The 57671-nt window shown below is 60.8% G+C and carries 54 protein-coding genes and 1 tRNA gene (1 of these 55 running past the window's edge); 35 read left to right on the plus strand and 20 right to left on the minus strand.

Annotated elements, in window-relative coordinates:
- The first annotated feature begins 173 nt into the window (after window positions 1–173).
- Window positions 174–350 (plus strand): DUF2080 family transposase-associated protein, encoded by a 177-nt coding sequence (locus tag KQH53_16390; GenBank protein MCB2228261.1) that lies wholly within the window; start codon window positions 174–176, stop codon window positions 348–350.
- A 50-nt stretch (window positions 351–400) separates the two neighbouring features.
- On the opposite strand, the gene KQH53_16395 is transcribed toward KQH53_16390, so the two are convergent.
- Both KQH53_16395 and KQH53_16400 read right to left on the minus strand, forming a co-directional pair.
- Window positions 401–1537 (minus strand): acyl-CoA desaturase, encoded by a 1137-nt coding sequence (locus KQH53_16395; protein ID MCB2228262.1) that lies wholly within the window; start codon window positions 1535–1537, stop codon window positions 401–403.
- A gap of 208 nt (window positions 1538–1745) precedes the next feature.
- On the minus strand, window positions 1746–3974 hold the full coding sequence (locus KQH53_16400; protein ID MCB2228263.1) for a response regulator: 2229 nt from the start codon (window positions 3972–3974) through the stop codon (window positions 1746–1748).
- 939 nt (window positions 3975–4913) lie between these two features.
- On the opposite strand from KQH53_16400, the gene KQH53_16405 reads away from it, so the two are divergent.
- From KQH53_16405 to KQH53_16430, 6 genes are all read left to right on the plus strand, one after another.
- A complete protein-coding gene (locus tag KQH53_16405; GenBank protein ID MCB2228264.1) occupies window positions 4914–5993 on the plus strand; it encodes a TAXI family TRAP transporter solute-binding subunit in 1080 nt (359 codons plus the stop codon).
- A 376-nt stretch (window positions 5994–6369) separates the two neighbouring features.
- Complete coding sequence (locus tag KQH53_16410; GenBank protein MCB2228265.1) at window positions 6370–8286, plus strand: TRAP transporter fused permease subunit; 1917 nt, start codon at window positions 6370–6372, stop codon at window positions 8284–8286.
- A gap of 78 nt (window positions 8287–8364) precedes the next feature.
- A complete protein-coding gene (locus KQH53_16415) occupies window positions 8365–9324 on the plus strand; it encodes a hypothetical protein (protein MCB2228266.1) in 960 nt (319 codons plus the stop codon).
- 11 nt (window positions 9325–9335) lie between these two features.
- The gene (locus KQH53_16420; protein ID MCB2228267.1) at window positions 9336–10109 is read left to right on the plus strand and encodes a hypothetical protein; all 774 of its coding nucleotides are present in this window, start codon (window positions 9336–9338) and stop codon (window positions 10107–10109) included.
- A 35-nt stretch (window positions 10110–10144) separates the two neighbouring features.
- Window positions 10145–10936: a helix-turn-helix domain-containing protein gene (locus tag KQH53_16425; protein ID MCB2228268.1), complete on the plus strand. Its 792-nt coding sequence runs from the start codon at window positions 10145–10147 to the stop codon at window positions 10934–10936.
- A 57-nt stretch (window positions 10937–10993) separates the two neighbouring features.
- Complete coding sequence (locus KQH53_16430; GenBank protein MCB2228269.1) at window positions 10994–11974, plus strand: nitronate monooxygenase; 981 nt, start codon at window positions 10994–10996, stop codon at window positions 11972–11974.
- 218 nt (window positions 11975–12192) lie between these two features.
- On the opposite strand, the gene KQH53_16435 is transcribed toward KQH53_16430, so the two are convergent.
- The 3 genes from KQH53_16435 to KQH53_16445 are packed head-to-tail and all read right to left on the minus strand — an operon-like array spanning window position 12193 to window position 15771.
- A complete protein-coding gene (locus KQH53_16435) occupies window positions 12193–13821 on the minus strand; it encodes an FAD-binding protein (protein ID MCB2228270.1) in 1629 nt (542 codons plus the stop codon).
- The gene (locus KQH53_16440) at window positions 13818–14597 is read right to left on the minus strand and encodes an electron transfer flavoprotein subunit beta/FixA family protein (GenBank protein ID MCB2228271.1); all 780 of its coding nucleotides are present in this window, start codon (window positions 14595–14597) and stop codon (window positions 13818–13820) included. The genes KQH53_16435 and KQH53_16440 overlap by 4 nt, the downstream gene beginning before the upstream one ends.
- Window positions 14598–14619: 22 nt before the next feature.
- Window positions 14620–15771: an acyl-CoA dehydrogenase family protein gene (locus KQH53_16445; protein ID MCB2228272.1), complete on the minus strand. Its 1152-nt coding sequence runs from the start codon at window positions 15769–15771 to the stop codon at window positions 14620–14622.
- Between the two features lie 1435 nt (window positions 15772–17206).
- Between KQH53_16445 and KQH53_16450 the strand changes: the two genes are divergently transcribed.
- From KQH53_16450 to KQH53_16505, 12 genes are all read left to right on the plus strand, one after another.
- Window positions 17207–17611 carry a hypothetical protein gene (locus KQH53_16450; GenBank protein MCB2228273.1) on the plus strand — a complete coding sequence of 135 codons (405 nt, stop codon included), beginning with the start codon at window positions 17207–17209 and terminating at the stop codon, window positions 17609–17611.
- A 21-nt stretch (window positions 17612–17632) separates the two neighbouring features.
- Window positions 17633–18046, plus strand: a complete 414-nt coding sequence (locus KQH53_16455) for a MaoC family dehydratase (protein MCB2228274.1) — start codon at window positions 17633–17635, stop codon at window positions 18044–18046.
- A gap of 16 nt (window positions 18047–18062) precedes the next feature.
- Complete coding sequence (locus KQH53_16460; protein MCB2228275.1) at window positions 18063–19256, plus strand: CoA transferase; 1194 nt, start codon at window positions 18063–18065, stop codon at window positions 19254–19256.
- A gap of 101 nt (window positions 19257–19357) precedes the next feature.
- On the plus strand, window positions 19358–20392 hold the full coding sequence (gene dctP / locus KQH53_16465; GenBank protein ID MCB2228276.1) for a TRAP transporter substrate-binding protein DctP: 1035 nt from the start codon (window positions 19358–19360) through the stop codon (window positions 20390–20392).
- Window positions 20393–20546: 154 nt separating this feature from the next.
- Window positions 20547–21017, plus strand: a complete 471-nt coding sequence (locus KQH53_16470) for a TRAP transporter small permease subunit (GenBank protein MCB2228277.1) — start codon at window positions 20547–20549, stop codon at window positions 21015–21017.
- A 66-nt stretch (window positions 21018–21083) separates the two neighbouring features.
- The gene (locus KQH53_16475; protein ID MCB2228278.1) at window positions 21084–22394 is read left to right on the plus strand and encodes a TRAP transporter large permease; all 1311 of its coding nucleotides are present in this window, start codon (window positions 21084–21086) and stop codon (window positions 22392–22394) included.
- A 28-nt stretch (window positions 22395–22422) separates the two neighbouring features.
- On the plus strand, window positions 22423–23625 hold the full coding sequence (locus tag KQH53_16480) for an acetyl-CoA C-acetyltransferase (protein ID MCB2228279.1): 1203 nt from the start codon (window positions 22423–22425) through the stop codon (window positions 23623–23625).
- Between the two features lie 58 nt (window positions 23626–23683).
- Window positions 23684–24586 carry a 3-hydroxyacyl-CoA dehydrogenase family protein gene (locus KQH53_16485; protein MCB2228280.1) on the plus strand — a complete coding sequence of 301 codons (903 nt, stop codon included), beginning with the start codon at window positions 23684–23686 and terminating at the stop codon, window positions 24584–24586.
- Window positions 24587–24738: 152 nt separating this feature from the next.
- On the plus strand, window positions 24739–25383 hold the full coding sequence (locus tag KQH53_16490) for a TetR/AcrR family transcriptional regulator (protein ID MCB2228281.1): 645 nt from the start codon (window positions 24739–24741) through the stop codon (window positions 25381–25383).
- A gap of 58 nt (window positions 25384–25441) precedes the next feature.
- Window positions 25442–25888 (plus strand): MaoC family dehydratase N-terminal domain-containing protein, encoded by a 447-nt coding sequence (locus tag KQH53_16495; GenBank protein ID MCB2228282.1) that lies wholly within the window; start codon window positions 25442–25444, stop codon window positions 25886–25888.
- 80 nt (window positions 25889–25968) lie between these two features.
- Window positions 25969–27669 (plus strand): AMP-binding protein, encoded by a 1701-nt coding sequence (locus KQH53_16500; protein MCB2228283.1) that lies wholly within the window; start codon window positions 25969–25971, stop codon window positions 27667–27669.
- Window positions 27670–27722: 53 nt separating this feature from the next.
- Entirely contained in the window at window positions 27723–28496 is a 774-nt protein-coding gene (locus KQH53_16505; GenBank protein MCB2228284.1) for an enoyl-CoA hydratase/isomerase family protein, read from the plus strand.
- Window positions 28497–28799: 303 nt separating this feature from the next.
- Here the strand turns inward: KQH53_16505 and KQH53_16510 are convergent, their stop codons facing one another.
- From KQH53_16510 to KQH53_16540, 7 genes are all read right to left on the minus strand, one after another.
- A complete protein-coding gene (locus KQH53_16510) occupies window positions 28800–29171 on the minus strand; it encodes a cupin domain-containing protein (GenBank protein ID MCB2228285.1) in 372 nt (123 codons plus the stop codon).
- 28 nt (window positions 29172–29199) lie between these two features.
- Window positions 29200–30501, minus strand: coding sequence for a TRAP transporter large permease subunit (locus KQH53_16515; GenBank protein ID MCB2228286.1), 1302 nt, complete (start codon window positions 30499–30501; stop codon window positions 29200–29202).
- The gene (locus tag KQH53_16520; protein ID MCB2228287.1) at window positions 30501–31052 is read right to left on the minus strand and encodes a TRAP transporter small permease; all 552 of its coding nucleotides are present in this window, start codon (window positions 31050–31052) and stop codon (window positions 30501–30503) included. The genes KQH53_16515 and KQH53_16520 overlap by 1 nt, the downstream gene beginning before the upstream one ends.
- Before the next feature lie 73 nt (window positions 31053–31125).
- Window positions 31126–32181 (minus strand): TRAP transporter substrate-binding protein DctP, encoded by a 1056-nt coding sequence (gene dctP, locus KQH53_16525; protein MCB2228288.1) that lies wholly within the window; start codon window positions 32179–32181, stop codon window positions 31126–31128.
- A 76-nt stretch (window positions 32182–32257) separates the two neighbouring features.
- On the minus strand, window positions 32258–33139 hold the full coding sequence (locus KQH53_16530; protein ID MCB2228289.1) for a CoA ester lyase: 882 nt from the start codon (window positions 33137–33139) through the stop codon (window positions 32258–32260).
- Window positions 33140–33161: 22 nt separating this feature from the next.
- Complete coding sequence (locus tag KQH53_16535) at window positions 33162–34343, minus strand: CoA transferase (protein ID MCB2228290.1); 1182 nt, start codon at window positions 34341–34343, stop codon at window positions 33162–33164.
- A 15-nt stretch (window positions 34344–34358) separates the two neighbouring features.
- On the minus strand, window positions 34359–35132 hold the full coding sequence (locus KQH53_16540; GenBank protein MCB2228291.1) for an enoyl-CoA hydratase/isomerase family protein: 774 nt from the start codon (window positions 35130–35132) through the stop codon (window positions 34359–34361).
- A 275-nt stretch (window positions 35133–35407) separates the two neighbouring features.
- Between KQH53_16540 and KQH53_16545 the strand changes: the two genes are divergently transcribed.
- Window positions 35408–36343, plus strand: coding sequence for a helix-turn-helix transcriptional regulator (locus tag KQH53_16545; protein ID MCB2228292.1), 936 nt, complete (start codon window positions 35408–35410; stop codon window positions 36341–36343).
- Between the two features lie 435 nt (window positions 36344–36778).
- Here the strand turns inward: KQH53_16545 and KQH53_16550 are convergent, their stop codons facing one another.
- On the minus strand, window positions 36779–37576 hold the full coding sequence (locus KQH53_16550) for an IclR family transcriptional regulator (GenBank protein ID MCB2228293.1): 798 nt from the start codon (window positions 37574–37576) through the stop codon (window positions 36779–36781).
- Between the two features lie 532 nt (window positions 37577–38108).
- Between KQH53_16550 and panB the strand changes: the two genes are divergently transcribed.
- From panB to KQH53_16585, 7 genes are all read left to right on the plus strand, one after another.
- Window positions 38109–38954: a 3-methyl-2-oxobutanoate hydroxymethyltransferase gene (gene panB / locus KQH53_16555; protein ID MCB2228294.1), complete on the plus strand. Its 846-nt coding sequence runs from the start codon at window positions 38109–38111 to the stop codon at window positions 38952–38954.
- 58 nt (window positions 38955–39012) lie between these two features.
- Window positions 39013–39564: a TRAP transporter small permease subunit gene (locus KQH53_16560; GenBank protein MCB2228295.1), complete on the plus strand. Its 552-nt coding sequence runs from the start codon at window positions 39013–39015 to the stop codon at window positions 39562–39564.
- 6 nt (window positions 39565–39570) lie between these two features.
- On the plus strand, window positions 39571–40932 hold the full coding sequence (locus KQH53_16565) for a TRAP transporter large permease subunit (protein ID MCB2228296.1): 1362 nt from the start codon (window positions 39571–39573) through the stop codon (window positions 40930–40932).
- Window positions 40933–41197: 265 nt separating this feature from the next.
- Entirely contained in the window at window positions 41198–42166 is a 969-nt protein-coding gene (locus KQH53_16570) for a TRAP transporter substrate-binding protein (protein MCB2228297.1), read from the plus strand.
- 88 nt (window positions 42167–42254) lie between these two features.
- Complete coding sequence (locus KQH53_16575) at window positions 42255–43202, plus strand: MBL fold metallo-hydrolase (protein MCB2228298.1); 948 nt, start codon at window positions 42255–42257, stop codon at window positions 43200–43202.
- A gap of 513 nt (window positions 43203–43715) precedes the next feature.
- Window positions 43716–43934 carry an IS3 family transposase gene (locus tag KQH53_16580; protein MCB2228299.1) on the plus strand — a complete coding sequence of 73 codons (219 nt, stop codon included), beginning with the start codon at window positions 43716–43718 and terminating at the stop codon, window positions 43932–43934.
- A 227-nt stretch (window positions 43935–44161) separates the two neighbouring features.
- Window positions 44162–44416 (plus strand): transposase, encoded by a 255-nt coding sequence (locus tag KQH53_16585; protein ID MCB2228300.1) that lies wholly within the window; start codon window positions 44162–44164, stop codon window positions 44414–44416.
- A gap of 152 nt (window positions 44417–44568) precedes the next feature.
- Here the strand turns inward: KQH53_16585 and KQH53_16590 are convergent.
- Window positions 44569–44646 (minus strand) — tRNA-Gly (locus KQH53_16590).
- 133 nt (window positions 44647–44779) lie between these two features.
- Between KQH53_16590 and KQH53_16595 the strand changes: the two genes are divergently transcribed.
- From KQH53_16595 to KQH53_16615, 5 genes are all read left to right on the plus strand, one after another.
- Entirely contained in the window at window positions 44780–46075 is a 1296-nt protein-coding gene (locus tag KQH53_16595; GenBank protein ID MCB2228301.1) for an adenylosuccinate synthase, read from the plus strand.
- Between the two features lie 96 nt (window positions 46076–46171).
- A complete protein-coding gene (locus tag KQH53_16600) occupies window positions 46172–48115 on the plus strand; it encodes a CBS domain-containing protein (protein ID MCB2228302.1) in 1944 nt (647 codons plus the stop codon).
- A 99-nt stretch (window positions 48116–48214) separates the two neighbouring features.
- The gene (locus tag KQH53_16605; protein MCB2228303.1) at window positions 48215–48421 is read left to right on the plus strand and encodes a YqaE/Pmp3 family membrane protein; all 207 of its coding nucleotides are present in this window, start codon (window positions 48215–48217) and stop codon (window positions 48419–48421) included.
- 31 nt (window positions 48422–48452) lie between these two features.
- On the plus strand, window positions 48453–49172 hold the full coding sequence (locus KQH53_16610; protein ID MCB2228304.1) for a 3'-5' exonuclease: 720 nt from the start codon (window positions 48453–48455) through the stop codon (window positions 49170–49172).
- Window positions 49173–49225: 53 nt separating this feature from the next.
- On the plus strand, window positions 49226–49639 hold the full coding sequence (locus KQH53_16615) for a helix-turn-helix transcriptional regulator (protein ID MCB2228305.1): 414 nt from the start codon (window positions 49226–49228) through the stop codon (window positions 49637–49639).
- A gap of 215 nt (window positions 49640–49854) precedes the next feature.
- On the opposite strand, the gene KQH53_16620 is transcribed toward KQH53_16615, so the two are convergent.
- From KQH53_16620 to KQH53_16645, 6 genes are all read right to left on the minus strand, one after another.
- Window positions 49855–50301 (minus strand): AsnC family transcriptional regulator, encoded by a 447-nt coding sequence (locus KQH53_16620; protein MCB2228306.1) that lies wholly within the window; start codon window positions 50299–50301, stop codon window positions 49855–49857.
- A gap of 19 nt (window positions 50302–50320) precedes the next feature.
- Window positions 50321–50701, minus strand: coding sequence for a hypothetical protein (locus KQH53_16625; GenBank protein ID MCB2228307.1), 381 nt, complete (start codon window positions 50699–50701; stop codon window positions 50321–50323).
- A gap of 26 nt (window positions 50702–50727) precedes the next feature.
- On the minus strand, window positions 50728–51000 hold the full coding sequence (locus KQH53_16630) for a hypothetical protein (protein ID MCB2228308.1): 273 nt from the start codon (window positions 50998–51000) through the stop codon (window positions 50728–50730).
- 10 nt (window positions 51001–51010) lie between these two features.
- Entirely contained in the window at window positions 51011–51319 is a 309-nt protein-coding gene (locus KQH53_16635) for a hypothetical protein (protein ID MCB2228309.1), read from the minus strand.
- Between the two features lie 2 nt (window positions 51320–51321).
- Window positions 51322–52443 (minus strand): heme b synthase, encoded by a 1122-nt coding sequence (gene ahbD / locus KQH53_16640; GenBank protein ID MCB2228310.1) that lies wholly within the window; start codon window positions 52441–52443, stop codon window positions 51322–51324.
- A gap of 114 nt (window positions 52444–52557) precedes the next feature.
- Complete coding sequence (locus KQH53_16645) at window positions 52558–53211, minus strand: HAD family hydrolase (GenBank protein MCB2228311.1); 654 nt, start codon at window positions 53209–53211, stop codon at window positions 52558–52560.
- A 341-nt stretch (window positions 53212–53552) separates the two neighbouring features.
- Here KQH53_16645 and KQH53_16650 point away from each other — a divergent pair, with 341 nt between their 5' ends.
- The 3 genes from KQH53_16650 to KQH53_16660 form a co-directional block, all read left to right on the plus strand.
- Window positions 53553–54194, plus strand: a complete 642-nt coding sequence (locus KQH53_16650; GenBank protein MCB2228312.1) for a TetR/AcrR family transcriptional regulator — start codon at window positions 53553–53555, stop codon at window positions 54192–54194.
- A gap of 24 nt (window positions 54195–54218) precedes the next feature.
- On the plus strand, window positions 54219–57503 hold the full coding sequence (locus KQH53_16655) for a cobalamin-dependent protein (GenBank protein MCB2228313.1): 3285 nt from the start codon (window positions 54219–54221) through the stop codon (window positions 57501–57503).
- A 124-nt stretch (window positions 57504–57627) separates the two neighbouring features.
- Window positions 57628–57671 carry the beginning of a hypothetical protein gene (locus KQH53_16660; protein ID MCB2228314.1) on the plus strand. 463 nt of this gene lie beyond the right edge of the window, so only the first 44 of its 507 coding nucleotides appear in the window; it begins with the start codon at window positions 57628–57630; the stop codon falls past the right edge of the window.

Consider the following 57671-nt stretch of genomic DNA (forward strand, 5'->3'; position numbering starts at 1 on the left):
CGCCACCGGGGTCACCATCGACGAGCTGCCCATCACCCCGGAGCGAGTGCTCATGGCCCTGAAACGCAAAAAACAGGAAGAATGATGAACCCAGGCGCCGCGCCCCCCAGGCGCGGCGCCATCTTGGCAAGGGAAGCGGCCCCCAGGGGCCCGGACGAAAACCAGTGGCAAGTTTGCAAGAAAAGGGGGCAGCGGCCAAGGCCCGCGAGCCCCGCTACCAGCCAGTCAAGTTCGAGGTATACGGCGTGGAGATCGTGGAGAAGCAGGTTGCGGCCAGCGGCAAGAGCGGCCGGGTCTACCTTCCCATGGAATGGCTGGGCAAGAGGGTGAAGATAGTCCGGGTGGATTGAGCCCGCCGGCGTTACAAAAGTGGCCCCTCAGACCTGGCCCCTCCACGATTTCAAGAGCCCGCTTGGCCCATTGCGCGCAGCCAGCGGTAATGGGCCGCAATACCTGACCAGAACGACTGGTGCTCCTTGAAGGCCAAACCATGGTCCCGGCAGGTTTGCTCCACGATGCCGGTGATCGCGGGGTAATGAATGTGGCTGATGGTGGGGAACAGATGATGCTCCTTGTGGAAATTCAGGCCTCCGAACAGCCAGGTGGCGATGGGGCCGCGGCGGGCATAGTCCACGGTCACGGCGGCCTGGTGATCCGCCCAAGGCTTGTCCATGCGCCCCGTGTCCCGGCGGGGTAGGGGAAACTCCGCCTCGGCCACGCAATGGGGCAGTTGGAACACGATGCTCAGGAAGCCACCCAGCACCAACACCCCGATGCCGTAGTAAAAAAGGACCGCATACCAGGGGTGGAATATCCAGGGTATCAACAGGGCCCAGGCGAAAAAGACGGCCTTGCCGGCGATGAAAACCACCAGGTCTTGGGTGGTGGGCCGGGGAAAACGGTGCTTGCCCACGCCTCCCATGATCATTTTTTGAAAATCGCCCACAAACTCCCACTGGATGGCCAAAAAGCCGTAGACGAACCAGAGATAGAAATGCTGCCAGCGGTGAAAGGGCAGCCGCTTCTGGTGGGGCGACAGCCGCCCCAGGACGCCCAGGTCGATGTCCGTGTCATACCCGGTGATGTTTACATAGCGGTGATGAACCACGGCATGTTTCCAAAACCACATGTAGGAGCTGCCTCCCATCAGGTCCATGGTTGCGGCCATTGTCCGGTTCACCCAAGGCGTCTGGGAGAAAGCCTTGTGCCCCGCGTCGTGGGCTATGTTGAACCCGATGCAGGCCGTGGACAGCCCGAGCAGGATGACCAGGAATAGGCCCTGCCAGAGGGTTTGGGCCGCGAACACCAGCAGCAGATAAGAGGCCGCGAAGCAGGCCAGGATGATCGCGGTCTTCAGGTGCAGCCTCCAATCGCCCTTTTTTGAGCGCCCGGGTCCCTGCTGAAAATACTGGTCCACCCGCTGGCGCAGGTCTTTTTCAAAGGCCTGGTCTTGGCCGAACTCCAACTTCAGGATAGATCGGGGTTGGGTGCCCGACCGGCTTGTGCTTGCCGTGGATGAGGCCGGGGGCGTGGTCATGTGATCTCCGTTGGTGAACCGCGTGGTAAAGGGAAGGGGGGGCAACTCGGGAGCTGGTCCCAGTCCGTATCCGAAACAAAAAATTCCCTAAAAACAGTATGAGGCAAAACCGGGAGGGAAATATTTGGCGCAGTCCGGGGCGGTCAACCGCGGGAGCGGGCGGGCCGGCTCGGACGAACCGTCTTGAATGGCGTGGGTGGATCGAAGTCTACTTGCCGTCCAGGAGAAACCGTACCTTGCCCAAGAGCTCGGTGAGGTGGAAGGGCTTGATGGCGTAGCCTACCGCTCCCGCCTCCATGGCCTCGCGCACCTGCGCCTCGGCGGCGTAGCCGCTGGCGATGAGCACCTTTGCCTTGGGGTTCAACCCCAGGATGGCCTTCAGGGCATTGCGGCCGCCCATGCCGGGCATACCCAGGTCCAGGATAACCAGGTCTATCTCCTTGCCGCGCTCCCGGTACAGATTCAGGGCTTCCTCGCCGGAGGACACGGCCAGCACCCGGTAGCCCATGCGCTCGAGCTTCTGCGCCTCCACCTGGCGCACCGCGGCCACGTCGTCGGCCAACAGGATGGTTTCGTCGCCCCTGAGGCCCGCTCCCTCGGGCATGGGCAGCTCCCGTTCCGGGCGCTCGGAGACCTCCTGATGGATGGGCAGGCGCAGCTCGCAGATGGTACCCCCTTCGGGCCGGCGCTTGAGCTCGATGGTCCCCCCGTGGTTGCGCATGATGCCATAGGCCACGGCCAGGCCCAGGCCGGTGCCCTTGCCCACCTCCTTGGTGGTGAAGAAGGGCTCGAACAGATGCGCCTCCGCGTCTTCGGACAGGCCGGCGCCGGTGTCGCTCACCGTGAGCAACACGTGGGGGTTGGGCAGCGCGTCATGCAACGAACCTCGCCGGGGGCCTTGCCCATGGGACAGGCGCGTGCTGATGCCCAAGGTGCCTCCCTGGGGCATGGCGTCCCTGGCGTTGGTGGCCAGGGTCATGATCACCTGCTCCATCTGGGTGGCGTCGGCCAACACCGGGGGCAGCTCCGGCGCCAGGTCGGTTTCAATGGAGATCATCTGGGGAAGCAGGCGGCGCAGCATGGCCAGGCTGGCACGGGTAACTTCGTTCAGGTCCAGGGGACTGAGCTCCGGCTCCTCCTTGCGGCTGAAGGCCAATATCCGTTGCACCAGCTCCTTACCGCGCCCAGCTGACTCCAGTATCTGGTCCAGATGGGCGGGATCGCTGTGCCCATTTTTGGCGTCTTCGCGGGCCAGCTCGCCGAAGCCCATGATCACGGCCAGGAGGTTGTTGAAGTCGTGGGCTATGCCGCTGGCCAGGGTGCCCACGGCCTCCATCTTCTGGGACTGCCTGAGCTGGGCTTCCAGCTTTTCCCGCTTCTCTTCGGCCAGCTTGCCGCTGGTTATGTCGCGGGAGAAGCAGGCCGCCTGGGCCACCTGGCCCTGGCTGTCCAGCACCGGGAACAGGCGCACCGAGAAGTAGGCCGCGCCGATGCGCTCCTCGAAGTCCGTGGGCTGGCCCGTGGCGAAAACCTGGGCCAGGAAGGCCTCCCGCCGCTGGGCGGCGGAGCCCTCCAGGGACTCGCACCAGGAGCTGCCCGCCAGGGTGTCGGGGTGGGCGCCCCGGCGCCGGGCGCCGATGTGGTTGATGTAGAGGATGGTGCAGTCCGGAGCGAGCAGGAGGGCCGAGTCCGAGGTGGCGTCGAAAATGGCCCGCAGGCGGGCCTGGCTTTGGTTCAGCTCTTGTTCGTATTGCAGGCGGCCCTTTATCTCCCGGTTGAGCCGCACGATGAACAGGAAAAATACCGTCCCCGAGCCCAGAGCGAAAAGCCCGGCGAACGCGATAAGCGCGCCCATGGCCTCCCGGAGGGATTCGGCCATGCCGATGGCCCGGTGCATGGTCGCGTTCTGCAGGTCTATCTCCAGGGAGGCCAGCTGTACCGCCAGCTTGCGCACCAGGGAGGTTTGCTCGTGGTATTTGCCCAGGACCAGGGCGTCATCGGTCTCGTGATAGAGCCGCTTGGCGGCCATGGACTGGTCGTGCAGCCTTAGAATCTCCTGGCTCAGGGCGTCGGCCCGGTCGGCGGCCCGCGTCATGCCGGCCAGCAGCTCCCGGGCCTTGGGGTTATGGCTCCTCTTGTCGATGATGGCCAATTGCTGGCGCAGGGAGGCCATGCGGCGGGGCACCTTGATGCGGTCTATTTCGCGGTTGAGGGCCAGATACATGAGCAGGTGGCCCTCGGCCCGCTTGACATAGCTGCTGGCCTCGGTGGCCGCGGTGGCTATGGACCTGAAATGAACCTCGCCCCGCTTGAAGGACTGGATCAGGGCGTCGTTGGCCTTGAGGGTGTAGACCCCGATGGCCATGAGCAGGCCGATGGAAAGCACGAACCCCACCGGGATGACCAGGCGCAGGATGCGCCAGGATTTACGGGGCAAGGGGGGTCGGACTGGACCGTGCTTCATGGTCTTCGATTCGCCGAATATGAGCAGGCGCAGGTAACTATTGTTAAAGATTGTACCATTTCACGAGCAGAATGGTTTTGGGCGAACGCGATGCTCCAAGGGGCGGGCGAAGGCGGCTGCGGACCGTTGAGTCGCGCCACGCCAAAAAAAGAGGGCCTGCCTGATGCCGGGCCCCCTGGGGAGTTCTGGAGCGGGGCGAGAATTGAGGGCTCAGCAACCTCGGGTCGGTTCACTACGGAATGATGGCCGGAGGCGTTGAAGGCTGTGAGCATTAAGGTTGGATTGGCGAGGGTTAGGTTTTCGAGTAGCCAATTTTTTCAAGTTTCTAAGCAAGCCTGCCACCAAACCCATCCCCATTATGGGTGAAGATAGAATTTGTAAGTTGGAACCTTTTTGGCCGGGTCTGCTGCTCACATTGCTCGGCAACTGGGAATTGATCCAAGGACCGTAGCCCGGCAGCTAAATACAAGTCCATCGCCTAATTTTTAATCGAAGTTTGCGTAGTTGCGTTAAAAACTCTGTTCGGTTACGTCCATCTTGCAGCAGATATCCACACCGGTGCGCCGGCCCGGTCTACCAGAGGGCGTAGGCGATCTTCTCCCCCGTAAGCTTATATTTTTTGAACGCAGTCCTTCTCTCCGCAAATCGCGGCGGCACCTAAAGCCCAGCTCAATGTTCCGGGCCGGGATGCGATTACCACAACAATTTTTCATGGCTTTTTAGTTTTTCCAAAAAGGCTTGACAGCCTAGGCACCGTAGTGGCAAAGTCCCCCTAGTGGTCGCTATGCATATCATTGTTCGATATGCGTAACATTAAGCAGACAAGCGCGCGATGACAGACTTTAATGATCTGACCTTGAGAGAGGCAGTCACAAGTGGATTAACCCCACATATCAATTGCATGGAGGGACCATGAAAAAGCAGCAATGGTCGCGGACCAAGTTCCACAAGGTAATCACCTTGTTCGCAGCGGTATTAATTCTTTCTTCCTTACTCGCCCCTCATTCTTTTGCCGCCAAAGTCCCTGATTTTCTTTCCATCTCCTCCTATCCCATAGGCGCGCATGGTGCATTCCTGGCCATGGTCTTCAGCGAGGCCATCAGCAAGGAGACGGGCATCAAGACCCGTCCTCTGCCCGCCCCTGGCGACGTGGGCCGCTTCCTGGCCATCAAGCACGGCAATGCCGAGGTGGGCGTGTTCTCCGCCGCCAGCGTCTATGTGGCCAGCCACGGCCTGATGGAGTTCGAGAAATCCAAGCAGGGCCCCCAGAAGATCCGCAACGTCTTTGGTGGCGACACCCTGCCCCACGGCCTGATCGTCAAGGCTGATTCCGGCATCAAAACCTGGGCCGACTTGAAGGGCAAGCGGGTGGCCATGGCTCCGGGCCTCTTCTCCCTGACCGTGCCCGCGTTTCTGGCCTATGGCGGGCTTACCCTGGACGACGTCACCCTGATCAGGGCCTCGGGCTATGTCTCGGCCATCAAAATGGTAATGTCTGGGGCCGCTGATGCCTGCCATGGCACGCCCATGACCCCGCTGATCAAGGAAATGGAGGCGGCTCCCTATGGCCTGCGCTTCATGCCCATTGACCCCAAGAACAAGCAAGCGGTGGCGCGCATGCTCAAGGTCGCCCCGTTCCTTTCCAACATCGAGCTCATCAAGTTCGGCGCCCGTGGCGTAGGGGGTAAAGACGGCATCTACCTGCCCGCCTACCCCTATGTGGTGGCCACCTATGCCTCGATGGACCCCTCTATTATCTACACGATCATCAAGGCGTTGGATGAAGGCCGCGATCTTTACAAGAACGCCAAGCTGCCCTCCACCGCCCTTTTCACCATGCAAAGGACTTTTTCACTGAAGCTGCCCATCACCGTGCCTTTCCACGACGGGGCCATCAAGTACGCCAAGGAAAAGGGCCTCTGGACCGAGAAGCATGAAAAGTGGCAGGCCAACGCCCTGGCCGAAGAGGCCAAGAGGATGAAGGGCAAGTAAATCCAACGACGGCGAGGGCCGGGTCCCTGTTTGGCGAAAAAAAGTTTGCTTGATACAGCCAAGCCAAGGTTCCCCGGCCTAAGGCCCCGCGAGCAAAGGGGCCAGAAAACGCAAACGCGGAAAGAGGTTTGGCGAGAGTGGCTAAGCGTGAACCATCAGTGCATTCGCAGCGCAACGGCTTGCCGCCCATCGCCGGCCCCTTTCCGCGTATTGCGTTTTTTCTAAATCCGCATGACCAATATCAGGCCACAACTATATTGGCGAGGGGGTTATCGATAGTAAGGGGTGTGGTTTTTAACTGCGCGCGGTTTCAAAGGCCTAGGCAGAGGCTTTGCGGCTTGAACGCGAAGGCAATCCAAAGACAAGGGGAATCGGTTTGCAGGTGTTAAAAATCGAAGAATTGTCCAGCCTGGAACGAGGCATATCCATCGTTCTGGCCGCGGCAGGACTGCTTACTGCCTTTATCTACCTCTTTAACATTGGGGTGGGCTTTTGGGGGCAGTACATTGTGGGCTGGGGCTACATTTATGCCGTGCTGGCATTTTTCATCCCCCAGGTATTTATCTACTATCCCCTGGGCCGCGGGTTGAAATTCAGGGTCCTGGACTACCTGGCTGTTATTCTCTTCCTCATAACCATGGGCTATTTCATCATCCATGGCGAAGATATCATTAATTTCGCCTGGGAGTTGAGCCCTCCCCCCCTGGCTCTCATTATGGGAGGCATCGCCAGCCTGTTGGCTCTGGAGGCGTGCCGGCGTAGTGTTGGCTACGTGTTCTTCTTCATCTGCATCTTCTTTTTCTTCTATCCGCTCTTTGCCTCCTATATGCCCGGCCCCTTGTTTTCCAGGGCCTTTTCCTTCTCCCGCCTGCTGGGCTTCCATGTAATGGGTCCGGACAGCATGGTCGGCGTGCCCACCAAGGTTCTGGGCAACCTGTTCATCGGCTTCTTGTTCTTCGGAGTGGCGCTGACCGAATCAGGGGCTTCCAGGTTTTTTCTCAACCTGTCGCTTTCCCTGCTGGGCCATGTGAGGGGAGGGACGGCCAAAGTATCCATCCTCAGCAGCGCCCTCACCGGATCCATCAGCGGCAGCGTGGTCACCAACGTGGTCACCACGGGTTCCTTCACCATTCCGGCCATGAAGAACTCGGGATATCCTTCCTTCTATGCCGCGGCCATCGAGACCTGCGCCTCCTCGGGAGGCGTGCTGATGCCGCCTATCATGGGGGCGGCCGCTTTCCTCATGGCCTCCATGCTGGATATCTCCTACGCTTCCGTGGCCTATGCCGCCATTTTGCCGTCCGTGCTGTTCTATATCGGACTGTTCATCCAGGTGGACGGCTTCGCGGCCAAGAACAACTTAAAGGGTTCGCCCAGGGAGGAGCTGCCCAAGTTCCTGGATACCCTAAAAAGCGGTTGGTACTATCTCATCTCCTTCGCGATCTTGATCTATGTCCTGTTTGTTTGGCGCCAGGAGGCCCAGGCTCCTTTTTACGCGGGCTTCTTCATTCTGGGCCTTTACATCATCAAGGAAAAAATCTATCTGCGCCCCAAGAGAATCGGTGACATCTTTCTGAAGACCGGGGCCACCATCGGCAACATCTCGGCCATCCTGTGCGCGGTTGGTTTTCTGATCGGCTCGCTGCTGTTGACCGGGGTAGCCCAGACCCTTTCTTCCGAACTGATCGCCATCGCGGGCAACAACGTTTTCGTCCTGGTGTGCATGGGGTTCGTGGCCAGCTTTGTCCTGGGCACCGGTTTGTCGGTGACGGCCTGCTACCTTCTCTTGGCGGTTCTGCTGGCTCCCGCCTTGATCAGGGTCGGCCTGGACCCCTTGGCGGTCCATATTTTCATCATCTACTGCGGAACCTTGTCCTTTATCACTCCGCCGGTGGCCATCGCGGCTTTTGCCGCCGCTTCCGTGGCCAATGCCTCGCCGTTCAAGACCGCCAAGCAGGCGGTTCTCCTGGGTACGATTCTGTTCTGCATACCTTTTTTCATTGTTTTCGACCCCGCCTATATTCTCAAGGGATCCGTGCTTGAGGTCTTGCTGACCGTTGTGGGCGGTATTTACGGGGTTGTTCTCCTGGCCTCGGCCATTGAAGGCTACCTGGTCTTTTGCGGCAGGCTGAAGCCGGTGGGCAGGGTCTTGGCCGCTGCCAGCGCAATCTGCATCCTGGCCCCGGAGCTTGGGCTTGCATATGTCTTGGCTGGCATAGGCGTTTCTCTACTCATTTTCGCCAGCTATAAATTGCCGGTCCTGGCCAACCTCTTTGTCAGGGAGCAGGTTTAATGAATGCTTTCTCAGTGATAATTAGCAGAGCTTAATCGCGGCAAGAGCGCCACTGGACTTGAGAAAGGTAATACATCGATGACCGACAAGCTCATGTCAACTGCTGAAGCGGTGGATAAATACATTCACGATGGGGACCAGATTGCGATTGGTGGCTTTACCATCAACCGCAACCCCATGAGCCTGGCCCGGGAGATCGTCCGCCAAAAAAAGAAGGACCTTTATCTGGTGGTGCATTCCCAGGGGCAGGCCCTGGAGTTGTTGATCGGAGCCGGCTGCGTAAAACGCATAGAGCTGGCTTATGGCGGGGTCGCCAGGTTCGCCCCCACCGGGCAACGCTTTAAAAAGGCGTTTATGGAAAAGACCCTCGAGGTGGAGGATTACACCAATTACCAGATGACCCTGCGGTTCATGGCCGGGGCCATGAGCCTGCCCTTTATCGCCACCACCTCGGGCTTGCAAACCGACGTGGTGAACACCTCCGGTTTTTCCCGGGCCACCCGGGAACAAGACGACGTTCCCAATGAGAAGGTCACCCTAATCAAGAACCCCCTTGATCCGGAGTCCGGGGATGTGGTCATCCTGCCGCCGCTTACTCCGGATGTCACCTTGCTCCACGCCCAGTATGCCGGCGATGAAGGCACCATCCGCCTGGAAGGGCTTTCCTTTGCCGACCTGGAGCAGGCCAAGGCGGCCAAACATGTGCTCGTCTCTTGCGAGCATGTTGTGCCGGAGGAAATTATTCGGCGCGAGCCGGACAAAAACTGCCTGCCGCCATTTTTAGTGGATGCCATTATTCCAACCCCCTATGGCGCCCATCCCACCGGTTGTCACATGTTTTATGATTATGATCCGGAGCATTTAAACTTATTCAAAAAAATGGCCCGGGACGATGATCTTTTCCAGCAATACCTCGACGAATGGGTTTTGCCCTTTGAGAGCCAAGAGGATTATCTGGAAAAGGTGGGCGGCTCCAGCCTGGTCAGAATCAAAGCCAACCCTTTCATCGGTTACGCCCCCGGCATGGCCAGAGTTTAGGTGGAACTGTCATGGAACAAAAATACACTGCTAATGAAATAATGGCCCTTTGCGCGGGCCGATTGGTGCAGGACGGCGACATCCTCTTTGCAGGCACCGGCCTGAGCATGCTGGCGGCAACCGTGGCCAAGCAGATACACGCGCCTCGCTCCACGGTCTTTTTCGAAACCGGCGGGATTGATCCCTCCCTGGATGAACTACCCCTGGGCGTGGCGGACTCCCGGGTTATGACCGGCACTTCGGTCAATAGCGGGCTGGCCGATGCCCTGAGCCTGCTGGGGCATCCCAGGCTCAAGACCATCGCCTTTCTGGGGGCCGCCCAAATCGATTGCCATGGAAATCTTAATTCGACTATGCTGGGCACCTATGACCAGCCTTTGCAAAGATTTCCGGGGTCCGGGGGAGCCTGTGACGCAGCCAGCCTGGCCTATGGCTATGTGGTTTTTATGAAACACGAAGTCAGGCGGTTCGTGAAAAAGGTGGATTACCTTACCGCTCCGGGCTGGCTCAATGGCGGCGACTCCAGAGAAAAAGCCGGCTTCAAAAGAGGCGGGCCCATCGCGGTGGTCACCAACTTGGGGGTGATGAAGTTCGATGATATAAGCAAAAAAATGTACGTTGCCGAATACTACAAGTTCACCACCCCGGAAAAGATCGCCGAGGCCACCGGGTTTGAGCTGGATATAACCAGGGCCCAACCGACCGTGGAGCCAACCGAACAAGAGCTGACTATCTTGCGGACCCAGGTGGACCCCCAGCGCCTTATCCTGGGGCCCAAGGCATAGTCTTGAATCTATAACCTTTGCGACAAAAGAGCGGCATGGTTTCCATATCCAAAGGCAACGAGAGCAGGGAGTTTCTCAGCACCCTGGCCAATGGCATCAAGATCATAACTCTTTTTAACGGCCAAAACCCAGAGATGACCCTGAGCGAGCTGGCGGTCAAGTCCGGCATGCACCGGGCCACGGTCAGAAGAATCATGGTCACTCTGGAACAATTGGGCTACGCCAAAAAGGCGCACAATGTATTTCGGTTGACCCCGGCCCTGCTAAACCTGGGATTCTCCTATCTCTCGTCCTTGCCGTTTTTCCATAACGCCCAGGACATCTTGTACGAGCTGAGCCAAAAGACCAAGAACGCCACCTCCATCGCGGTTCTCGACGGCCAGGACGTGGTTTATGTGGTCAGGTTCGCCGCCAAACGGATTCTCACCGTTACCCTGGAAGTAGGGGCCAGGCTGCCCGCGCATGCCACCAGCACTGGACACGTGCTTCTGTCGGCCTTGGGCAAAGAAGACCTGGAAGCTTATTTCCACAACTCGACCAGGGAAAGATATACCGACTTTACGATCACCAGCAGGGAAGAGCTGTTGGCATCCTTTGAAAAGGTCAGAAAAGACGGCTACTGCCTGTCGGAACAATGGCTCGACGAGGGGTTGATCGCCCTTGCCCTTCCCGTGGTAACCCCCAACGGCACCACCATCGCCGCCTTCAATCTTGTGTCCAATATAATCAAGACCAACCGAGAAAAGATGATGGACGAAATATTGCCCTTGATGAAAGAGGCGGTAAAAAAGATTCAGGACACCATGACCTTTCAACAACTGATCTAGTTGACTCCCATACATAATGATCATCAATCGTATCAATGCGCATACGGGAGGATAGCAATGCTGAAAACCCGCGCGACTGAAAAGCTAGGGATACGCTACCCCATAATCGGTGGCACCATGATGTGGATATCCAGCCCTGAGTTCGTGGCCGCCATCTCCGAGGCCGGCGGGCTGGGCATCTTGGCCTCGGCCATGTTTGACACCAAAGAGGGATTCGCCCAGGCCATAGACACCATCCAGGCCAAGACCGACAAGCCCTTTGCGGTGAATCTCAACCTTTTCCCCACGATCAGGCCGGTGAACAACCAGGAGTTTTTGGAAATCATCCTGGAAAAGGGCGTCAAGGTCGTCGAGACCTCGGGCCATGCCGCCCCCACCGAGCTGTCGCAAGGCTTCAAGGACGGCAACCTCACCTGGATCCACAAATGCGTGGGAGTGCGCTACGCCCTCAAGGCCCAGAGCATGGGGGCTGATTTCATAACCGTGGTTGGCTATGAAAACGGCGGGGCCACCGGCGTGCTGGATATTGGCACCCTGGTCCTGGTGCCCACGGTGGTGGACGCCGTGGACACTCCGGTTATCGGCGGAGGCGGGGTCTCCGACGGCCGCGGCCTGGCCGCCATCCTCGCCCTGGGCGCCGAGGCGGCCATCATCGGGACCGCCTTGCTGCTCACCCAGGAATGCCCCATCCACGACTACCTCAAGCAACACCTTCTCAAGGCCACCGAGTTGGACACCGCCCTGGTCATGCGCACCATCAAGAACACCCACCGGGTGCTGAACAACGACGCGGCCAAGCAGTGCGCCGCGTTGGAGGCCGAGGGCAAGGGGCTGGAGGAGTTGATGCCGGTCATCACCGGTGAGCGCTCCCGCAAGATGTACCAGGAAGGCGACCCCAACCTGGGCATCGTTTCCTGCGGCCAGGGAGTGGGCATGATTCACGCCATCCCCAGCGTGGCCGAGAGGCTCGCCTCCATGGCCGAGCAGGCCGAAAGGACTATTGCTCGCTTGCACAACTCCGTGGTGGTGGCGAGCTAGGCGGAAGCCAACCCTTCCTGGTGCCAAGAACCCAGAGAGCCACCGGCCGCAGGACAGGCCACGCTGATAGGATTAAACCCGGGAGCCAGGCGCATGGGGGTTAATGCCCCCTCCTGGTTTTCCTGGCGAATTCCTGTGACCCACTAGTGCTATGGCGCTTGCTAGAAAGAATTGCCCAGATGGTCCCATTTTTGCGGGCTTAGCCGGATCAGCTGGGATCAGAGGGTATAGAGGACCACCAGGCACCTAGTGGGCTCACTACTCTGGCTCTTCAGCTTGTGGGGTATATCAGAATTAAAGTGAATTGACTCACCGGCTTTGAGTTGCTGCACTTTTGAGCCCAGGGTGAACTCCAGTTCCCCCTCCATCACAAAGATGAATTCCTCACCCTCATGCTTGTAGGCCACGGGTTTGTGGGTCAAGTGAGGTTCGATGGTGATCATGAAGGCGCGCAGGTGACTGTTTTCGGCTTCCGGGGTCAGGGTGGTGTAATGATAGCTCTGGGTGCGCTGGCGGTAGGCCTTGGCGCGGCGATCGGTGATGGCGGCCTGCTCCTCGCTGTTGAGGAAAGTGCCCGGGTCCACCTCCATGACCTTGGCCATGCTGAGGATAAAGGCAACCGGCGGCGATAGGCGCTCTTCCTCGACCTGAGCGATGAAATCGGGGTCCTGGCCGGTTTTTCCCGCCAACTCGCTTTGGGTCCAATTGCGGGCGGCGCGGAACTGAGCCACGATCGCGCCGAACCCGCTGGGGGACATGTCCTCCTCCCCACCGATGGTGCCGGCTGAATCGGCCAGGCGGCGCAGAACCACCTGCTTGGCTTTCTGGGTCAACGCGGGTAAAAAAGTTTCAGCATCCGCCACGATGCCAATATCCGCCAAGTTGAAAATAGGGGCCGCGGCATCGCGGTTGATGGCCACGATGGTGTCGGCCTCCATTATGCCGGCCGTGTATTGCACGGCTCCAGAGGTGCCCACTGTAATCAAAAGCTTGGGCCGCACGGTTTTACCGGTCTGGCCGATGAGCCGCCCTTCCTCCACCCAGTGGTGCAGCACCGGCGGACGCGTGGCCCCCACCTCGGCGCCCAAGGCGGCGGCCAGATCACGAACTCGCCCGAATCCCCTGATGTCGCCGAGGCCGGCGCCGCCCACCACCACGGTTTCGGCATCTTCAAGACGCCTGGTTTGCCGGGGCTCCCTGGTGCGCCGCTTCAATTGCAGCCCCTGGGAAGGCTCCACATGCTCCGGTTCGATCCACCCAATGGGCGCCTCTGTTTTGGGCTCGGTCTGGGCCGCTTCGGGGGCCCCCTGCGGCCGGACCGTGGCAAAGGCCAGGGGCCACCCCGGGGCCAGGGTGATATCGGCTAAAATCTCCCCTCCCCAGGCGGGACAACGGCCAGCCACCTGGCCGTCTTTCAGGAAGAGCTCCTCGCAATCCGCGATGAGCCCGGCCTGACAGCGCTGGGCGCCGAAAGCGGCAATCTCGCGGCCAAAGTCGTTGAGGCTGAACAGCACCACCCAGGGTTTACGGGCCTGAACAAAATCCGCCAAAACGCGGGCGAAAATATCGCTGCGCGGGACGCCGAGCCGCGAATGCGCCAAGCAGAAAACTTCATGAGCGCCACCTGCTGCCGCCTGTTGGGCGGCTTGGGCCATGGGGACGCATTCGGCAAGGTCCATATCCTGGTTCTGTAAGCCATCGGGGTCCGGGGCGCCCATTAAAACCATGGCCACCGGGGCTCCCGCCTCCTGGGCCAGGGGCAGCGCCTTGGCCAACACCTTGAGACTATCCCGCCAGAGGCGCTTGGTGCGCAAATCGCCGCAAACCCATATGTAATTAGACTTCATGATCCGATTTTACCTGCAAGGGTAAGCATCTCAAGCAACGCTTCCGCCTGCTCCCGAGGGTTGCCTTCAATAATTCTACAGCTGCGGTCATGGGGTATTTTTTTCAGGTCGGCCACGCGGGTGGGTGAGCCGGTCAGCCCCACTTGTTCAGCCGTCAGGCCCAAATCAGCCACGTTCCATTGCCGCGGCTTGGGCTGATCATAAACCTGGGACAGGCCCACCAGGCTCACGGGTCTGGGAATAAAAGCCCGGGGATCCATGGCAAGCGCCGCCGGAGTCTGAACCTGCCAGACCTCCTCCCAGGTATCGACGGCCCTGTGAACCTCCCAGCCACCACCCTGCAATTCCATCTTTTTGACGCCGCCCAAAAAAGGCAGGTCCAGCAGACTGGCGGTCTGAGGTCCGACCTGTCCGGTGTCGCTATCAGCGGTGCGGGTGCCGAAGAAAATAAAATCAAAAGCCCCGATTTTTTGCACCGCTTGGGCCAGCACCTTGGCGGTGACCAGAGTGTCCGACCCCGCCAGGGCCCGATCGCTGACCAGCACGGCCTCATCGGCCCCCATGGCCTGGGCTTCGGCCAGGGCCTCGGCACTGACCTCGGGCCCCATGGACAGCGCGATCACCGATGCGTTCATCGTGTCCTTGAGGCGGATGGCCGCCTCCAGGGCCGGACGGTCGAATGGATTGAGCTCGCTGTTGCCCACGGCGCGCTGGGGCCCTCCGAGGTGGGAGGCCTTAAGGACCGATTTGATACAAACAATGATGCGAAGGGACATGATTCCTCCCAGGAGACGGCCGCTACAGGGTTTCCCGCAGCGCCTCGCGCGCGATCACCATGCGATGAACCTCTGAAGTTCCTTCATAGATGCGGGTTACCCTTGCATCGCGATAATAGCGCTCCACGGCATAGGCTTTGGAGTAGCCGTAACCGCCATGGATCTGCAAGGCCAGATCAGTGACTTTGCCGGCCGCTTCCGAGGCAAAAAGCTTGGCCTGAGCCGCGGCTTTGGTGACCGGCTGATTAGCATCTTTAATCCTGGCCGCGCGGTAAACCATCATGCGGGCCGCGTCCACTTGAGTGGCCATATCGGCTATCATCGTCTGAATCATCTGATGGTTCCCCAGGGGAACCCTGAACTGCTGCCGCTGGTTGGCATAGCGCACCCCTTCCTCCAGGGCGGCCTGGGCGATGCCCAGGGCCTGGGCCGCGATGCCGATGCGTCCGGTGTCCAAGGCCGCGAGACCGATCCGCAGACCCATGCCCGCCTTCCCCAACAGATTAGCTTTGGGAAGGTGGCAGTCGTAAAGGCGGATGGAGGTCACCGGGTTGGCCCGCATGCCGCACAGGTCTTCCAGGTCCCCCACCACGAATCCGGGGGTGCCTCTTTCGGCCACCACCACGCTGACCTCTTTACGGCCGCCCCCCTGGCCGGTGTTGCAAAAAATCAGGCAAATATCGGCAATGCCTCCGTTGGTGACAAACACCTTGTTGGCGTTGACCACCCAATCGTCGCCATCAGCCAGGGCGGTGGCGATGATCCCGCTGGCGTCGGAACCGGCATTTGGCTCCGTCAGGCAGAAGGCGCCGATTTTTTCACCTTTTGCCAAGGCCGGCACCCAGCGTTGATGCTGCTCGGGAGAGCCGAAGGCCACAATGGGATACAGGGCGACGCTGTTGTGCACGCTCAGACACAATCCAATGGCGGCGCTGACCCGTGAGACCTCTTCGATGGTAATGGCATAGCTGACCGTATCCAGCCCGGCGCCGCCCAGCTCCCGGGGGGCTTGAATGCCGAAATAACCCAGAGGCCCCATTTTCTCGGCCACTTCCCAAGGGAAACGCGCCTCCTGATCGATTTGAGCGGCTATGGGGCGCAGTTCCTTTTCACAAAAATCGCGGACACTGCGCCGCACTATGCGGTGTTTGTCGGTCAAAATTGGATCATGCATGCAACATACCTATGCATCGGGCCTGAGAACAGGCGCGAACTTGAGAGAATAAGGCGTTACGCTCACTATAGAGATAAACCAGATGATCGCCTGCCCTGCCAGGTGAAAATGTCGTGCGCCCTGGCGGGGACTCTGCGTGCCTGGCGCCGGATTCAAGGACCGGGCAATATGTATGTCTTCCCGCAGGAGGACAAGGCGGCGTTGCACCATGATGTGTGGGTGCGCAAGAACCTGGCGGCCGCCTGCCGGCGCGCCGACGTCAGCTACCGCCCCCAGGTTGCCTCCGTCACTACCGGGCGTCCAAATGGGCCGACGAGGGCCGCTCCTTGACCTGGATCCAGAACCGCCTGGGCCATTCCAAGCCCACCACCACGGACACTTATCTGCACGAGCTGGGCGTGAATGTTTAGTTGCTTCCCACTATCTCCCGCTGAAAAAATGAAAGGGGGTTAGCCTCTGAGGCCAACCCCCCGAATAAACTTGGAGCGGGAGACGGGATTCGAACCCGCGACCCTCAGCTTGGAAGAGTCTCCAAAGCAGTTTTGTAACCATGGGAAACGGTTGCTGGAAAAGTTAAAAAGCTATTATTGCATCCTAAATGGCCAGGCGGCTTAGTCAGCTATGCCGGCCATGTCGTGATATCTCCCACTATCTCCCACCGGATATACATAAGAAATCTGCTCAACAAATAGAGTAGACTTCCTTTTAAGAATTGAGGGCTCAGGCAACCTCGGGGCGGTTCAAGAGCGTAGCCAAAATCAACCTGAGCCTCGCCCGGCCGATGAATCAGGGGCATGAGCACCTCGCGGTTCACCTGTTTGATCTCCTTGACCGCCTGCTTCACCTAGATGTAATTGGCCTGGTATCCCACCTCCTTCAGGCGACGGTAGATTCGCGTGGCTGTGTGGCGCTGCTTTTTGGGAACCGACTTGCCGTCTTGTATGGTCTGGACGGTCGTCTCAAGGTAGGGGCCCAGCTTGGGCTTGGGACGGGAGGATGCCATCCGGTATTCGGGCGGTTCCGATTGGTCCACCAGTCCATTCCCTTGTACACCCTCTCCATGCCTCCCATAAAAATTCTCCAAATACCGAAGGACACTCCATGAGGGTGTCATGTTTTTCAAGCGCCATTTACATTTTTGATGTCGCCGGCGGTACATTGATAGCCAGCCAGACAACAACTCAACAATAATATTGTAGATATATTAAAAATAAATTAATTATTGACAACGTAAATTAAAAAATCTAATTTCATATAGCCAATAAGAAAAACGGCCAAATTTACTAAGCCCTGTAAAAAACTCTGCTTAGGGTGGGAGGCCGAACTGTGGCGAGGGAACGAACGGTTGAGCCGCGACACCGAGGGCCGGGCACCGGGCCGGCGGGGCTGTCCGGGCCCCAGCAAAGCGCAAGGAAACAACCCATGAAGGCGCCTTATGTCCACTGAGCATTTGAAAACTGTTGAAATTGGGGAGGACCTGGGCCAGGTCGAGTACCGAATCACCGGGGAGGACGTGGATAGGTTCCTGGACTCCATGGGCGGCTACGAGTTTGGCGGAAAGGCCCTGGGGCCTGAGGATTGCGTGCCTCCCATCATGATCGGCAACGACTACCTGAAGGTCTACAAGCCCAGGCACTCCACGGTGGGCGCCTTGCACGCGCGCCTAGAAATGGAGGCCCTGGGATGCATCCGTCGCGGGCAGCAGGTGATCACGCGGGGGAAAATCATCGATAAATACACCAAGCGCGGCAAGACCTCGGTGGTGATCGGCACCTTCACCTCGGACCAAGACGGCAATCCCCTGGTGAACTTCGTGGTCACCCTTACCTACATTTTCTAGCCGGGCGGGATGGAAGCATACATGGAAACGCAGGCCAGCACCTTTGAGCCGGGAAACCAGCTTCAGCCGGAAAGCCTGACCATCACCCTGGACCGCATGAAGGCCTACGAGAATTGGCCCCAGGAAAAGAACGTTCACTGCGACGAGGAGTTCGCCAAGAGTGTGGGCTTTGACCAGCCTATTTGCCGGGCGGTGATGTTCAGCGGTGCTCTGGACAAGATGCTCTACAAGGCCTTCGGTCCCGCCTCGCTCCAGCGCAACAACCTGCGCCTGAAATACCTGAAGATGATGCTTCCCGGGGAAACCTGCGTGGCCCATGGGACCATCACCGAAAAACAGGAGCAAGAAAACCACATAGTTTATTCCCTGGAGGTGTGGCTGGAGAACCAGGAGCAAGAAAAGATAGCCGCCGGCACCGCCCGGGTAGAAATTTAAAGAAGCGTATCGAACCATGCACAACGTTTTGTCTGGAATAAGGGTCCTGGATTTCGGCAGGCACATATCAGGGCCCATGGCCGCCCTGATGCTGGCCGACTTCGGGGCTGAGGTGATTCGGGTGGAGAGGCCCGGCGGCGAGGAAGACCGATTCATGGGCCTGCCCTCGCAAAGCCAGGGCAGTTACTCCTTCATGAACTTCTCCCGCAACAAAAAGGCCATAACCCTGGATTACATGCGCAGCGAGGAGGGCTATGCCATCCTCCAGAGGCTCATAGCCAAGAGTGACGTGGTGGTGCACAACTACTCTCCCGTGGCCGTGGAAAAAATGGGGCTGGGCTACGAGTCCCTGCGCGCGCTCAATCCGGGCCTGATCTACGTGGAGATAACCGGCTTCGGCAGCGACGGCCCCTATGCCCACCGCCTGGGCTTTGACCAGATCGCCCAGGCCATGTCCGGGGCCATGGAGATGACCGGGCAGCCCGACATGCCTCCCCAGCGCTCGGAGGTTCGCTACTGCGACTTCGCTACCGGATTTTTCGGGGCCTACGGGGTGGCTCTGGCCCTGCTGGAACGGGCCAAGACCGGCTTGGGGCAAAAGATCGAAACCAACCTGCTGCGCACCGGGGTGTTCATGAACGCCTCGCCGGTCACCGAATACCGCGCCACCGGAAAGATCCGCGGCCGCCTGGGCAACCGCTCCTGGTACGCCGGAACCTCCGACCTGTTCAAGACCTCGGATCACAGGTGGGTCTACATCTCCACGGTCACGCGGGGCCTGTTCGTCAGGCTCTGCCGCCTGGTGGGCCGCGAGGACCTCTTGGAACGGCCCGACATCAAGACCGACTACGATCGTTTCGTGCACCGGGAAGAGCTGGACGCGGTGCTGGCCGACTGGGTGGCCGGGCACACCGGCCAGGAGCTGGCCGAAGCCTTTGAAGAGGCCCGCCTGCCCTACGGCTTTGTGGGCGATGCCACCCAGGTGGACACGGACCCCGGGGTCATTCACGAACAAATGCTGGTCAAGCAGAGCAGCTCCTCCGGCGAGGAGGTGGTGCTGGCGGGAGTGCCCTTTCAAATGAAAGGCAACCCGGGTGGGGTGCGCCTGGGGCCGCCGGCGGTGGGCGAGCACAACCAGGAAATCTACTCAGATGTGTTGGGCCTGTCCGAGGGGGAGCTGGCTCGTTTGCGGGAGAAAAACATCATCTAGCCCTCGCGGGAGGACTTTCAAGGTTTATGCGGTGTGAGGAGAAAAAAGTAAATCTTGGGGAGCGGATTGGGGCTACCCCATTTAATAACGGAGGGAGTCAAATGTTACGCAAAAAGAACCTTTTGATCAGCATCCTGTGCGCGGCGATGTTGCTCGGCGGCGTAAGCCTGGCCAGCGCGGCCAAAACCGTTACCGTGGCCTTGTATCAGTCACCAACCCACGAGCTGAGCGTCTGGATCAAGGAGCTGGCGCCCATGCTGGCCCAGATGAGCGACAATCAGCTTCAGGCCAAGATTTATGACGCCGGCACCATCGCCAAGGGCAAGGACATGGTGGACGCGGTGCAGCGCGGCCTGGCCGACATCGGCTTCGTGTACCCGGGCTTCAACTCCGCCACCATGCCGGTGATGGAGGTGGTGGGCTCCATACCCTTCCTGTTCCGCAACAACTACGAGTGGTGGAAGGCCTGGCCCAAGATCATCCCCGTGTTGCAAAAGGCCCTGGCGGACAAAGGCTACAGCAACATCATGGTGTGCGCGGTGCCTTATTACGGCGGTTGGTACAAGATCGGCACCAAGGGCAAGGTAGTGAAGGTGCCCAAGGACCTGGAGGGCATCAAGATCAAGGTCGTGGGCAAGGGTATGCGCGACTACGTGCAGCAGGTGGGCGGCAACGCGGTGGCCATGCCGACGTCCCAGGTGTACGAGGCGGCCAGCCGCGGCCTGCTGCAGGGCAGCTTGGGCGTGCACACCCACTGGACCGGCTGGAAGCAGATGGAGGTCCTGGACCATTTGCTGGACCTGCCCATCGCCCCCACCACCATGCTCTTCTACATCAACAAGAATTCCCTGAAGAAGCTGGGACCCAAGCTGGCCCCCATCTTCTTGAAGTACTGCGAGTTCATGGCCGCGACCATCACCATCGACTCCATGGTCTCCGAGGTCAAGAACGAGATCATCGCTTCTTCCCGCATGAAGTTCTATCGTCCCACCGAGCAGGAGAAGGAGCTTTGGTACGGCCCGTCCAAGGCGGTCATCGCCGACTGGGTCAAGCGCTCCGCGCCCTATGGGCAGCAAATTGTGGATATCGTCGAAAAGGCGCGGACCTCCAAAAAGAAGAATTTTCTGAACTACTAAAGATTAATAGCCACTGGGCGGAGGCATCGCCCCCCATGATAGGGGCGGTGCCGCCACCCAGGGGCGGCGCGGTGGCCCCGGGCGAACCAAGACCCTCGGCAAAGCCGGGAGTTGGGGCCAGGCAAAAACCCGAATCAGCTTGAGGGGTGCGGCCATGCGGACGATCAATGAGTGGATGGTGAAGATTACCTACGGGCTGATATCCGCCATCGTGGTGGTGATCATGTGGGAGGTGATCGCGCGGTCTTTCTTTCATTCCCCGACCTCGTGGTACCTGGAGGTGGCCAGCCTGCTGGGGGCCTGCACCGCCACCCTGGCCGCGGCCTATGTCCTGCAGGAGGAGGCCCATTTGGGGGTCGATTTCATCATCGACCGCCTGCCCCCCAAATGGCAAAACGGCCTGCTGTGCGTCACCTCCATCTTCGGCGTGATCATAACCATGGTCATCGTGATCATGCTGGCCCTGGAAACCTCCTGGAGCATCTCGCTGCACCGCGTGACCGACAACGCCATGCTTCCCGTCTTCCCGGTTCAAATCTTGAGCAACCTGGGGCTATTGCTCCTGGCGGTGCAGTTTGGAATCCGGGCCAGAAAACATTACGTGAAATGGACTCAGGCCTCTTAAAAGAAATTTCGGCATTCGGGCCCGGCTGGGGCGCGGCGTAAAAGAAGTAGAAAGGAAGCGAACCCAATGGAAGGCATGGCCTGGCAACTGATCCTGGTGCTTCTATTGCTAGCTGTGTTGCTTTTGTCCGGCATGCCCCTGGCTATCTCGCTGGGGGGCACTGGGATCGTGGGCATCATGTTCCTCAAGGGCCCGGACTATATCTTCAGCATGGGGTTCGTGGTTTGGGAAACACTATTTTCCTGGTCCATGATCGCCATCATCGGCTTCGTGCTGATGGGCTGTATTTTCAGCGAATTCGGCTTTGGCAAGGACATATACGACTTCGTTTACAAGTGGCTGGGTCACTTGCCGGGCGGCACGGTGATCAGTTCCATTGTCATGTGCGCCCTGTTCGGCTTCATATGCGCCTCGGCCATGGCCGGCATCTCCACGGTGGGCAAGCTGGCGGTGCCGGAGATGGAGCGCCTCAAAGTTGATCGGCGATTATATAGCGGGGCCTTTGCCTTCGGGGGGACCCTGTCGGCCATCATTCCCCCCAGCATATGGATGATCATCTACTGCGGCCTGTCCGAGGCCTCTCTGGGCCACATGTTCTTCGGGGGCATCATACCCGGGCTGATCCTGGTCATTTTGGGCGCCGCCTATGTGTCCCTCAGGGTGGTGTTAAATCCCTCCCTGTCGCCCGCGCCCCCCCGCCGCTACAGCATGAAGGAAAAGACGGAGGCCCTGGTAAAGGTGGTTCCGGCCATCATCACCTTCCTGGTGGTGCTGGGCGGCATCTACCGCGGCTTCTTCTCGGCCATCGAGGCCAGCGCGGTGGGCGCGCTTATGGCGGCGGCCTGCGCCATGTTGTTCAGGAAGCGCCAGATGAGCCTGTTCAAGGGCGCCTTCCGGGCCACCGTGAAGATCTGCGTGATGATCTACGTGATCCTCATCGGGGCCATGCTCTTCAGTCACCTGATCTTCCTGTCGGGCCTCAAGGAGTTCATCGTCTCCCTGTTCATGGGCATCGACGTGCCCAACATGGTCATCTACCTCATGATCCTGGCCATTATCACCTTCCTGGGGTGCTTGATGGACGTGCTGGCCCTGCTGGTGATCTGCGTGCCCATCTTCCTGCCCATCGTCGAGGCCATCGACATGAGCCCCATTCTGTTCGGCATCATCATGATCATTCAGAGTGAGCTGGCCGAGGTCACCCCGCCGGTGGGCCTGAACCTGTTCATCATCAAGGGAGTGTTGCCACCGGGCACCTCCTTGGGAAGCATAGCCCTGAGCGCTTTCCCCTTCGTGGTCATCGGGTGGATCGTATTTATAATGCTCTACCTGTGGCCGGGCATCTCCCTGTGGCTTCCCTCCCTCATAGCCAACTGAGGCAAGTAGCGAAATGGAGTCGAAAGTAATGCGGGAAGTAGTGATAGTCGGTTATTTGCGCACCGCTCAGTCCAGATCCAAGCCCGACGATCCCAGCAAGGATTGGTTCGGCGGCCTGCGGGCCGACGACCTCATCGGCGAAGTGGTCCCCAAGCTGGTGGAGAAGGTGGGCCTCGACCCGGCCAGCATCGACGATTTCATCGTGGGCTCGGCGGTGGGGGTAGGCGAGAACTACACCTGGGGTGGCCGCTTCCCCTTGTTCCTGGCCGGGCTGCCCATCAGCGTGCCGGCCAAATTCGTGGACCAGCAGTGCGGCTCTTCCATGGCCTCGGTGCACATCGGCGCCATGGAGATCATGACCGGCTACGCCAAGACGGTGCTGGCCTGCGGCATGGACCACCTGACCCGGGTTCCCATGGGCCAGGCCCGCAAGAAGGACGGCATGGTCCGGGTGAACCCTAAGTTGCACGAGGAGCCCCGCTTCGACTCCCTGGACTTCCAGACCGCCCTGGCCATGGGCCTGACCGCGGAAAAGCTGGCCACGCTCAAGGGCATCGAGCGCCCGGCCATGGACCAGTGGGCCAAGCGCTCCCACGACCTGGCGGTGGAGGCCCAAAAACAAGGCTACTTCGCCGAGGAGATAGTGCCGGTGACCGGCTGGGACGCCGAGGGCAAAGATATGGTAGTTGACCGCGACCAGGCGGTGCGCGAGGGCGTGGCCCTGGAAAAGCTGGCTCAGTTGCGCCCGGTGTTCCGGGAGGACGGCCTGGTGACCGCGGGCAACGCCTCGCCGCTGAACGCCGGGGCCTCGGCCATCATCCTGATGGACAAGCAGACCGCCCTGGAGCAGGGCTTGAAGCCCCTGGCCACCATCCGCTCCATGGGCTTCACCGGGGTGGACCCCAGCCTCATGGGCGAGGGCCCGGTGCCCGCCTCGCGCATGGCCCTGGAGCACGCGGGCCTCAGCGCCCAGGACATCGACTATTGGGAGATCAACGAGGCCTTCACCGTGGTGGTGCTCAACGCCATCCAAGAACTGGGCATTGATCCCTCCCGGGTCAACGTGCACGGCGGCGGCACGGCCATCGGCCATCCCCTGGGAGCCACCGGCTGCCGCCTCATCGGCACCCTGGCCCGCATCCTAGAAGAGAACCAGGCCCGCTACGGCTGCGCCACCGCCTGCGTGGGCGGCGGCCAGGGCGTGGCCACCATCATAGAACGAGAAGCCTAAAACCCAGGGCCTCGGGCCCTACATCCGGGGGCGTCCCCCGTGCATAGTGGAGACCAACGTGGACATCAAGAAAATATTCGTGGCCGGGGCGGGCCTAATGGGTGGCGGCATCGCCCAGATATGCGCCACCAAGGGTTACTCTGTAGTCATTCGAGACATCTCCCCTGAGTTCGTGGAAAAGGGGATCGAGAAGGTGGCCTGGTCGGTGGAGAAGCTGGTATCCAAGGGCAAGGTGCCGGGCAGCGTCGAGGAGATTATGGGGCGCATCTCGGGCACCACCGAGCTGGACGCCGCCGCCGAGGCCGACTTCGTGTTCGAGGCGATCATCGAAAACCTGGCCGCCAAGCAGGAGCTCTTCGGCGGCCTGGACGAGATTTGCCCCAGCCACACCATCTTCGCCAGCAACACCTCGGCCATCCCCATCACCAACATCGCCGAGGCCACCAAGCGCCCCGAGCAGTTCGTGGGCACCCACTTCTTCAGCCCGGTTCCCCTGATGAAGATCGTGGAGATCATCCGGGGCCTGCTTACCAGCGACGAGACCATGGACGCGGCCGAGGCCCTGTGCCAGGACGTGGGCAAGGAGACCATCCGGGTGAACCTGGACGTGGCCGGCTTTGCCCTGAACCGGATCAACTTCCCCAGCACCATCGAGGCCATCCGCCTGGTGGAGGCCGGTGTGGTCAGCGTGGACGACATCGACAAGGGCATGCGCTTGGGTTTCGGCCGCCCCATGGGCCCCCTGGAGACCTCGGACATGTCCGGGCTGGACATCGGCTTCAACGCCTACAAGGCAGTGTACGAGGAGACCAAGGACGAGAAGTTCTATCCGCCCATGCTCCTGCAGCGCAAGATCAAGGTGGGGCACTTGGGGCGCAAGACCGGCATCGGTTGGTACATCTATGATGAGCAGGGCCGCAAGCTCGGCCCCGCCCCTCTGGTGCATGACCGCAGGAAGTAATCTCGCTGGCGGCCCCGGACCGTTCCGCGCAAGGGCGGTCCGGGGCCGCGGAGGCGTCTCGGTTTGGGGCCGGGTGTCCGGTGGGGAAATATATTATAGTAAGTCTCTATTATTGAAGCTTTACTGATTATTTTCGGACAAGGGAGGTTCAAGTGGGAAAGAACCCGGGCAAGCGGCTGGCCATACTTAAAAGCGCGGAGTTGATATTCGCCCAGCGCGGTTTCCACGAAGCTACCATTTCCGAAATCGCGGCCGGCGCCAAGGTATCCGACGCCACCATCTACGAATATTTCCCCTCCAAGGAAGCCCTGCTTTTCGCCATACCCGCCGAGTACAGCCTGAAGTACCAGATGGGCAACCGGCACATCCTGAAATACATCAAGGGCAGCAAGAACAAGCTGCGCGCCCTGGTCTACCGGCTGCTGGAGCTCTATGAGGACAATCCGGAGTATGCCAACGTCATCTCCATGATCCTCAAGACCAGCCGCAATTTCACCGAAACCGCCGAGTATCAGGTTATCCAGGAATCCGCCCGCATGATGCGCGAGGTAATCGAGCAAGGCATCGCCGACGGCGAGTTCCGCTCCGGCCTGAACCCGGTGATCGTGCGCAGCATGATCATCGGCACCATCGACAACCTGGTGGTGAGAAAAGGTCTGTTGGGCAAGCCGCAAAACCTGATGGAAACGGCGGAGGGCATCATAGACGCACTATTCAACGGGCTGTTGCAACCGCCGGAGGAAGAGGGCGTGAAAATACGCCTGACCTGGGACCAACCCCGCAAGGACGAGGCCTGATCAGGCCCGCACCGGTTGGCGGTCGGTGGCGGCATGCAGGCCCGGGAGAACGCCACTCATGTTCGATTCGCTTTACTTCGACGACTTCAGCCTGGGGCAAAAGTTCATCTCCAAGGGGCGCACGGTTACCGAGGCCGACTTGGTCAATTTCACGGCGGTGACTTGGGATCACAACAGCCTGCACACCGACGCGGAGTATGCCAAGCAAACCCCCTACGGTAAACGCATAGCCCACGGCATCCTGGGCATCGCCATTCAGGCGGGGCTCACCTCCCATCTCACCGGCGACAGCATCCTCGCCCTTTTGAATGTGAACTGGAATTTCAAAAAACCCGTGTTCATAGGCGACACTCTGCACGTGGAGCAGTGGGTGAAGGAGATGAAGGCCCTGCCCGACGGCAAGCGGGGCGTACTGACCTTTGAGAAGGAGATCATAAGCCAGGACGGCGAGGTGGTGCAGCAGGGCACGATAACCGTGATGCTGGCCCTCCGCCAGCCAGCCTAGCGCCAGTAATTTTTCGTCCCCAAACCCCATGAAATTCATTAGCGCCCACCCAACCGGGTAGAGCTTGCTGGAGTTGCAAGATGGACAACCCTTACGCCAATAAATTGTGGAGAGATAAGAACTGGCCCTCCGACTTTCCCCGGGAGTTGCGTTTCGCCCACGAAGGCCTGCCCCTGTCTGGATATTTGGAGAAGCACAGCCAGGACACCCCGCAAAAGGACGCCATGATTTTTCACGGGCGTCACATCTCCTACCAAGAGTTCAACGACAAGGCCGACTCCTTTGCCCAGTTCCTGCGCCAAGCCGGTATCGGCAAGGGCGACCGGGTGGCCCTGTTTTTGCCCACCTCGCCCAACTTCGCCATCGCCTACATGGGTGTGTCCAAGATCGGGGCGACCACCACGGCCTGCAGCCCCGCCTTCAAGGAGATGGAGCTGGAGTTCCAGCTCAACGATTCCCAGGCCAGGGTCCTGGTCTGCCTGGACGAGTTCCTGGAGGTGGCCAAGGCGGCCCTGCCCAATACTTCGGTGGAAACGCTGGTGGTGACCGGGCTCAGGGACCTGGCCGGCGACGAGAACCTAACCGGCAAGGAAGAGCCGCCGCTTAAGGAGCGGGTGTATTACGACCAGGCCGTGGAGCTGAGCGACATCTTTCGGGACTACGCCTCCGAGCCGTTGGGGGTGGAGATAGACCTGGAGCAGGACATCGCCCTGTTGCAGTACACCGGCGGCACCACCGGCCTGCCCAAGGGGGCCATCCACACCTACTTCAACGTGCTCTACAAGGCCGCCTGCCGGGCGGAGGTGTCCTTCCACGACCTGCGTGAGCAGTTCCAGGACATCGTCACTCTGCAGATGGCGCCGATCTATCACGTGGCGGGCCTGCTGCAGTTCAACGCCAACCTGTACGAGGGCATCACACAGGTGGTGCTCTCCCACTTCTCCCCCCTGGTGGTGCTGCGCACCATCGAGAAGTACCGGCCGCAGTTCCTGGCTTCCCTGACCAAGATGAACCTGGCCATGATGGACATGCCCGGCTCGGAGGAGTTCGACCTGACCAGCGTGCGGAAGAACCTCATCACCTCGGTAGGCCTGCCCCTCAACCAGCAGATAGCCGAGCGCTGGGGTGAGCGCATCGCACCCGGCGCCAAGATCGCCGAGACCGCCTACGGCCTGACCGAGACCCACACTGGGGACACCTTCATGCCCCAGGATCGCCCCGCCAAATACGGGCCCCTGGGGGAGACCTGCTGCGGCATACCCATCTTCGGCACCGAGTTCCGCATCGTATCCCTGGAAGACCGGGGGGTGACCCTGCCCATCGGCGAGGTGGGCGAGATAGTCATCAAGGGACCGGCCAACTGCAAGGGTTATTGGAACAAAGCGGAGGAAACCGCCGAAACCATCGTTGACGGGTGGCTCTACACCGGAGATACCGGCAAATTTGATGACGAGGGATATTTTTATTGGCTGGGCCGCAAGAAGGAGATGATCAAGGTCTCCGGGTACTCGGTGTTTCCCGACGAGGTGGAGATGTTTTTGAACACCCACCCGGCCATCGACTGCACCGGAGTAACCGGGGTGCCCGACGAAAACAAGGGCATGGTGATCAAGGCGGTGGTGGTGCTCAAGGAAGACCAGCGCGGTAAGGTCACTCCCGAGGAGATCATGCAGTGGGCCAAGGAAAAGATGTCCTTTTACAAGGTGCCCAAGGTGGTGGAGTTCCGGGAGGCCCTGCCGCGTAGCGGAGGCACCAACAAGATTCTGCGCCGCCTGCTCTAGGCGGCGGGGCCCGCGTCATAAGGTTTATTTAAAGCGAGCCAAGGGGCAAAGCAGTGAAAACTAACGATCTGGTTACCCTATCCATTGAAGAGCACATCGCGGTGATCACCCTGAACAACCCGCCGGCCAACGCCTGGAGCTTGGCCCTGGCCGAGGCCTTCGAGGCCGCCCTGGATCAGGCCGAGGCCGATGACCAGGCGCGGGTGATCGTCATCACCGGGGGCGAGGCCAAGTGCTTCTCGGCCGGTTTTGATGTGAGCGACGCCAAGAACACCCCCATCACCAGCCCCAAGGTGCGGGCCATGTGGCGGCGGCTGGACCGCATGGACAAGCCGCTCATTGCGGCTATGAACGGCCACGCCCTAGGTGGGGGCCTGGAGCTGGCCTTGTCCTGCCACCTCCGGGTGATGACCGACAACCCCAAGGCCCTCCTGGGCCTCACCGAACTGAATCTGGGCATCATCCCCGGCTGGGGCGGCACCCAGCGCCTGGCCCGCCTGGTGGGGCGCTCCCAGGCCCTGGACATGATCCTATTCAGTAAACGGGTGGGCCCGGCCGAGGCCCTGGAGATGGGCCTGGTGGATCGGTTGGCCCCGGCGGAGGGCTTCATGGACCAGGTAATGGACATGGCCCGCACCCTGGCCGGGCGGGCGCCCATCGCGGTGCGCTGGGTGCTCAAGTCCTTCGCGGCCGGGCTCTACGAGGGCCTGGACGCGGGCCTGGACACCGAGGCCGAGGGCTCGGCCGTGGTGCGCGAGACCGAGGACCGCCAAGAGGGGTTCGCGGCCTTTTTGGAGAAACGCCAGCCCCAGTTCAAGGGCCGCTAAGGAACCAAGATTCGGATTCGTCGCCCTCCCTCGAAGACGGCGCCTGGGGAGTGGCGAGCGAGTGCGGGCGCGTTTTCGCGCGGCAGTGGAGATGACCAAGGTCTTGGGGACACACCGTCCCCAAGACCTTTGACGATTCATCAGGCCGCTCCGCGCCCGGAACGCCTCACAAGATCGAGGGGTACGTCTGGGATAGCTTTTCCTGCCAAGTGTCGAACTTAATTTGACCGCATGTGCTGGTGATCTATTGCGGTGGCGACCTGCCCCGTGTGTGGGCCTTCCTTGGTAAGTACCTTAGGCAAATCAGCTGCGAGACGCTGTTGCTTTCGGAGGCGGCGCCGTGATTACCAACAGCCGCAAGCTCTCCGTACCGGTGGACAGAATGCGGTGGCGCGCGCCTCGGGGAATGAAGACGAAGTCGCCCGGGCCCAGGCGGCGCTCCTGTTGTTCCAGCCGGAAGAGGCACTCTCCGGCCAGCACGTAGAAGGCCTGGTCCGTGGTCGGGTGGTCGTGCTCCTCGGCCTCGCCGCCCGGCTCGATGTTGCCGTGCCAGATCGCCAGGTGCCGGGCCCCGTTGTCCGGGTGGGCCAGGTAATGATTCAGGGTTCCGGAATGCCCCGGCGGCGAGAAGGACGGCAGCCCGTTCAGGTCCTCCAGATTTATGAAGTTCCTCATCGCGTCCTCTCTCGCCTGGGGCCCCCGCCTACATCATGGTGGAGGGTAGCCACAAAATTATCTGCGGGAAGATTATAACCAGGGCCAATCCCACCGAATCCAAGAGCATGAAAGGAGCCGCGCCTATCAGGATGTCCTTCAAGGATACATTGGAAGGTGCGATGCCCTTGATGATGTAGAGATTCAACCCCAGGGGCGGGGTGATTTGGGCCATTTCGGTATTGACCACGAACATGACCCCGAACCAGACCGGATCGAATCCCAGCGCCTTGATGATGGGCACGAAGATGGGGATGGTCACCAGCAGGATGCCCGCCGGATCCATGATGCAGCCCAGGAAGATGAGGATGATGTTGATGCCCACGATCACCAGCCAGGGCGATGCGGACTGCTCCACTAGCCACGAGGAGAGCTGCTGGGGGAGTTGCAGGTAGCTGAGTACGAAGCCGAACAACGAGGCAGCCACCAGCACCCAGCCGATGAAGCAGGTGATGCGGCAGGTGCTCAGGAAAGCGCCCTTGATGGCCTGCCAGCTCAGGCGGCGGTAGGCGAAGCCGATGACCAGGGCCAGGAAACAGCCCACGCCGGCGATCTCGGCCGGAGTGGCGATGCCCAGGTAGATGGACAGTAGCATGGCCATGGCCAGGAATAGGATGGCCCACACCTTGTACAGGGAGCGCCAGCGATCCCGCCAGGTGATGCCCTCCATGCGAGGGGCCAAGGCGGGATTAAGGGCGCAGCGGATGATGATGTAGAGGATGAACATGCCGCTGAGCATCATGCCGGGAACCACCCCGCCCATGAATAGCTGGCCTATGGACTCCTCCACCAGGGTGCCGTAGATGATCATGTAGATGCTGGGCGGGATGAGCGCGCCCAGGGCCCCGCCCGCCGCGATGGAGCCGCAGGACAGGCGCTTCTCATAGCCTCGGTTGACCATCTCCGGCACCGCGATGCGCCCCACCGCCGCGGCGGTGGCGGTGCTGGCCCCGGACACCGAGGCGAACAGGGTGCAGGTGAGCTGGCTGGCCACGGCCAGGCCCCCGGGCAGACGGCCGGTCCATTTGGAGAGCATATCAAAGGCGTCGGTGCTCACCCCGGAGTGCAGGATTATTTCGGCCATGAAGATGAATAAGGGTATGGCCGCCAGGGCGAAGTTGTTTATCTGCCCAAAAGCCGTGGTGGCCACCAGCATCAGCTTGTCGGTGCCCAACATGATCAGCACCAGGGTGAGGGACAGGGCGCCCAGGCTGAAGGCGATGGGAACCCCGATGAAGATGAGCAGGAGCAGGCAAACCAGGATGATGCTTAGCAGGGCCCACCATTCCATCAGTGGCCGCCTTTCTGCGGGGAGAAGGGCTCGCCCTTGCCCGCGAGGTAGCGCAGGTTGCACAACATGCGCACCACCAAAAGCAGGATCACCAGGCCCGAGCCCAGAGGTACCAGCACCTGAAAGGGGAACAGGGGCCAGCGCACCCCGCCCGAGGAGACCTCGTTGTAGACCAGCGACTCCCAGGCCAGCCGCCAGCCTTGCCAGAGCATGATGGCCGCGTAGTAGATGCATACCGCGTCGATGAACAGATCAAGCTTGGCCTTGGCGCGGCCGGTGAAGCGGCCGTAAAAAAAGTCGGCCCGCACGTGGCCGTCGATGGAGGTAGTGTAGGCCGAGCCCAGGTAGACCATGCCCACCAACAGGAAGGCGTTCAAGTCCACCGCCCAGTCGGTGGGAGCATTGAAGAAGTAGCGGCCGCCCACCTCGCGCACCAGGGCCGCCATCATCACCACGGCCAGGGAGCCGGCCAACCAGCCGCTCTGCACGGACAGCCAGTTCACGCCGTCCATGAAGCGGTCGAACCTACTACGGGAAACCGGGTCGCTCATCATTCACCCCCGCGGCCCTTGGGCCGGTCCCCGGGGCCGGAGGGGGCAGGCGCCCCCGGCCCCGGGCCAGTGCTTACTTGCCTTGGTTGAAGCGGTCCAGGATCGCCTTCTTGACCTGTTTGGCCTCGGCGCCCAGGCCCTGCTTCTCGCACTGCTTCACGTACCAGTCCCACACCGGCTGGGTCTTCTTGTACATGATCTCGGCCTGGGCCGGCGGTAGGGTGTAGAACTGCACGCCGCGCTTCTTGGCTTCGGCGATGATGGGGCCGTCCTGGTCCTTTTCATAGATGCCCACCCACTTGGCCCAGAGGTCCTTGGCCCGGGCGGTCTTGATGATCATCTCCTGAAGGTCCTTGGGCAGCTTGCGCCAGGCCTTGTTGCTCATCCACAGGAAGCCGGCCGCATAGCCGATGAGCGGCGGGTTCACCACCTGGTCGGCCACTTCCCACAGGCGGTACTGCTTGAGGGAGTAGGTGGTCATCAGGCCGGCGTCCACCACGCCCTTTTGCATGGCCTGGTAGTACTCGCCGCCGATGGTCATCACCGGCGAGGCGCCCAGCATCTTGATGGCGATGGAGGCCGAGCCGCCGGCCGAGCGGATCTTCATGCCCTCGAAGTCGGCGGTGTTCTTGATCTTCTTGGCCCGGGTGGCCACCTGGAAGTTGTAAGGCGCCACCGGGGTGCAGGTGAGGTACTTGACCTTGGCCACCCGGCTGTAGGCCTTGTCCATGATCTGGGCCACCACGCCGTTGACCCCCAGGGCCCAGCAGTCCTCCCAGCTCCGGAAGTTGGAGGGAAGCTGCTGCCAGTCGCCGATGGCGATCTTGCCGTCATAGTAGGTGGGGTAGGCCATGAGCAGGTCGATGACCCCGTTGCTCAGGGCGTTGAGGGCCTCCTTCTTGCTCACCGGCTCGCCGCCGTAGTGGCGCTCGAACTTAATGCGGCCCTTGGAGTTGGCCTCGATGCGATCCAGCAGGTCATCCACCACCAAAAAGCGCATGTGGCCCTTGGGGTAGACCGATTCATACACCAGCTTGAACTGGGGCTCGGCCGCTTGGGCCGGAGCGCCCACCGACAGGGCCATGACCAGAGCCAGGCAGGCCATTATCAGCCAATAGGACTTTTTCATAGTTTCCCTCCCTTATTAACGCTAGCGCGCCATGAACTCTCTCCCGCCCCGGCACCGCATGGCCGGGGCGCCATATTCACTCGCCGGGCTTCAGACTGGCCGCGAAGTCCAGGATGTCACGGGCGGTGTGGGCCATGGCGTAGTCAACCATGTCCCCCTCGTAGACCACCGCCGCATGTCCCTGGGCCTCGGCCTCGGCAAAGGCGGCCAAGAGGCCCCGGTAATAAGCCAGCTCCTGCTCGGTGGGGGTGAAGACCTGGTTGACCACGGCCACGTGGCTGGGATGGATCAGGGCCATGCCTTGATAGCCCAGGGAGCGGTTGAGCCCCGCGTCCCGGGCCAGGCCCTCCAGGTCGGCCACGTCGTACCAGGAGTTGATCAGCGGTTGGGCCCCGGCCGCCCGGGCGTCCAGCACCAGCTTGGAGCGCAGGTAGAGCGTCTCGGTGCCTTGCTTGCTCCACTGGTAGCCGATGGAGCGCTGGGCGTCGCCGCCGGGCCCGGCGGACATCAGGATGGTGTCCACCCGGGGGCTGGCCGTGGCGATCTCGTAGGCGTGCCGCATGCCCAGGGCGGTCTCCAGGAGCAGCGGCGCGGCGATGGAGCCGGGCTCCATGCCTCGCTCCAACTCCAGGACGCCCAGCATCCGGTCCACCTCGGCCAATTCGGCGGCCTGGTAAACCTTGGGCAGCATCACTGCGGCTAGGTTGGGGTGGACCACGGCATCCAGGTCGCCCTGGGTAAGCCCGGTGGCTAGGCTGTTGAGGCGCACGCAGTAGTAATCGCCCGGCCGGGCCTGCTCCAGCACCGCGCGCACCTCGCGGCGGGCGTCCTCCTTGGAGCTTTGGGGCACCGCGTCTTCCAGGTCCAGGATCAAGCCGTCGGGCTTCACCTTCCAGGCCTTGTCCACCCAGGAAGGCTTGTGCCCGGGCACGAACAACAGGGAACGCAGGGGTCTCATGGGCGGTTCCCAGTTTGCATAATCATTCCTTTTCCGGCGCGGTGGCCGCGCCCGAGGCCAAAAGCGCCTCGATTTCATCAAGGCCGTAGCCCAGCTCGGCCAGCACCTGGCGGGTGTCCTGGCCGATGGCCGGGGCCGGGCTATGCACCTCGGGCATGTAACCGTCGGCCGCGATGGGGGTCTTCACCTGGGTAATGGGCCCCAGGTCCGGATGCTCCAGGGTCTGCAATATTCCCCGCGCCTGCACGTGGGGGTCGTCCAGCACCTGGCCCACGTCCAGCACCGGCCCGCCGGGGATGCCCGCCCGGCGAATCTCGGCCACCACCTCGTCGCGGGTGCGCGAGGCCAGGGCCTGCTCGATAAGCCCGGTGAGTTCGTCGCGGTGGGCCACCCGGTCCTGGTTGGTGATGAAGCGCGGGTCTTGGGCCAGCTCCGGCCTCCCCAGCACCCCCAGCAGCGACTGCCAGAAGCGCTCGGTGGAGGCCCCGATGAACAGATAGCCGTCCGAGGCCTTGAACACCTGGTAGGGCGAGAAGGCGGGCAGGGCCGAGCCGGCCCGGACCGGCAGGTCGCCGTTCATGGAATAGCGGGCGATCAGCGGCGACATCCACGACAGGGCGGTGTCCAGCAGGCTGATGTCCACCCGCTGGCCTTGGCCCGTCTCCTGGCGCTCCAACAGGGCCTTGAGCACGGCCAGGGCGGTGTACATGCCCGCGCCCGTGTCGATCCAGGAGGCCCCGATCCGCACCGGGGGGCTGTCGTCGTGGCCGGTGCAGAGCATGATGCCGCACATGGCCTGGGCCACCACGTCGTAGCCGGGCAGGTTGCTGTAGGGCCCGGTCTGGCCGAAGCCGGAAATGGAGCAGTAGATCAGGCGGGGGTTGATCTCCCGGGCCGCCTCCCAGCCCAAGCCCAGGCGATCCATGGCGCCGGGGGTGAAGCTTTCGACAAGCACGTCGGACTCGGCTATGAGCTTCTTGACCACCTCCACCGCAGCCGGGTTCTTAAGGTCCAGGGAGATGTCGCGCTTGTTGCGGTTAGCCGCCGCGTGGTAGGCCCCGCCCAGCAGGGGACGGAAATGGTCGCCGTGGGGATGCTCCACCTTGAGCACCGAGGCCCCGAAGTCGGCCAGGAGCATCCCGCAGAAGGGGCCGGCCAGGGCGTGGCTCATGTCCAAAACCTTGAGTTCGGCGAACACCGACATGGCTCTCTCCCGCCGCTACTTTCCCTGCCAAACCGGGGGCCGCTTTTCGGCAAAGGCCCTGGGCCCCTCCTTGGCGTCCTCGGTGGTTTTCAAAAGCTCGAAGATGGTGGTCTCCAGGCGGATGCCCTCGTCCAGGCTCATGCTTTGGGAGCGCACCACCAGCTCCTTTATGGCCTGCAAGGCCAGGGGCGGGCTGGCCGCCAAGGCCCGGGCGTACTCGTCGGCCGCCTCCATGAGCTTCTCGCGGGGCACCACCTTGTTGATCAGCCCGAAGCGCAGGGCCTCCTCGGCGCTGAGCCGCCGCCCCAGGAGCACCATCTCCATGGCCACGGCGTAGGGAAGCTGGCGGGCGATGCGCTGGGTGCCCCCGTTGGCCGGCAGGATGCCCCGCTTCACCTCGGGGATGGAGAACACCGCGTCCTCACAGGCCACCCGGATGTCGGTGGCCAGGAGCAGGGTCATGCCTCCGGCCAGGCAGTAGCCGTTGATCGCGGCCACGATGGGCTTCCACACCTCCAGGCCTCGGTTGAGGATCTGGTCCTTCTGGGTCTGCCAGAACTCGTACTTCTCGGGCTGGCGGGGGATGGTGGTTTTGAGGTCCGCCCCGGCGGTGAAGGCCTTGTCGCCCGCGCCGGTGACCACTGCCGCCCAGATCTCCGGGTCGTCGCGCACCTGGCACCAAGCCTCGGAGAGCAGGTGATAGGTTTCCGGGTCCATGGCGTTCATCACCTCGGGACGGTTGATGGTGATGTGGGCGATATGGTCTTCCACCGAGAAGAGAACCTTCATGAAGAGCATCTCCCGGGCAGGGTGGGCGGTCGGGGGAAAAGCGGCAGCTCGGGGCCGGCCGCGCATTGGTTTCCATGGTTGTTAGCAAATCGATTTTAAGCGTGTCAACAATATTATTTTAAATACATTTAATATTTTAGTTTTAATTAGTTTAACTATTGTGAATCATTATTTTTATATTTAACCCCCCGGTCGAGGATAGGTGTTTCATTGACAAAAAAGGCCCGGCATACTATGGAAGGAGCAAACACCACCAGCCGGGGAGTCGCTATACCTTGAACGACCGTCAACAGGCCAGCGCCGAGTACATCCGGGATCTGTTGGCCAAAAACCCCATGCCCCGCAACCAGGTCGCGGTGATATCCGGCCTGTCCAACACCTACATTCGCGACCTGGAGCAGGGCATCATCGCCAACGTGGCCCGGGACAAGCTCATCTCCCTAGCCGTGGCCCTGAACTTGAACCTGGGCGAGACCGACCAGATGCTCAACATCTTCGACCGGGCTCCCCTGTCCATGCAGGACATCCCCATATTCTTGGCCACCGCCGAGAAGGGCAACATCACCTCGGCCCTGCTGCCGGTGCGCGACCGCTACTCCCTGGACCTGATGATGCTCTCGGCCGAGCGCCTACCCGGCCGCCATGTGGTGGTCAGCTCCGAGCCCACGGTGTGCCTGCGGGCCGAAGGCCACCGCCTCTACTCCGAGCGGCGCCTGGCGGAGCAGCATCCTATATACGGCGAACTGGTGGAGACCATCGGGCGGGAGCGCCTGCGGGCCCTGGAGCGCAGCGCTGCGGCCCACCCGGTGGAAAACTACATCTGCCGCCACTGCCTGGAAGAGTACCTGCGCCACTGTGCGGACCCGGTGGAACGCGGCTGGCGCATCAAGCATCTGGAGCAAGTGCGCGACTTCCTCATGCGCTACGACAACTTCAAGTTGTTCCTGATCAACTCCTGCCCCACCTTCAGCTTTGTGCTGAAGATGCCTCTGCCCGAGACCGGCGAGAACGAGAAGCTGCTCATCACCCGCCTGCCTCCCCACCGCTTCCAGACCCCGCGCACCGGCAAGCTAACCGGCTTCACCACCGACAACCAAGTCGTGATCCAGAACTTCAAAGATGAGTTGCGTGGCTTAACCGCCACGGTGCATCAGGAGCTCCTCGACCGGGACAAGCTGCTGACCTATCTAGGCAGCCTGATCAACGGCTAGATTGCCGCGTTGGACTTCTAAAATTTCCGACGCGCTCGAAACCTGATGCGGTAATCTGCCACGAAGCTGAGCAGAATCATCTGATTCTGCTACAGCCCCCATCTTCGTCTTCCATGGTTTAAAAGCTTAGCCAAGAGAGGCGGACAGGACCTAATGAGGTCCTTTTGGATAGCAGCGCCTAGATCAAAAATGAACCGCCCCAGGATTGCCGGGGACTCCATTAATTGATGATGGAGTTATGCCCAAACAAACCAGATAGTAGCATAGGTGGAAGACCTGAAACGAAAGCGCCTGTTGGGGATAGTGTTGGAAAAATAAAATTATGGCAAAAAAATGCTTAGGATAGCCCCTAATCCAGTAATAATATTTGGTGGGCGATGCGCGATTATAACGCGCAGTCTTTGTCTCCGGGGGGCGACGCTCTGTCTGGTAAAATCAATCAATTGTCACATCATAACCAAGTAGTTTTGATACCTGCATTGAAGATTCGTTTAAGCGATACCGCATTTGGTATATAGCTGTTTTGGTCATTCTTTGGGTGGGGCCAGAAATACTTAGGGAGTAAACCGGTTTCTGGGTGTAGTCGAAAATAGGGACTGCGATGCATCGTATACCCTCGGCCCATTCTTCATCATCCACGGCGAAGCCTTGGGTTTTAATGTTTTTCAACTCTGCGCGAAATACCTTGATGGAAGAAATCGTATTGGGAGTCCTCTGCGTGAGTGTCCCATAACCTTTGATATAGGAAGAGACTGTTTCTTCATCGGAAAAAGATAAAATTGCTTTGCCGAGGGCAGTGGCGTGCGCAGCCCCTCGGCTACCGGGCGGCAACTCTGATTTAAGCGGCTTTTGGCTTTTGACCAAGTCTACTACCACCAATTCATTATTCTCAATGCAACCAAGATTAACCGTTTCACCGAATTCCGCACTGAGCTCCAACATGACATGCTTGGCCAGATCTCGGATTTCCAGCCTGTCGACCACTAATCGCCCAAAGCTAAACATACGCAACGTAGTTCTGAATTTACCATCCCCCTCCTGAGCTACGTATCCTATGTCTCTTAACGTAGCGACAAAGCGATAGACGGCACTACGATTAAACCCCAGCAATTTGGCGAGTTGGGAAACAGTTAAGGGGCCTTGTAACGCCAACAACTCCAAAGCCATTAATCCTTTCTCCAAGGAACCAATTCGGTAATAGGGTTTATTTTTATCGGTTTCATTTTGATCCATAATATTACTCCCTTGCATGTAGCGTTTCGTTGAACTGTCAAAGGCGACTAAAAAAGAGAAAACAGTAGAACATCGGTGCGTTGCTATTTGTCGGGTACGTACTTCCTCAAGGTATAGCACGACCTGCAAGCCGGCTTGGGATGAGAAAACAATATAAAAACAGAATAAACCGCTAGAGCCTATATCAGAAGTTTGGCCTTGGCGTATACAAAAGTATAGTTTAGTCCCAATTTGGGGCCTTGCCGCCGAGAAGCGTCCGGGCCTTTGCTGTCATTTTAAGTGCACCAATTAAAAGCACCATCCATATTGTGAAATTGCCGATCAATTTATAACCTTTAAAAATTGCTTTGTCAAACAAGCAAAAAACAGCTTATAAACCAATAAAATCGTATAGATAACAATTCAATCTCAATGTGATTTTGGAGATTGACACCATAATATATCTAGGCTATAAAAGTACCACATAATAAATGGTGTGTTCGCATTGTGAACACACTGCCCCACGGATACCATCGCGAAAGGAATCGACAACATGGCCAAGCTTAGCCGAATTGATCTGCAGCGTATGAAAAATGAGGGAAAGGCTGTGGCTTGGGTGACCGCGTATGATTTCCCCACCGCCCAGTTCGCCGAAAAGGCTGGCATGGACATGCTCCTGGTCGGGGACTCCCTGGGTATGTGCGTGTACGGCTACGAGGGCACCATCCCGGTCACCGTTGACCAGGCAATCATGCACTGTGAAGCGGTGCGCAGGGCGGCGCCCAAGACCTTCGTCATCGGAGACATGCCTTTCCTTTCCTACCAGACGACCAGTTCGGATGCCGTGTTGAACGCGGGCCGGTTTTATAAAGAGGCCATGGTGGACGCGGTGAAGTTGGAGGGTGGGATAAGAGTTTGCGACCAAATCCGGGCCATCGCGGACGCAGGTATGCTCATCATGGGGCACATCGGACTTACCCCGCAGAGCTCCGGCCAACTGGGAGGCTTCAAGGCCCAGGGCACCACGGCGGCCTCGGCCATGGACTTGATCCGCGATGCCGAAGCCATTCAAGAGGCCGGTGCTTTCTCGCTGCTGGTGGAGGCGGTTCCGCCGGAGGTTTGCCGGATCATCCGCGATCGGCTGGATATACCGGTCTACAGCATCGGGGCCGGCATGCATGCCGATGGGCAGCTGATGATCTGCGCGGACATGTTGGGAATTTTTAAGGCGTTCACGCCCAAGTTCGTCAAAAGATATGCCAACCTTGGCGACCAAATTGTGGATGCTTTTCAGACCTACGTCAAAGAGGTTAAGGAAGTTGCTTTTCCCGCTGCGGAGCATTCTTACAATATGGTTTCCGGCGAGCTGGACAAGCTGAATCAGCTGCTAAACGACTGATGCCAAGAATCCGATAGAGACGAAAAGGTACTGAACCTTTAAGCGGGATGCCGGCGAAATGGAAGCTCACATCAATAGAACGAATTTCAATGGCTTAAAGAGAATTGTAACCGCTTTAAATTCAATAAATGAACGGGTAGGCCATTGGTCGTCATGGCTTACAACGCTTTTAGTAGGCGTTGTTTTCTGCGACGTGGTCATGCGCTACTTGTTCAATACCAGTTACGTCTTTATGCAGGAATTGGAATGGCACGTTTTCGCCATGGCTTTCCTGTTTGGCGCCGGGTACACCCTTAAACGAGATAGTCATGTAAGGGTCGATATCTTCTATCAGAATGCAAGCAAGGAGAAAAAGGCCTGGATCAATTTGTTGGGCACGGTTTTCCTGCTAATTCCAGGATGCGTGATGATTATTTTGACTTCGTTGCCTTGGATATGGGAGTCCATAAAAGTATTGGAGCACTCTCGCGATCCTGGAGGCATTCCGTTGAGATTTATCATTAAATCAACTCTGCCAATAGGGTTTTTATTTCTTTTATTGCAGGGCTTTTCTGTCGTTCTCTCAAGCATAGTAACCATATTTGGCGATGACAGCACTGAGGAGCAATAGAAACTCATGGAGTTCATAACCGAATATTTGGCGCTATGGATGTTCGTGGTGCTCACTGTATTAATCCTCCGCGGGTACCCTGTCGCTTTCGGGCTCTTGGGGACTGCGCTGGTGTTTGGCCTGCTAGGCATATTTTTTCAAGACATCACAGGATTCAGATACCAAGAACTGCTAGCCATTCCGCTCAGGGCTTGGGGCACCATGACCAACGTGGTACTCATGGCGATCCCTCTGTTTATTTTTATGGGAATGGCCCTGGAGAGATCTGGGCTGGCCGAAGACCTACTGGAAACCATGGGGCTTTTGTTTGGCAAGCTCAAGGGTGGGTTGGCAATCTCGGTAGTGGTGGTTGGAGTTTTATTGGGCGCCTCCACGGGTATCGTGGGGGCGACTGTCGTCACTATGGGGCTCATTGCCTTGCCTGCCATGTTGAACCATGGCTACAAACCTGAACTTGCCACCGGGACCATCATGGCCTCGGGTACCTTGGGGCAGATCATCCCACCTTCCTTAGTGCTGGTGGTGGTGGCTGACATAATTCAAATCCCGGTGGGCGACCTTTTTATGGCCGCAGTTTTGCCCGGCCTGATACTATCCGGACTCTATATTATTTACATTATCATCTACTCAAATAAAGCCAAAGGTGTTGCCCCCGCAGTCGACCGGAGCAAGCTGGGGGTTAGCAATAATGCCGAAGTTTTTCAAAGAGTCCTAAAAACCCTTCTGCCGCTATTAATCCTTATCGTATTGGTGTTGGGCTCCATTTTCGCAGGCATCGCATCACCTACGGAAGCCGCTTCGGTAGGTGCGGTTGGCGCTATTGTCCTTTCAATTATAAACAAAAAATTCAGCTATAAAATGCTCAAAGAAGTCACGCTGGAAACCACGAATTTAACCTGCATGGTTTTCACTATAATTATAGGAGCTCGGGCATTTGGCTTGGTTTTCAGGGCCCTGAACGGGGACGAAATCCTCATGGATTTTGCTAGTCAAATAGTTGAGGCGCACTCTCGTTGGGTCTTCTTGGCCATTATCATGGTCATAATATTCGTTCTGGGATTCTTTCTGGAGTTTATCGAAATATCCTTCATATTCTTGCCGATGCTGGCGCCCATGTTGATCTCGTTCGATTTCGATCCATTGTGGATAGCTCTGCTTATTGGCTTAAACCTTCAGTGCTCATTTATGACACCTCCTTTCGGGTTCTCGATATTTTTCCTCAAAGGAGTCGCTCCTCCGGAGATTGACACCCTCCAATTATATAGAGGGGTGGTCCCTTTTATTGTCTTGCAGTTAATAGGAATAGCACTGGTTGTATTGATTCCGTCAATGGCTACCTGGCTGCCTAAGGTTGTGTTCGGCCCCTAAAAAATATGGTCGAAACAGCCAACTCTTAACCTGTTGACCTTTAGCGTTAACAACATAGGCCTGAACCTATAATGAGCAAGGAGCAGACATGACACGACGGAAAGAGGAAATCTCCAGCGAGAAAGGACAAAAAATGAACCGACGCCAAGCCCTAAAGAAGGTAGGAATCGGTGCAGCCGCAGCGACTGGCGTCATTGTCGGAGCTCCTGCGGTACATGCCAAGAAGCGCTACCATTGGAAAATGGTGACCGCCTGGGGCCCCAACATGCCCTATCTGCAGACCGAGACAGAGGCATGGGCCAGGATGGTCGACAAGATGAGCGACGGCCGCCTGAAAATCAAAGTCTACGCCGCCAACGAGTTGGTCCCTGCCTTTGGTATTTTTGACGCGGTCTCAAGCGGCACCTATCAAGCCTTTCATTGCACGCCGTATTTCTGGGCCGGCAAGGTCCCCGCTTCCCAGTGGTTCGCGTGCGTGCCCTTTGGCCTCAACGCTCAGGGCATGAACGCCTGGCATTTTCATGGCGGCGGATTGCAGCTGTGGGAAGAGGCCTACAAGCCTTTCAACTTGATTCCGCGCGTGGCCGGCAACTGCGGTTTCCAGATGGGCGGTTGGTTCCGGCGCAAGATCGAGACCATGAACGACTACAAGGGCCTCAAGATGCGCATCCCCGGGCTGGGCGGCAAGGTGGTTGCCAAGGCCGGCGGCACCGTAACCCTAACCGCGCCTCCCGAAATCTTCACCAGCCTGGAGCGCGGCGTTATCGACGCCGCCGAGTTCGTTGGCCCCCTGCTGGATATGAAAATGGGCTTGTACAAAGCGGCTCCTTATTACTACTACCCGGGGTGGCACGAGCCGGGCAGCGTTAGCGAGGCCACCTTCAACGCGGAGGCCTACAACTCGCTCCCCAAAGACCTGCAGGCCCTGCTTGACTACACTACCCAGACCCTGAACTTCCGCATGCTCACGGGCTTTGAAGCCGACAACTCCGGGGCCTTGCGCAAGCTGGTGGAGGTCTACAAGGTCCAGCTCAAGGCCTTCCCGCCCGACGTCCTGCAGGGGCTAAAGGTGCTGGCCGACGAGGTCCTGGAGGAAGAGGCCGCCAAGGACCCCATGGCCAAGAAGACCCATGAGAGCTTCAAAAAGTTCCGGGACAAGATCGGCCCCTGGAGCATGGTGTCCGAGAAGGCCTTCTACGATCACCTTCTCAGGAACTACAAAGTAGCGTCATAGGCCTTATCTAGCCATAGATCGCCAGCCGGGCGTGGGCAATGCGCCCGGCTGGCCTTTGGAGGCCATGTTTTAATCCGGAGGATGCAAGGTGGCTCAGATATTGCGGGGAATTGAAAAGATAGAAATATTGACCCTACTGGACAACTACGTGGACATGGTGGCCCAGGATAATAGCGATATGGTCCAAAGGGCCATGCCCCTGGATGACGGATATTTTCGCAAGAGCGTAGCCGCTGAACACGGATACTCCGCGGTGCTTTCCGTGGATGACGGTCAAACCTCTAGAAAACTCTTGTTCGACTTCGGCTTTTCCGAGCACGGTGCGGTGTACAACGCCGAAATCCTCGGGGTCGATTTTGCTGAAATTGAATGCGTGGCGCTCTCTCACGGCCACCCGGATCATCTCGGAGGTTTCGCGGAAGTCGCCAAACTTTTAGGGAATGTGCCCATGGTGGTTCACCCCGCCGCCTTCATCAACAACCGGTATTTGAAGACCCCGGCCGGGACCCTGCTCCAATTCGCGCAGTTCACCGAGGAACAAGTAAGAGAAGCGGGGCTGCTGTTAATCAAGTCGGAGGGGCCATATCCTCTTCTTGACAAGACCATGCTCTTTTTGGGGCGGGTACCTCGCCAAGTTCCCTTTGAGACCGGTTTGCCCGGCTTTTGCCACCATGACGGCAACGAGGAACATCTGGACGCTATCGACGACGACTCGGGCCTGGTTTGCCATCTGAAAGGCAAGGGTTTGGTCATCCTGGCGGGGTGCGCTCATAGCGGAATCATAAATATGGTGAAGTGGGCCCGTGAGGTGACCGGGGTCAGTAAAGTCCATGCGATCATGGGCGGCTTTCATCTCTCCGGTGAATTTTTTGAACCGGTAATCGAACCGACTATCGAGGCCCTTAAGGAGATAGACCCAGACTATATCTTGCCAACTCACTGCACCGGTAGAAAGGCCGCCATGCAAATTGAGGCCGCCATGCCCGATAAATTTATTCTGAATATGGCCGGGACCAAAATAACCTTCCAAGCATAATCGACGTCCCCCCCACAATCCAGGGAAGGGGGCCATAGGCTCCCGTTGGTAGGGGGGATTTTATTTGACCTGGTAGACAATCATCCCCCTATGAGGAGTCAGACTTCGCCGCACATTGATCATGCCGATTGTAGCTTTTTCTTGAGGACTTAGTAGGGGGTTTTCCCGAGCTAATGTCAAAAGTTGTATTTCGGCTTAGTCGGCTTTCCTCTCTTCCTTGATTCCATCCACGGATATGATTTTCTGGATCACCTCGGCCAGCCGCTTGGACCCATCTAGGCGGCGCAATTTTTCCCTGGCGCTCAGGTGACCTGCCCCCCTTAACCCGGTCCAATTTTTAAGTTAGGATTTTGGGCCGAGAAGGGAAACTTCTAAGCCCCCAGCGCCGCAGGCGATGCGTAGAGCGTTTGCAGCAGCGGCTGGGGGTTTCCCAGAGAAGGGTCTGTAGGGTAAATCGGCCAGTCCAGGTCCACCCAGCGGCTTGAGCCTAAGATCAAAGACGATGAAGAGGCCTTGCGTGGTGAGATCGTCAAGCTTGCCAGCAAGTATGGTCGCTATGGTTACCGTCGGATTACGGCACTTTTGCGGCGTGACGGCTGGCGGGTGAATCACAAGCGGGTGGAGCGCATCTGGCGCCAGGAGGGTTTGAAGGTGCCCCAGAAGCAGCCCAAAGGAGGCAGGCTATGGCTGACTGACGGCTCCTGTGTGAGACTACCATGTATGGTCTTATGACTTCGTGGCTGATCGCACCCATGATGGCCGCTCCTTGAAGATGCTTACGGTGATCGATGAGTACGAGCGGGGCAGCTTGGCTATTTTGACCAAGCGCAGGATCAGGTCGGACGACGTGCTCCACTGCCTGGCCGATCTTTATCTGAGGAATCCCCGATTACATCAAGAGCGACAATGGTCCTGAGTTTACGGCCAAGCAGGTAAGGAACTGGCTGCAACGAGTCGGGGTGAAGACCCTCTTCATCGAGCCCGGCAGCTCCTGGGAGAACGGCTATATCGAATCTTTCAACGGCAAGTTGAGGGATGAACTCCTGAATCGGGAGATCTTTTACACCCTCAGGGAGGCCCAAGTGCTCATCGATGACTGGCGGGTGGAGTACAATACCTTCCGGCCCACATGTCCCTGGGCTACCAGCCGCCTGCTCCGGAGGCCATCCTGCCAAAGGGCGGCCGGGCTATCTTCACCGGCCTTCTTAACCTGAAAAATAAAGAGGGCCTAACTCGAGAAATGGTACATTGATCGGGGGCAGGTCATGCTGCACGAGCTGGGCGCGTATGTTTAGTTGCTTCCCACGATCTCCCGCTGAAAAAATGAAGGGGGGTTAGCCTCTGAGGCCAACCCCCCGAATAAACTTGGAGCGGGAGACGGGATTCGAACCCGCGACCCTCAGCTTGGAAGGCTGACGCTCTAGCCGGGCTGAGCTACTCCCGCGTGGATTCGGGCGATTATAGCACGGGGGGGCCCCGGCGGCAATTTGGGCCCCTCGTTGACAGAGGGCAGCGGCTCTAGTAGGTTACTCGGGGGCTGCATCCCTGATAATTTTAATACCTTTCGGAGGCTTAACATGGCCTGTCTAGTGGTGCTAGGCACCCAATGGGGCGACGAGGGCAAGGGCAAGATCGTGGACCTGCTGGCCGAACAGGCCGAAGCCATCGTGCGCTTTCAAGGCGGCAACAACGCCGGTCACACCCTGGTGGTGGACGGCGAGAAATTCATCTTCCATCTGGTCCCTTCCGGCGTTTTGCACCAGGACAAGGCCTGCTACATCGGCAACGGCGTGGTGATCGACCCCGAGGTGCTCCTGGCCGAGATGGCCAAGCTGGAGGGCAAGGGCATCGCGGCCGGGCCTGAGAAGATCCGCGTCAGCGAGCGGGCCCAGGTGATCATGCCTTATCACCAGGCCCTGGACAACGCCCGCGAGGCGGCCAAGGGCGAGGGCGCCATCGGCACCACCGGCCGGGGCATCGGCCCCTGCTACGAGGACAAGGCCGCTCGGGTGGGCCTGCGCATGATCGACCTGTTGGAGCCCGACACCCTGCGCGAAAAGGTGGAGGAGAACTGCGCGGCCAAGAACTACCTGCTCACCGGCTACCTGAACAGCGCGGGCATCCCCGCCGAGCCCATCATTGAGCAGTATTTGGAGTTCGGTCAGCGTCTGGCCCCCCACATCACCGACGTGGCTGTGGAGCTGGACGACATATTGAACGACGGGGGCAACGTGCTCATGGAAGGCGCCCAGGGCACCCACCTGGACATCGACCACGGCACCTATCCCTATGTGACCTCCTCCAACCCGGTGGCCGGTTCGGCCTGCACCGGGGCCGGGGTGGGCGTCACCCGCCTGGACAAGGTGGTGGGCGTGGTCAAGGCCTACACCACCCGCGTGGGCGGCGGGCCTTTCGTCACCGAACTGACCGGCAAGACCGGCCAGTGGCTCCAGGAGAAGGGGGCCGAGTTCGGGGCCACCACCGGGCGTCCCCGCCGCTGCGGCTGGCTGGACATGGTGGTGGTGCGCCACTCGGTGCGCCTGAGCGGCATCACCGGTCTGGCCGTGACCAAGCTGGACGTGCTCACGGGCCTGGAGAGCATCAAGATCTGCGTGGGCTACAAGACCAGCCAGGGCGAGGTGATCCAGCGGGTGCCCGCCAGCCTCAAGCAGCTGGAGCTGTGCACCGCGGTGTACGAGGAGCTGCCAGGCTGGAGCGAGGACATCACCGGCTGCCGCGCCTACAACGAGCTGCCCGCCAACTGCCAGGCCTATCTGGAGCGCCTGGCCGAGCTGGCCGGCGCGCCCCTGGCCGTGGTCTCGGTGGGCCCGGGCCGCGAAGAGACCATCATGCTGGACGACGCCTGGGCTTGATCCCCATCCGGCACAACGCCTGCTATCAGGCCGGAGCCCACGCGGCTCCGGCCTTTTTTGCGCCCCCTGGCGGGGCCAATCGCATAACATAGGGGCATGGAACAGTTCCACTGGCAGCGCATCCTGGAGTTCGTGCGCGGGGTGAGCCCCTTTGACGGCCTGGACCAGGCCACCCTGGAGCGCATGGTTTCGGCCATGGAGGTGGCCTTCTATCCCCGGGGCCAGGTGATCCTGGAGCGGGGCGGCACTACCCCTGGCTACCTCTATTTCATCCAAAGCGGCTCGGCCCGGGTGAGCCTGCCCGACCCCGAGGCCGAAGGCGGCGAGCTGTTGGTGGACGAGCGCGGCGAGGGCGACACCTTCGGCGCCCTGTCCATGCTCCAGGGCGGCTCGGCCATGTTCCGGGTGAGCGCCCGGGAAGACCTGATCTGCTACCAGCTGCCCAAGGATGCTTTTCTGGCCCTGTGCGCCGAGCACCCGGAGATAAAGAGCCGCTACTCCGCCTCCCTGGCCAGGAATCTGCGCGCGGTGCGCGAGCAGGTGACCTGCGAGCTGCCCGCCGTGGCCGGCCTGGAAGGCCTGAGCCTCAGCGCGGCCCTGGTGCGCTCCACGGTGGGCGAGCTGATGAGCGCCCATCCGGTGACTTGCGCGCCCATGATGCCGGTGCGTTCGGCGGCGCGCATCATGACCCAGCGCCAGGTGGGCTCCATCGTGGTGGCCGAGGAGGGCGGCCATCCCCTGGGCATCCTCACCGACACCGACTTCCGGGTGCGGGTGATGCTCAGGGCCCGCAGCCTGGACGACCCGGTGGCCGAGTTCATGTCCACCCCACCCCACACCATCGCGCCGGACGCCTATGCCTTCCAGGCGCTGTTGGCCATGAGCCACCACGGGGTGCACCACCTGGTGGTCACCGAGGACGAGCGCGTGGTGGGGGTGCTATCCGACCGCGATCTCCAGGCCATGACCGGCTCTTCGCCCGTCGGAGTGGTCAGGGCTATCGACCACGTGGGCTCGGTGGACGAGCTGGTGCGCCTGCATCCCAGCATCGACCGGGTGGTGGAACTGCTGCTCAAAATGGGCGGCTCGGCCAAGGAGATGCTCCAGATCGTCACCGAGTTCAACGACCGGGTCACGGTGAAGCTCATCGAGCTGATCGAGGAGGACATGGACAACCGGGGCCAGGGGCGGCCGCCGGTGCCCTATTGCTGGATGGCCCTGGGCAGCGAGGGCCGCCGCGAACAGACCCTGCGCACCGACCAGGACAATGCCCTGATCTTCGCCAACGTGCCCGAAAGCAGCGCCACCCGGGTCAAGGCCTGGTTCCTGGGCTTCGCCGAGCGGGTGGTGGAGGGCCTGGTGCGCTGCGGCTTCCCGCGCTGCACCGGCGGGGTGATGGCCTCCAACCCGGACTGGTGTCAGAGCGAGACCGGCTGGCGCAACACCTTCCTGCGCTGGGTGCAAGACCCCAAGCCCGCCACCCTGCGCCTGGGCAGCATCTTTTTCGACTTCCGTGAGATATACGCGGAGGCCGACTATTTGGAGGCCCTGGGCCTGGCCTTGCGCGAGGCCATCGAGGTGAACCGTCTGTTCCTCAGGCACATGGCGGCCAACTCCCTGTACAACCGCCCGCCCCTGGGGTTCCTTAGGCAGTTCGTGGTGGAGAAAAGCGGCGAGCACGCCAACCAACTCAATCTGAAGCTTTCGGGCCTCACGCCCATCGTGGACGGGGCACGGGTCATGGCCCTGGATCTGGGCATCACCTCCACCAACACCCTGGAGCGCCTGGCGGCCATAGAGGCGCGGGGCATCATCAAACCCGAGCTGGCCGCGGACCTGAAAGAGGCCTTCAGCTTTATTACGCTGCTGCGCATCAGCCGGCACCTGGAGGCGCGGGCCGCCGGGAAGACCCCGGACAACTTCGTGGACCCGGAGAGCCTGACCAACTTCCAGCGCAAGATGCTCAAAGAGGCCTTCAAGGTGGTGAGCGAGTTGCAGAGCCTGTTGGAGCAGCGCTATCAAACGAGGCTTATCACCTAGGGGTTTTGAGTTGATCGTCAGCAGCCCCCTTAATCTCGCGGCGCATGATGCGCTATGCTGATATGCAGCCAATGACGACCTATACAAGGAGCACCCGCCATGACCGCCGACTATCTGGAGCCCCGAGAGCCCCGCGCCGGCAGCGCCAGCTTTCTGCTGATCCTGCTGGCCATCATCCTGCCGCCCCTGGCCGTGGCCCTGTCCTCCGGCCTGGGCGGCCGCTTCTGGCTAAACATCCTGCTCACCCTTCTGGGCTACATCCCCGGCCTGGTGCACGCCATCTGGGTGGTGGCCAAGACCGCCTAGGAAACCGGAACCTGCCCGTGGAGACCCGTCCTTGAGCCTGGTCAAGGCCCGGCTGGGGAACCTGCTGGCCCGGCAGCGCGCCCGGAGCCGCGGCTTGCACCCGCACGCCCAGGCCAACCTGGAGGCGCTGGAGGGGCTGGACCCCAGCACGCCGCTGGACCAGTGCCGCTTCGTGGTGCTGGACCTGGAGACCACGGGCATGGACCCGGAGCAGGACCGGGTGGTGAGCGTGGGCTCGCTGCGCATCGCGCAGGGCAGGGCGCTGTTGGGCGAGAGCTTTGCCGAGTTGGTGAACCCGGGGCGGGACATCCCGGCCGAGGCCATCAAGGTGCACGGCATCACCCCGGACAAGATCGCCCACGCGCGCCACGGGGCCGAGGTGTTCGAGGACTGGCTGGGATTTTTGGGCCGCGACATCCTGGTGGCCCATTACGCCCGCTTTGACCTGCACTTCATCAACCACGTGATGCGTGAGCGCTACGGCTTTCCCTTGCAGAACCTGATCATCGACACGGTGCTCATGTGCCAGGCCATCGTGTTGCCCGGCGATCCCTACGGCATTGCCCGCCACCAGAAGGCCTGCCGTTTGGAGTCCTTGGCCGCGCGCTTCGGCATCCCCACCCCGGAGCGCCACACCGCCCTGGGCGACGCCTTGATAACCGCCATGGTCTTTCAGCGGATGCTGGCCCGGTTGTCCGTGGTGGGACCGGGGCGGCTAAAGGATTTGATGCGGGTGGCGCAGTTGAAGTAGGGGGTTTACGCGGCGAGGCCGCTTGGTATAGCCTTGCCGCAAAGGGGTGCACATTGCGGGAATCGCACACGCTCATAGCGGCCTGGGTGGGCCGCCGCCTCAAGCAGCTCCGGGGTGAACGGACCCAAAAGGAGTTCGCGGACCAGCTCGGCCTGAGCCAGGCCCAGTACAACCGCTACGAGACCGGCAAGCGCCTGGCCCACGACAAGGTGCTGGCCGGGGTGGCGGGCATCTGCGGCCTGAGCCCGGAGCAGGTGATCTGGGGCGACGAGCTGCCCGCCGGGGCCCAGCCCCAGGCCGAGGCCGCCCGCGACGTGGCCGAGCTGATCGCCCTGCTGGACGACGAGGCCCGCGAAGACCTCTTCGTCTTCCTGAAAAACAAGACCGAGGACCTGGCCCGCAAGCGGCGCTCCGAAGCCCGCCACGCCCTGCGCGTTCTGCAGGGGCTTCAGAAGAAGGCCATCTAACAATACCGGCCGGCTTCGCCAGACGCCGGCATACTGCGTTGCTGGCATCGCTCCAGCCTCGCCGTAGTTTCAGCTACGCCTCCGGCTGTCGCTCGCCAGACGCCTTGCCTGCCGCCGCCTGGCTGTGCCGGTGACCTGCCTAGTCTGGTTATTCCAAACCACAAATTAATCTGATCGAAAAAAGATGAGTTTCGCGTAAAAAGACTGCGCAGGACTTATACGGGGAAGTCCACCTTTATCTTGTACATCTCCTTGGCGGGCATGGAGCATATCTTGTCCACGCCCGTGTCCTTGGCGATCCGGGCCAGGTTGGCCTCGATGTCCTCCATGGACTCGGCGATGAAGGTAAACCACACGTTGTAGTCGTGGCCCCGGCGGTAATTGTGGGTCACCCCGTGGTAGGCGTTCACCGTGGCCACGAAGGCCTCGAACTTGTCCTCCGGCACCTGGGCGGCGCACAGGGTGGAAGCAAAGCCCAGGGCGGTGGAGGTGAAGTTGCCTCCAATGCGCCGGATGACCCCGCTTTCTTTCAGGGCGGCCAGGCGCTCCAGCACCTCGTCCTCGCTCAGGCCCAGCTCCTGGCCCAGCTTGGCAAAGGGGCGCTCATCAATGGGCAGGCGCGACTGCACCGCCCGCAGGATGGCCTTGTCCGTGTCGTCCAGGTGATGGCTCATGTTTGGGTCACTTCCCCAGGGGAATGCTGGCCGTGCCGGTCCAGTGCAATACAAAGGGCCGCTTGGCGTCGGAGAATTGCCTGACCAGGGACACCAGCTCCTTGGTCAGGTCGCGGTCCGCGGCCACCAGGTAGGAGAAGTTGTCCTGGCGCTTGATTCCGCCAAGGTCCCTCACCGCGCCTTGGGTGGGGCCCCATTCGGTGTAGCCGCCAGCCAGCGTTACCAAACCCTTGCGGAAGCCGGCCATGTATTCCAGGGGGCTCATGCCCGGCCCGGGCTTGGGCGCCACCACCACGAAATGGATGTGCGCGGTCTGGGCCAGGGCCGGGGCGGCCAGGCCGATGACCAGGGCCAGGGCCACCAGGACGAGGGCGATCTTGCGCGGCATGTTCCTTTGCCTCCCGTATTGGCCGGTCAGGGCCGGCAGACCTTGCAGGGCACGTAACCCGCCCGGATGGCTTGTTCCCGGCTGTTGAAGCGGGCCGTGCATCTCTTGCAATTATAATAGCGGCACTCGGGCCGGTGGAACTTATGCGAGCGCAGGTTGCCGTGGTACACCACGCTCGGCGCGGCTTGCCCGGCAGCCGTTTTGTCCGGCGGCGGGGCCGGGCGCTCGCCTTGGGCCCCGGCAACACCGGCCCAGAGCATGACCAGGAGCAGGGCGATCAGGGCGCGCCGGAGCCGCATGATTCTCTCCCTAAGGCTTGCACACCTTGCAGGGCTTGTAGCCCGCGTCCAGGGCCTCCTGGCGCTCAGCGAACACGGCCGTACAGTCCGGGCTGTCGTAGTAGCGGCAGCCGGGCTGGTGGAAGGACTTGGACTTCACGTTGCCCTTGAGCGCGCCTTCCGGGGCCGGGGCGGCCTCCTGGGCGGGCGCGGCCTCGGCCTCGGCTTGGGGCTGGGGCGCGGGTTCCTCCGCGGGGGCGCTCTTGGTGCGCATCAGGGCCGGGGGGCCCAGGACCAGACTGAGACCGACCGCCCACAGCCAACCGTTCTTGCTTGCCATGCTTAACTCCCTTGCTGTTGCGCGCGTGGTGGCTGATACAAGCACAGCGGCTCTTCGGCCAAATGGTCGCCGCTCACCTCATAGGCTCGGGCCCGGCAGCCGCCGCATACCCTGCGGTATTCGCACAGGCCGCACTTTCCCTTGAGCAGGTCCGGGTCGCGCAGTTCCTTGAATAGTTGGGCCTCGCGCCAGATGGCGCTGAAAGGCTTTTGGCGTATGTTGCCCGCGCTCAGCTCCAGATAGCCGCAGGGCTGCACCTCGCCCACGTGGGAGACGAAGGCGAAGCCCTGGCCGCCCAGGCAGCCCTTGGTCACCGCGTCCAGGCCGTGGGTCTCGAAGCTCAGCTTCTCTCCGGTCTCCTTGGCCCGCTGACGGATGATGCGGAAATAGTGGGGCGCGCAGGTGGCCTTGAGCTCCAGGGGCACCTGGCCCCGCTTGTCGCAGAACCAGTTGAGCACGTCCTCGTACTCCTGGGCGCTGATGATCTCTTCGGTGAGCGCCCGGCCCCGGCCGGTGGGCACCAGCAGAAAAATGTGGTGGGCCACCGCGCCCAGATCCACCGCGCTCTCCTGGATCGCCTCCACCTGGGGCAGGTTGCCCCGGGTGACGGTGGTGTTCATCTGGAACTCAAGGCCCGCCGCCGTGGCCGCTTTCATGCCTTCCAGGGAGCCCTGGTAAGCTCCGGCCTGGCCGCGAAACTGGTCGTGACTGGCCGCGTCCGGGCCGTCGATGGAGATGCTCAGGCGCTTGATGCCCGCCTCCTTCAGCTCGCGGGCCTTCTCCGGGGTGAGCAGGGTGCCGTTGGTTCCCATGACCATGCGCAGGCCCAGCTCGTGGCCATAGCGGGCCAGGTGCAGGATGTCCTCGCGCAACAGGGGCTCGCCCCCGGTCATGATCACGATGGGCTTGCCCATGGAGGCCAGGTCGTCCAGAAAGGCCTCGCCCTCGGCGGTGGTCAGCTCGTCGGGATAAAACTCGTTCTCGGCCCCGGCCCGGCAGTGCAGGCAGGAGAGGTTGCAGCGACGGGTGGTCTCCCAGGCCACCAGCCTGAGGGCCGGGGTGCCGTCGGCATAGGCGCCGGGCGGGGGGCCGCCGGGGTGGCCTTTGGCATGAGGATGGGGCATGAGCGCTCCTGATGGGTGTGCGGGTTGCCCCAAGTGTAAAGCGAGCCTGGCCTGGGCGCAAGGATTCAGGGAGGCGCTTGCCCCACTAAACACTGGTGAATTGCGCTGAAGCCCCTAGAACAGGCCCAGCAGCTCCGAGGGGTGGGCTGCCGTGAATTCCGGGCGCAGGCCGCGGCAGCGCCCGGCATCGCCGTAGCCGTAGGAGGCCCAGCAGGCGTGAGCCCCAACCGCGCGGGCGAACTCCAGGTCGATGTGGGTGTCGCCCACCATGATCGCTCTATGGCCCTCGTTCCGGCCGAAGCGGGGGTGGATCAGCTCTTGATACAGCCGGGGGTCGGGCTTGTTGGGGCCTTCATTGGTGTAGCCGTAGATCTCCTGCACCGTGTGGCTCAGGCCGAAGGACTCCAGGAGCACCCAGGTGTTCTCGGCCTTGCGCGCGCTGACGATCACCGTGGCCACGCCTCGCTCGGCCAGGCCGGAGAGAAAGCCGGCCGCGCCGGCGAACAGGCGCATGCGGCCCATGCCCTCGGCCAGGAAGATGTCGCGGTAAGTCTGGGCCCAGTCCTGGCCCTCGGCGGGGGTGCCGTGGCCGCGCAGGAGCATGAGCGCCTCGGGCAGGGGGATGCCGATGGTGGCCCGGATGGCGGCTTCGGTGGGCGGCTGTTCGCCCCGGGAGCGAAAGGTGCCCTGGATGCAATGCACCACCGAGCCGGCCGAATCGGCCAGGGTGCCGTCGAAATCGAGCATGGCCAGGTCATAGGTAGGCATTGCTGCGCTCCGGCGACGAGAAGGTGGGTGGGGCAGGGCGACCCGCGCTTGTTTGCTAAGTCTAAATGCGGGTGGGCCGGGGCGCAAGACGGAGGCGGGACAGCTGCCTAAGCACGCGCTCGGAATCGGGGGCCAATGTTCAGTTTGGCGGCATTCGGCGGACGCATATAAGATTTTCACTGTAATGATAGGTAGTTGTCAAGGTCGGTTAACTCCGGTTGAACAGGGTTAATTATTGCTTGACACATCCCCGCGAACCGGGTGATATTAAGCCTGAGCGAGCGCTCAGTCGGAAGAGCGAACCCATCACACAGCAAGGCGCGCAACAGGATAGACGAACCATGAGCCAGAACGAACCGCCCGCCCAGGGCAAAGACATCCCCACCGAGGTCAAGGACAACGACTTGGTGGCCCGCCGTCGGCGTCAGATCGTGGACGCGGCGGTGCATCTGTTCATCCGCAAGGGCTTCCACAAGACCACCACCCGCGAGATCGCCAAGGCGGCCGGTTTTTCCATCGGCACGCTCTATGAGTACGTCACCTCCAAAGAGGACGTGCTCTACCTGGTGTGCCAGGCCATCCACTCGGAGATGGAGCAGCGGCTCACCGCCCGCCTCAGGCACGGCATCAACGGCGCGCGGGACCTGGAGGCGGCCATCGGGGTGTACTTCACGGTGTGCCACCAGATGAGCGACCACATTCTCTTGATCTACCAGGAGACCAAGAGCCTTCCGGCCGAGAGCCGCCGTTTCGTCCTGGAGCACGAGCTGCGCATCACCGGGGTGTTCAAGGAGCTCTTGACTCGCGGGGTGAACGACTTTTCCCTGCGCCCCCTGAGCCCGCCAGAGACCGAGCTGGTGGCCCACAACATCATGGTGGTGGGGCACATGTGGGCCTTCCGGCGCTGGGCCCTGGCCGATCATTTCAGCCTGGATCAGTACATCGAGCTGCAAAGCGACTATTTGCTGGGTGAGCTCACCTAGCCGGATTGAACGAGGGGTAGTCCCATGAGCTACGAGACCAAGCCATACAAGCCGGTAAACCCGGTGCGCGCGGTCACCGCCGCCAGTCTGTTCGACGGCCACGATGCGGCCATCAACATCATCCGCCGCATTTTGCAGGCCACGGGGGTCGAGGTGATCCACATGGCCCACAACCGGGCGGTGAACGAGATCGTGGACGCGGCCATAGCCGAGGACGCCCAGGCCATATGCGCCTCCTGCTACCAGGGGGGGCACATGGAGTTCTTCAAGTACATGGTGGACCTCTTGCGGCAGAAGGGGCGGCCCGACATCCTGGTGTTCGGCGGGGGCGGCGGGGTGATCGTGCCCGAGGAGATCCGCGAGCTCATGGACTACGGCGTGGCCCGGGTGTATTCGCCCAACGACGGCCAGAAGATGGGCCTGCAAGGCATCATCAACGACGTGGTCAAGCAGATGGACGAGATGGCCGGAGACATGGCCGCCCAGGACGACCTGAGCGAGCTGGACCCGGCCCACCCCCGCTTGGTGGCCCGGGCCATCAGCCTGGTGGAGCGGGCGGCCTTGGAGCGCGGGGACGATCTCAAGGCCTGGCGCGAGCGCCTGAAGGAGAAGCAGGGCGACAAGAGGGTGCCCGTGGTGGGGGTCACCGGCACGGGAGGGGCGGGCAAGTCCTCGCTCACCGACGAGCTCTTGATACGCTTCTTGCACGACTTCCCGGACAAGACCGTGGCCGTAATCAGCGTGGACCCCACCCGGCGCAAGAGCGGCGGGGCGCTGTTGGGCGACCGCATCCGCATGAACAGCCTGGACAACGGGCGGGTGTACATGCGCTCCTTGGCCACGCGGGGCTCCTCCATGGAGATCAGCGGGGCCCTCGGCGATGTGATCAAGGTGTGCCAGGCCGCGGGGTATGACCTGGTGGTGGTGGAGACCGCGGGCATCGGCCAGGGCGACGCTGCGGTGGTGGACGTGGTGGACTCGAGCCTCTACGTGATGACCAGCGAGTTCGGCGCGGCCAGCCAACTGGAAAAGATCGACATGCTCGACTTCGCGGACCTGGTGGCCGTGAACAAGTTCGAGCGGCGGGGCTCCGAGGACGCGCTGCGCGACGTGCGCAAGCAGATGCAGCGCAACCTCAACGCCTGGACCACCAAGCCCGAGCAGATGCCGGTTTACGGCACCATCGCCAGCAAGTTCAACGACGACGGGGTGACCGCGCTATATCTGGCCCTGTTGGCCGAGATAAAGGACAAGACCGGGGTGGAGCTGAAGAGCCCCAGGCCGCCGGTGAAGCTGACCCACTCCTCCAGCCGCACCATCATCGTGCCGCCGGAGCGCACCCGCTATCTGGCCGAGATCGCCGAGACCCTCCGGGGCTATCACCAGCGCACCCAGCAGCAGGCCGACCTGGTGCGCCGGGTGTGGCAGATGAAGGAGACTCACGACGCCATGGCCAAGGCCTGGCAGGGCGACCCGGGCCTGGAGGCGGCGCTGGAGAAGCTACGGGCCGAGGTGCACCGCCTGGAGGAGGGCTACGACGAGCGCACCCACCGGCTGCTGGCCGAGTGGCCCCAATTGCAAAAGGCCTATCACGGCGAGGAGTACGTGTACAAGGTGCGCGACCGGGAGATCCGGGTGCCGCTGAACACCCGCTCCCTGTCCGGTACGGCCATCCCCAAGGTGTGCCTGCCCGACTGGCAGGACCCGGCCGAGGTCTACGCCTGGATGCGCCGCGAGAATGTGCCCGGCTCCTTCCCCTACACGGCGGGCGTGTTCCCCTTCAAGCGCACCGACGAGGACCCCACCCGCATGTTCGCGGGCGAGGGCGACCCCTTCCGCACCAACCGGCGCTTCAAGCTCTTGACCGCCGGGGCCAAGGCGGCGCGCCTCTCCACGGCCTTTGACTCGGTGACGCTCTACGGCTGGGACCCGGACGAGCGGCCGGATATCTACGGCAAGGTGGGCACCAGCGGGGTGAGCATCTGCACCCTGGAGGACATGAAGGCCCTGTACGACGGCTTCGATCTGGTGAACCCCAACACCTCGGTGTCCATGACCATCAACGGCCCGGCCCCGATCATGCTGGCCTTTTTCTTCAACACGGCCATTGACCAGCAGATCGACAAGTTCATCTCCGAGAACAACCGCGAGCCCAGCCGCGAGGAGCGCAAGCGCATCAAGGACATGGTGCTGAGCAACGTGCGGGGCACGGTGCAGGCGGACATACTGAAAGAGGACCAGGGCCAGAACACCTGCATCTTCTCCATCGAGTTCGCCCTGCGCATGATGGGCGACATCCAGCAGTATTTCATCGAGCGGGACGTGCGTAACTTCTACAGCGTGTCCATCAGCGGGTATCACATCGCCGAGGCCGGGGCCAACCCCATCAGCCAGCTGGCCTTCACCCTGGCCAACGGCTTCACCTACGCGGAGTACTACCTCTCGCGCGGCATGGACATCGACGATTTCGCGCCCAACCTGAGCTTCTTCTTCTCCAATGGCATGGACATCGAGTACACGGTGATCGGGCGGGTAGCGCGGCGCATCTGGGCGGTGGCCATGCGCGAGATGTACGGGGCCAGCCCGCGCAGCCAGATGCTCAAGTATCACATCCAGACCTCGGGGCGCTCGCTGCACTCCCAGGAGATCAACTTCAACGACATCCGCACCACCTTGCAGGCCTTGTGCGCCATCTACGACAACTGCAACTCCCTGCACACCAACGCCTATGACGAGGCCATCACCACGCCCAGCGAGGACTCGGTGCGCCGGGCGGTGGCCATCCAGATGATCATCAACCAGGAGTGGGGCCCGGCCAAGAACCAGAACCCGCTGCAGGGCGCCTTCATCGTGGAGCAGCTTACCAGCCTGGTGGAGGAGGCGGTGCTGGAGGAGTTCATGCGCCTGACCACCCGGGGCGGGGTGTTGGGGGCCATGGAGACCGGGTATCAGCGCTCCAAGATCCAGGAGGAGAGCATCTACTACGAGATGCTCAAGCACTCGGGCGAGCTGCCCATCATCGGGGTGAACACCTTCAAGAACCCCAACCTGGGCGAGGAGGAGGCCGAGTGCGCCGTGGAGCTGGCCCGGGCCACCGAGGAAGAGAAGCAGAGCCAGCTCAAGCGCCTGCGCGAGTTCCAGGACAAGCACGCTGGCGAGGCTGCGGCCGCTCTCAAGAAGCTGCAAAAGGTGGCCCTAAGCGGCGGGAACGTCTTCGCCGAGCTCATGGACACGGTGCGGGTCTGCTCCCTGGGGCAGATTACGCGGGCCTTGTATGACGTGGGCGGGCAGTATCGGCGAGGGATGTAGCTTAAAATAACATATTCTGGAAAACGTCTCGACTGATCATTGGCCGAGACGTTTTGCCTTTATATAGGCTTGTTTTGTGTGATAGATAATGAACAGCTATTAACCAGCCAAGGATATTTGCAGTATGAAAATTCGTCTTCAAACATTTTCATATAGGTTTGCCGAGCA

The sequence above is a fragment of the Desulfarculaceae bacterium genome (genome assembly GCA_020444545.1).
Taxonomy (GTDB): Bacteria; Desulfobacterota; Desulfarculia; order Desulfarculales; family Desulfarculaceae; genus Desulfoferula.

Coding starts and splice junctions, on each gene's coding strand:
- KQH53_16460 (MCB2228275.1), top strand. CDS start 18,063: ATGCACAACGTTTTGTCTGGAATAAGGGTCCTGGATTTCGGCAGGCAC.
- KQH53_16540 (MCB2228291.1), bottom strand. CDS start 35,132: ATGAAGGTTCTCTTCTCGGTGGAAGACCATATCGCCCACATCACCATC.
- KQH53_16495 (MCB2228282.1), top strand. CDS start 25,442: ATGTTCGATTCGCTTTACTTCGACGACTTCAGCCTGGGGCAAAAGTTC.
- dctP (MCB2228276.1), top strand. CDS start 19,358: ATGTTACGCAAAAAGAACCTTTTGATCAGCATCCTGTGCGCGGCGATG.
- KQH53_16520 (MCB2228287.1), bottom strand. CDS start 31,052: ATGAGCGACCCGGTTTCCCGTAGTAGGTTCGACCGCTTCATGGACGGC.
- KQH53_16445 (MCB2228272.1), bottom strand. CDS start 15,771: ATGCATGATCCAATTTTGACCGACAAACACCGCATAGTGCGGCGCAGT.
- KQH53_16535 (MCB2228290.1), bottom strand. CDS start 34,343: ATGTCGGTGTTCGCCGAACTCAAGGTTTTGGACATGAGCCACGCCCTG.
- KQH53_16635 (MCB2228309.1), bottom strand. CDS start 51,319: ATGGCAAGCAAGAACGGTTGGCTGTGGGCGGTCGGTCTCAGTCTGGTC.
- KQH53_16405 (MCB2228264.1), top strand. CDS start 4,914: ATGAAAAAGCAGCAATGGTCGCGGACCAAGTTCCACAAGGTAATCACC.
- KQH53_16430 (MCB2228269.1), top strand. CDS start 10,994: ATGCTGAAAACCCGCGCGACTGAAAAGCTAGGGATACGCTACCCCATA.
- KQH53_16415 (MCB2228266.1), top strand. CDS start 8,365: ATGACCGACAAGCTCATGTCAACTGCTGAAGCGGTGGATAAATACATT.
- KQH53_16530 (MCB2228289.1), bottom strand. CDS start 33,139: ATGAGACCCCTGCGTTCCCTGTTGTTCGTGCCCGGGCACAAGCCTTCC.
- KQH53_16560 (MCB2228295.1), top strand. CDS start 39,013: ATGGAAGCTCACATCAATAGAACGAATTTCAATGGCTTAAAGAGAATT.
- KQH53_16605 (MCB2228303.1), top strand. CDS start 48,215: ATGACCGCCGACTATCTGGAGCCCCGAGAGCCCCGCGCCGGCAGCGCC.
- KQH53_16515 (MCB2228286.1), bottom strand. CDS start 30,501: ATGGAATGGTGGGCCCTGCTAAGCATCATCCTGGTTTGCCTGCTCCTG.
- KQH53_16570 (MCB2228297.1), top strand. CDS start 41,198: ATGCCCTATCTGCAGACCGAGACAGAGGCATGGGCCAGGATGGTCGAC.
- KQH53_16645 (MCB2228311.1), bottom strand. CDS start 53,211: ATGCCTACCTATGACCTGGCCATGCTCGATTTCGACGGCACCCTGGCC.
- panB (MCB2228294.1), top strand. CDS start 38,109: ATGGCCAAGCTTAGCCGAATTGATCTGCAGCGTATGAAAAATGAGGGA.
- KQH53_16655 (MCB2228313.1), top strand. CDS start 54,219: ATGAGCTACGAGACCAAGCCATACAAGCCGGTAAACCCGGTGCGCGCG.
- KQH53_16395 (MCB2228262.1), bottom strand. CDS start 1,537: ATGACCACGCCCCCGGCCTCATCCACGGCAAGCACAAGCCGGTCGGGC.
- KQH53_16550 (MCB2228293.1), bottom strand. CDS start 37,576: ATGGATCAAAATGAAACCGATAAAAATAAACCCTATTACCGAATTGGT.
- KQH53_16440 (MCB2228271.1), bottom strand. CDS start 14,597: ATGTCCCTTCGCATCATTGTTTGTATCAAATCGGTCCTTAAGGCCTCC.
- KQH53_16595 (MCB2228301.1), top strand. CDS start 44,780: ATGGCCTGTCTAGTGGTGCTAGGCACCCAATGGGGCGACGAGGGCAAG.
- KQH53_16500 (MCB2228283.1), top strand. CDS start 25,969: ATGGACAACCCTTACGCCAATAAATTGTGGAGAGATAAGAACTGGCCC.
- dctP (MCB2228288.1), bottom strand. CDS start 32,181: ATGAAAAAGTCCTATTGGCTGATAATGGCCTGCCTGGCTCTGGTCATG.
- KQH53_16600 (MCB2228302.1), top strand. CDS start 46,172: ATGGAACAGTTCCACTGGCAGCGCATCCTGGAGTTCGTGCGCGGGGTG.
- KQH53_16450 (MCB2228273.1), top strand. CDS start 17,207: ATGTCCACTGAGCATTTGAAAACTGTTGAAATTGGGGAGGACCTGGGC.
- KQH53_16475 (MCB2228278.1), top strand. CDS start 21,084: ATGGAAGGCATGGCCTGGCAACTGATCCTGGTGCTTCTATTGCTAGCT.
- KQH53_16625 (MCB2228307.1), bottom strand. CDS start 50,701: ATGCCGCGCAAGATCGCCCTCGTCCTGGTGGCCCTGGCCCTGGTCATC.
- ahbD (MCB2228310.1), bottom strand. CDS start 52,443: ATGCCCCATCCTCATGCCAAAGGCCACCCCGGCGGCCCCCCGCCCGGC.
- KQH53_16650 (MCB2228312.1), top strand. CDS start 53,553: ATGAGCCAGAACGAACCGCCCGCCCAGGGCAAAGACATCCCCACCGAG.
- KQH53_16420 (MCB2228267.1), top strand. CDS start 9,336: ATGGAACAAAAATACACTGCTAATGAAATAATGGCCCTTTGCGCGGGC.
- KQH53_16435 (MCB2228270.1), bottom strand. CDS start 13,821: ATGAAGTCTAATTACATATGGGTTTGCGGCGATTTGCGCACCAAGCGC.
- KQH53_16455 (MCB2228274.1), top strand. CDS start 17,633: ATGGAAACGCAGGCCAGCACCTTTGAGCCGGGAAACCAGCTTCAGCCG.
- KQH53_16425 (MCB2228268.1), top strand. CDS start 10,145: ATGGTTTCCATATCCAAAGGCAACGAGAGCAGGGAGTTTCTCAGCACC.
- KQH53_16630 (MCB2228308.1), bottom strand. CDS start 51,000: ATGCGGCTCCGGCGCGCCCTGATCGCCCTGCTCCTGGTCATGCTCTGG.
- KQH53_16565 (MCB2228296.1), top strand. CDS start 39,571: ATGGAGTTCATAACCGAATATTTGGCGCTATGGATGTTCGTGGTGCTC.
- KQH53_16510 (MCB2228285.1), bottom strand. CDS start 29,171: ATGAGGAACTTCATAAATCTGGAGGACCTGAACGGGCTGCCGTCCTTC.
- KQH53_16480 (MCB2228279.1), top strand. CDS start 22,423: ATGCGGGAAGTAGTGATAGTCGGTTATTTGCGCACCGCTCAGTCCAGA.
- KQH53_16470 (MCB2228277.1), top strand. CDS start 20,547: ATGCGGACGATCAATGAGTGGATGGTGAAGATTACCTACGGGCTGATA.